The sequence below is a fragment of the Burkholderia sp. BCC1996 genome, from assembly GCF_905339955.1.
Lineage (GTDB): Bacteria > Pseudomonadota > Gammaproteobacteria > Burkholderiales > Burkholderiaceae > Burkholderia.
This window is the reverse complement of sequence record NZ_CAJPHM010000008.1, coordinates 113,445-171,115: the sequence shown is the minus strand read 5'-3', so window position 1 is coordinate 171,115 and position 57,671 is coordinate 113,445. Positions and strand designations below refer to the sequence as shown.

Sequence of the window (57,671 nt, the reverse complement as noted above, 5' to 3'; positions counted from 1 at the left end):
GCTCGGCCATCTGAAGTGCCTGCGCGAACTCGGTCCCGAGCAGGTATTCGGCGATTTGCGCGGCATGCTCGTCGGGCAGCGCTGACCCTGGCCGGCAGCGTCGCACGACGCGCCGGGCAATCCGATTCACCGGTGTACGGCGGCTCCATCCGGGCCGCCGTGCTGAATACGGCGCGCGACGCGCGCGAGAGATAACCCCGATGCCACGTTTTGCCCGCCTTTTCGAAGCCGCTGCCGATACGCTGAACGCCTACTACCAGGCCGTCGCCGATGCCAATCTCGACGCGCTGCTGGGGTTGTGGATCGACGAGGACTTCGCCAGCTGCGTCTGGGCCGACGGCGAGCATCTGCACGGCCTCGACCAGATCCGCAGCGGGCTGGCCAACCGGCTCGCGACGCGCCCCGTGACGATCGAACCGCTCGACATCCGCGTCTACGACAGCCTCGGCACCGTCGTCTACACGATCGCCGAAGCGCATCAGCAGGCCGACCTGACGGCCGAACCCGACATGGTTTTCGCCACGTACGTGATGATTCACGAACGCGGCGAGTGGCGCATCGCGCATATTCACGCGAGCCCGATTCCCGAACAAGCGGCCGGACAATTCGCCGCGAAGATCCGTCACGGGCAGGGTCCGCTGCACTGACGAAGAACGAAGCAACGCATTAGCGGGGCGATCATGAGTACGGCTTCTCCGCCCACCTCGCCGCTGACCGGGGCCCCGGCCCCCGACGACGATTCACTGCGCTATCGCGCACCGCGCTGGCTGCCGAACAGCCATGCCCAAACCATCGTGCCCGCGCTGTTCGCACGGCGTCCGGCGGTCGCGTACCGACGCGAGCGATGGGAAACCCCCGACCACGACTTCATCGATCTCGACTGGGTCGCGCATCTCGACAGTGCCGCGCCGCCGCCCGACGCGCCGCTGTTCGTGCTGTTCCACGGCCTCGAAGGCAGTTCCGGCTCGCACTACGCGCTGGCAATGATGGCCGCCGCGCGCGCGAAGGGCTGGCACGCGGTCGTCCCGCACTTTCGCAGCTGCAGCGGCGAGCTCAACCGGCAGCCGCGCTTCTACCATCTCGCCGACAGCGCCGAGGTCGACTGGATCCTGCGCCGGCTCGCCGCGCGGCATCGCGGGCCGATCGTCGCGGCCGGCGTGTCGCTCGGCGGCAACGTGCTGCTGCGCTGGCTCGGCGAGCACCGCAGCGACACGTCGATCGTGCACGCGGCCGCCGCGATCTCGACGCCGATCGACGTGCACGCGGGCGGCCGCGCGCTGTCGCAGGGCTTCGCGATGGTCTATACGCGCAGCTTCCTGAAGACGCTGAAACGCAAGGCGCTCGCGAAGCTCGACCAGTATCCGGGGCTGTTCGACCGCGACGCGATGCTGCGGGCCGTGACGATGCGCGACTTCGACGAAGTCGTGACCGCACCGCTGCACGGCTTCGCCGACGCCGACGACTACTGGACCCAGGCCACGACGCGCCCGCTGCTGCCCGCGATCGACGTGCCCACCCTGATCCTCAACGCCCGCAACGATCCGTTCCTGCCCGAATCCGCGCTGCCGAGCGCCGCCGACGTGTCGCCGGCCGTCGAGCTCGACCAGCCGGCGGACGGCGGCCATGCGGGATTCATGACCGGGCCGTTCCCCGGCCGCCTCGACTGGCTGTCGGCGCGGGTGTTCGGCTATTGCTCGAAATTCGTCGACCATGGATGACATCGTCAGGCAGGCCCTCGCCAAGTGGCCGAACGTGCCGCACTGCACCGGCTGGCTGCTGCTCGACCGGCGCGGTGAATGGCGGCTGCGCGACGACGCCGCGCAGGCCGCCGGCGAGCTCGGCTCGCCGGTCCGGCATGCGGCGCTGAACGCGTTCATCGGACGCAACTACGAATGCGATGCGCACGGCCAGTGGTTCTTCCAGAACGGGCCGCAACGCGTGTACGTCGAGCTCGCCTATACGCCGTGGGTCGTGCGCCTGGCCGAGCGCGACGGGCAGCTCACGCTGGCCGACCAGACCGGCGCGCCGTTCGAGCCGGACGCCGCATGGCTCGACGATGCGGGCGGCGTGCTGTTGCGCGCGCCCGGCACGCCGCCGCGCATCGCGGCGCTGCACGACCACGACCTCGGCCTGTTCGCCGATCACGCGGACTTCGACGCGACGCCGCCCGTGCTGCGCTGGCGCGACGGGCACACGCTGCCGCTCGGCAGTCTCGCCCGTGCCGACGTGCCGGCGACGTTCGGCTTCGTCGCGAGTCCCGCGCAGCGGGCGCACGATACGTCGGGCGCGCCGAACGGCGACAGCACCGGAAGCTGAAGCGCAACCGCCCTGCCCGCCTGACGGCCGTCATCCGCGGCCGTTCTTCTCGTCCTCGCGCTCTTCCTTGTAGCGCGCCTCGAATTCCAGCAGCCGCGCGCCGATGATCGACTGGTCGTAGAACGACACGTCCTTCGCGTCGCGCGCCTCCTTCAGCTGGCGAATCGCCGACGGCCACGCGCCGTCGAGCGCCAGCTTCTCCGCGAGCGCGCGGCGCCGCGCGAGCACGTCGCCACGGCCGTCGCTCGCCTTCGCGAGGTAATCCCACCAGTCCGGCTGCTCGGGGTCCGCCCGCGTCTGGGTGCGCGCGAGCGCCTGCGCGTCGGCGAAGCGGCGCGCGGCGATCAGCGCCTGCAGGTGCGCGACGATCGCCGCATGCGACGCCGGCCAGCGCCGCTGCGCGAGCGCCGCGAGCCGCACCGCGTCGTCGGTCCGTCCCGCGCGGCGGGCGATGTCGGCCGCAAGCACGTCAAGGCTCGGCGAACTCGTCGCCGGATCGTCCGCGCGCCGCTCGCGCGCGTCGAACGCGGCGCGCGCCGACGCGAGCGCCTTGTCGGCCGCATCGTACTGGCCGAGCAGCGTGTTCGCGAGCGCGATCCCGTACGCGTTCGCCGCGACGTTCGGTGCCGTCCGATCGTCGAGCTCGAGCTGCATCCGGCGCGCCTCGGCCGCGATGTCGTTCGGCGCGCGGTTCTGCAGAATGCGCAACCGCGCGCGCACGAAGCCATATTCGGCCGACTGGTGCGGCTGCCGATACGGCGCGCGGCGTGCGCGATCCTCCATGTCGGCGATCCGCTCGCCCGTCAGCGGGTGCGTGCGCGCATAGGCCGGCACGCCCGCGTCGCCCATCGACGTGCGCTCGAGCCGTTCGAAGAAGCCCGGCATCCCGTACGGGTCGTAGCCGGCACCGGCGAGCAGTTGGAATCCGACGCGGTCGGCTTCGCGCTCGGCCGACCGCGAGAAGCGCAGCTGGTTGTCGACCGCATAGGCCTGCCCGCCCATCGCGATCGCGCTGCCGAGATCGCCGCTGCGCGCGAGCACGCCTGCCAGCACGCCGAGCAGCATCGTCGCGAGCGCGGTGTAGCCGGTCTTCTCGTTCGCGCCGATCATCCGCGCGATGTGCCGCTGCAGCACGTGGCCCATCTCGTGGCCGACCACCGATGCGAGTTCGGATTCCGTCTGCGTCGTGACGACCAGCCCGCTGTTGATGCCGATGAAGCCGCCCGGCATCGAGAACGCATTGATCTGCGGATCGCGCACCGGGAACAGTTCGAAGTCCGGCATGTAGCCGCCGATGTAGCGCGCCGCCGCAGCCGCCGCGAGCCGCTTCGCGATCGCGTTCAGGTAATCGCGTGCGAGCCAGTCGTCGAGATAGTCCGGATCGCGCCGCACCTCGCGCATCACGCGCTCGCCGAGACGGCGTTCGGCCTGCGGCGTGAGCGAACCGCCGGAACCGTCGCCGAGGTCGGGCAGCTCCAGCGTGCGCAGCGGCGCGCGCAGGCTCGCGCCGGGCGCGGACGCGCCGTCGGCGCCGGCAAACCGGCTTTCCGCGCCGCCGTAGGTGCCGAACACGCCGGTCGCGATGCCCGACGGCACCGTGGAGATCGACGGCGAGGCGCCGGTCGCCGGCTCGAGCGGCAGCGTGGAGGTGCGCTGTGCATGGCCGCTCGGCGGCAGCACGAGCGCCGCCGACAGCAACACGGCAAGCAACTGTTTGACACGCATGGCAGGATGAAAGCGACGCCGCACCGCGCGCCGGGCGCGCATTGCGGCGTGTGGTCTGAATATTCGGGTCATTGTACCGGCGACCTCGCAACTGTCCCGTGCGGCAAGTGCGCCATCTGCGCGCCCGGTGCCGCGAAGGCCACTGCTATGATAGGCGCCCGTTGAAACGTTGGATCGGATCGGGGTGCGGATACGGGATTCGGCGCCCCGGCCGGTCACGAAGCAGGATCGAGTGACGTGCTCGCGCGCGCACGCCGTTCCACTGGAGCAAGACATGTCAGGACTGACCCATTTCGACGCTGCCGGCCACGCACACATGGTCGACGTCGGCGGCAAGCAGGAAACGCAACGCATCGCGATCGCGCGCGGCACGATCCGGATGCTGCCGGCGACCTTCGCGCTGATCCGCGACGGCAAGGCGAAGAAAGGCGACGTGCTCGCCGTTGCGCGGATCGCCGCGATCCAGGGCGCGAAGCGCACCGCCGACCTCATTCCGCTGTGTCACCCGCTCGCGCTGACGCGCGTGGCCGTCGACTTCGAACTCGACGATGCGCTGCCGGGCGTGCACTGCGTCGCGCAGGTCGAGACGTTCGGGCGGACCGGCGTCGAGATGGAAGCGCTGACGGCCGTGCAGGTCGGGTTGCTCACCGTGTACGACATGTGCAAGGCGGTGGATCGCGGGATGGTGATCACCGAGGTGAGCGTGCGGGAAAAGCGCGGCGGGAAGTCGGGGGACTGGAAGGCGGAGGATGTCGCGGGCTGAGCGGCCCGGGCCTGGTCGATCCGGCCTGAACCACCCACGCCCGATCATTGCCCGACCGGATGACGTGCGCGCCCTGCCCCGTGAGGCCGACGCGCCGACCGCATTTGAAATGTCGTTGAAAGGCAAATTCGAGATAGCTGGCGTTTATCTCATACAATTGACGGATTCCGCACGGGAGAGCGTGCGACCCAGCACAAAAAAAGCGAGCACGGGTGATGAATTCGCAAGCATTGAGAAACGCGCGGCTGGCCGGGCCGATCCAGGACGAACGACTCGTCCAGCTAGAGACGCCGCTCGGCCCTGACGTCCTGCTGCCCCATCGCGTCAAGGGACGCTCCCGGCTCGGGCGTCATTTCGAGTTCACCGTCGACGCCGTGTCGGTGTCCGACGACATCGAGCTCAAGAAGCTGATCGCGCAGCCCGTCACGCTGCGGATCCAGCAGGCCGACAAGTCGTACGCGCCACACCACGGGTACGTGCACGCTGCCCGCCGGCTCGGGTCGGACAGCGGCCTCACGCACTACCAGATCGTCTTCGCGTCGTTCCTGCACTTCCTGAAGTTCCGCCGCGACCAGCGCATCTGGCAGGACAAACCCGCCGACGAGATCATCGCCGACGTCCTGAACCAGCACCCGCAAGCCAGGGGCTGCTTCGAATTCAGGCTCTACCAGCCGCTGCCGTCCCGCTCGTTCTGCATGCAATACGAGGACGACTGGAACTTCGTGCACCGCCTGCTGGAATCGGAAGGCCTGTACGGTTTCTGGGAGCAGGCGCAAGACGGCAAGTCGCACACGCTCGTCGTCGTCGACCGGATCGACGCGCTGCCCGCGCTGTCGCCGCCGACCGTGCGCTTTCATCACGCCGGCGCACGCGACGAGGCCGACACGCTCGTCCAGTTCTCCGGCACGCGCACGCTGCGCAGCGTCGAGCGTACGACGCGCACGTTCGACTACAAGCAGCCGCCCACCGCGTCGAATCCGAAGGCGACTCATCTGCCGACGATCGCGAACCAGGGCGACCTGCCGCAGCAGCTCGAAGTCTACGAATACACCGGCGCCTACACGTACCCCGAACAGTCTCGCGGCGACCATCTGTCGAAGCTCTGGATGGAGCAGCAGGAGTCGCTTGCGAAGCGTTTTCACGGCATCGGCGGCGTCCGGCGCATGGATGCGGGACGCACGTTCGAGCTCGCCGATCACCCCGAACACGACAAGGACGACGCGGGCCAGCGCCGCTTCGCGGTGATCGAGACGGCCTGGCTGATCGCCAACAACCTGCCCGTCGCCGACCGACAGGCCGCGTTCCCGCACAGCCTGCAGGCCGACATCGGCGCGCTCGTGCGGGCCGACGTCGCGGACCTGTCGTACGTCCGGCATCCGGACGGCAGCGAGGGTATTTTCCAGGTCAACATCGAGGCGCAGCGCACGACGGTGCCGTTCCGCAGCCCGTTCGAGCACGCGAAACCACCGATGCACCTGCAATCCGCGATCGTCGTCGCACCGCAGGGCGAAGAAGTCCACACCGACGCGCTCAACCGGGTCAAGGTTCGATTCCATTGGGACCGCCTGAACGACGGCGACGAGAAGGCGTCGTGCTGGCTGCGTGCCACGGCGTCGGATTCCGGAAACGGCTATGGTGCCGTTCATCCGCATCGCAGCGGCGAGGAAGTGCTGGTCGACTTCCTCGGCGGCGACTGCGATCGTCCGATCATCGTCGGCAAGGTCTACAACGGTGCGACGAGCCCGCAATGGCACAGCAACGGCATCCTGTCCGGTTACCGGTCGAAGGAATATGCGGGTGCCGGCTACAACCAGCTGGTGCTCGACGACGCGACGTCGCAGAACCGCGTACACCTGTACAGCAGCCAGGCCAACACGCACCTGCACCTGGGCTACCTGATCGACCACACGGGCAACGATCGCGGCGGCTATCTCGGCAGCGGCTTCGACCTGCGCTCGGATGCATACGGCGCGGTGCGCGCGAGCCGCGGGCTGTACGTCACGACGCACCCGAAGCAGCCGGCAAGCCAGCCGCTCGACGTGAAGGAAACGCAACAGCAGCTCGTCCGCGCGGAAGGCCTGATGGAAACGATGTCGGAGGTCAGCGCGCAGCATCAGGGCGAGTCGCTCGACTCCGGCCACACGGCGCTGAAGCAGTTCAGCGATGCGACGCAGAACAGCGTGAGCGGCAGCACCGCGGGCGGCAGGACCGCCGGCGGCGGCACCGGCACGGCCAACGCGTTCAAGGAGCCCGTGATGCTGTTCGGCAGCCCGGCCGGCATCGCGCTGTCGACGCAGCAATCCGTGCAGTTCGCCGCGGACCGGCACGTCAACCTCATCAGCGGACAAAGCACGCACGTCGCGGCCGGCAAGTCGCTGATCGCGAGCGTCCTCGACCGGATCAGCCTGTTCGCGCAGAACGCAGGCATGAAGCTGTTCGCCGGCAAGGGCAAGGTGGAAATCCAGGCGCAGGCGGACAACATCGAACTGACCGCGCAGAAGGCGCTGAAACTGGTGGCGGCCACGCAGTCGATCGAAGGCGCGGCAGCGAAGGAAATCCTGCTGACTTCCGGCGGCGCCTACATCCGCATCGCGGACGGCAACATCGAGGTGCACGCGCCCGGCAAGATCGACATCAAGGGTGCGCAGCACCTGTTCAACGGCCCCACGCACCTGTCGCAAACCATGCCGACGCTGCCGAACTCGAGCGGCAACTACGACCAGGCGTTCATCGCGCACTGGGCCGGCACCGACATTCCGGTCGCGAATACGCGATACCAGATGTTCTCGAACGGCACGCTGATCTCGGAAGGCGTCACCAACGCGGCAGGCGAGACCGGGCTCACGCAGAGCCACGTGCCGCACGACGTCGTCGTCAAGTTCTTGGGGAAATCGAATGGCTGACGTGCAACAGAAGGACCACGTGCTGGGTACCGGCGCGGGGATGCTGACGCCGACGGGATACAAGGATCGGCCGAAGGTGGCGATCAATATCTGCGACAAGCATGTGACGCCGGCGGCGGATTCCATCGTTGGTACTTGCCCGTTCTACTACCTGCCGCTTCACGGCGAATACTGGGAAACGGTCGAGAAGGTCAGCGTGTCGAGCGCATGGGAGACCGTGAAGAAATTCGCAACGTCATGGGATCCGTGGAAAGACAAGAAAGTCGTCCATGAACTGCTGCATCGGCGAGAGGAACTGATCAAACCGAAAAGCACCGATTCGGACTGGTCCCGCCACGGCAATTTCATGATGCGTCATATCGGGTGCGGGCATAAGCCGCCCGATTACTATGTGAGTTACGGCTACTACTATTGCTCGGATTACGGCGCCAATCTGTATCCCGCCCTCACGATAAAAGGAAAGAAATGGCTGGATAACGCGCGCTGGTGGCTTCAGAAATACATCGAGATCGGGCTGTATCAGAACATGCAGGGAAACCAGATCGCATTCAATAGCGCGAAACCGGGAAACGGCAAGCTCTCGATGCAGGTGAAGCGATACGAACTGGAACTGGACAAGGGCGGAGATACGTTCAAGACCTTCGCCTTTGTCACTCACCCATTGGCGTATCTGGACGGAGGGCTGGCCGGCCTGCCGATCTCGGATCTCATCAAGATCGGCAGGCGGCCGAACATCGAGGAATGGGCCGACGGGCGCACGCGCAAACAGGCAATCGACGCGGGCATTCCCGTCGCCAAGGCAAAAGCGCGCGAATGGAGCAAGGACGCGGTCGACAAAGCCCGCGAGTGGGGCTCGGACGCCACCGACAAGGCGCGCGAGTGGGGCTCGGACGCCGCCGACAAGGCACGCGAGTGGGGTTCGGATGCGGCCGACGAAGTTAACCGCGCGCTCGAACGTTTGCTGAAAAAGTGACATGCGAAAACACAAGCGCTGGAAATGGATCGCCGGTGGCCTCGTTGCCCTGGCCATTGCAACATACGGGTACGTGAATATGACGACGGGCTGGGAGACGATTTCGACAAGCTTCATGCGGGACGACGCGCCGTATGGCGGCGGCAACTTCCGCATCAAGGGCAACGACGTGATGAGCGTCAAGCTCGCCAATCCCGAAGTGACGTTCAAGCCGCAGGCCGAATCGAACGAGCCGCAGCGGCCCGAGCCGACCGAAGCATGGATGAACGACACCGGCGAGTTGCTGAACCGCATGACGATCAGCTTCTTCCGCGGCACGATCGACGGCGGGATGAAGCGCCATTTCCAGCAGGTCGGCCAGGAGGCCGCCTGGTGGTACTCGCCGGACTGGACCGTTCAGTTCATCAGCACGTCATGGATGAACTACAAGGCTCCCGAGGCGCACGGCGGCGACGCGCCGCAAACTACCAGGCTGTGGAAATCGAGCAATGGCGGCCAGACATGGTCGCAACTTCAATGGCCCGAAAACCGGAACATCGGCCGCCTGCTCTTTCTCGATCCGCAGCGTGGCTACGCGGCCGGCTGGGGCCCCCGCATATGGCGGACCGCGGACGGCGGAAACACGTGGCAGGCGATCGACGTGCCGGCCGATGCCCACACCGGCAGCGACACGCGCCAGGATTTCAATGCAATCAGCCTCGGCCCGGACGGGGTTCTGCGGATCGCCTACTACGTCGCACAGACTGCCGAAGCGCCGGGTCACAGCGTGGTCGATCGGCTCGACTGGGGGCAGCACGCATTCGTGACGGATACCGTGCTGCCAGGCCAGGTCGTCACTGCGCTCGACACCACGCCGCCCACGCCGGGATCAGGATCACGTTATTCGCTGTACACGCTGTCGCATCTCGACAAGCCGCAAAACGGCGAGGGTCCCGACAACGGTCGCCGGACGGGCGCCATTTCCACGTGGACGAACGACCATCCCGAGGCCGTGCAGCAACTGCGCACGTTCGACGAGAAGCTCACGCTCGACAGCATGAGCATCGGTCGCAACGGCCTCCTGCTCGTCTATGCGACCGATCCGAACTCCGGAAATGGCGGCACCGGCGGCGGCGCACCGGTCGACCTGACGTTCAGCAGCACCGACGCCGGCAAGTCGTGGAATAAAACGACCGACAAGACCGCACAGGGCGGCTACTTCGACGCGCAGACCAACACGCTGTACTGGCTGCATGCCTATACGCTGAAGAAACGGGCCTTCTGAAGCGCGCACCGGAAGCCTCGGTGGCCGGCCCTCGCTGCGGCTGCGCGATCGCGAGCCGCAGCGAACTGTCTCGCGTACGACGGCCCTGGCCGCACACGCATCAGCGGCCACGGTGCCTCGCGTCACTCGCCGCGACGCGGCTCGAACACGAACGGTTGCGTGAGCAGGAACGGATTCGCGGTGGCGCCGGTCTGCGCGCAGCTCGCATGCGTCATCGCGTCGACGGCCGCGCGGTCTGCCGCGGCATTGCGGCTGCTCGTGGTCACGGTGACGTTCTGGGCTTCGCCCGAGGTCGTCATCAGCGCGCGCACGAGCACGGTGACGGGACGCGTGAGCGGCTTCGCGCCATCCGGGTAGACGGCGCGCGGAATGCGGCAGGTCAGCTTGCTTTCCTGCGACGACGACAGCATCGCGCAGCCGGAAAGCAGCACGGCGACGGCAGGCAGGATCAGGATGGTCGAGCGAAGAGCCATGGTCGAATATCGTTCTTGAGTACTGTTGCGGACGAATGCCGCGCCGGCTGACATCGTCCGGCCGCAGCGCGTGCATCGCCCCGCGCCGCGGCCATCGGACCGGCGCCCCGTTGCGGCCGCACGACCGATGGTTGCCCGGTCGCGATCCTGCTGCGCGGGTTCCCGGAGATCCGGGGGCAGCGTTCGTGCCGGCAGCCCGCTCCGGGCGGCCATGCATGCGAACGCTTTCGCGCATTGTGCACGCGCCGCCTCGCGCGTGGCGGCGATTTGACAATGGTTGACGCGAATCGCGCCATATCCGGCGGGCATCCATTCTTCGCGGGAAGCAATCGCCGCACCGTCCCGGGCCGCCATCGCTCCCCTGCTCCACCGCAATCCGACCGACGCCGGGATTCCCCGCCCGGCGCCGCGCGGCGTCACTCCGAATCGTCGTCCGAGTCGTCGTCGTCCGCGTCGGCCGGGACTTCTCCGTACTTCGCGACCACCGCCGCCTTGAACGCCTTCAGCGCCGGCTGCTGGTCGCACAGCTTGTACAGCAACGCAAGCTGCTGCGGCCAATCCTTCAACTCCTTCGCGAACACATGCAGGCGCGCAACCGTATCGAGCGCGTCGGCGTCGCGGCCGGCCAGCGCCTGCAGCGCCGCATAGCGGCGCAGCACCGTCTCGCCGGGCAGCAGCGCGATCGCGCGCTCGTGCGCGACGAGCTTGAGCGGCAGGTTGTCCGGCGAAATCGTCAGCAGCGTGGCCGCGCCGTAATCGCCCCACGCGCCGAACAGCCGCGACGGCGCGTCGCGGTACTGCGCGGCCGGTTCGCTGCCGTAGTACAGCACTTCCGCGCGCTGGTAGTCGCGCAGCACGGGCACTGCCGCCAGCACGCCGCCGACCGACAGCACCGCGAACAGCCCGAACGCCGCGCGGCCCGGCAGGATACGCAGCGGCTTCACGTCGAGCAGGCCGATCACGAACATCGCCGGCAGCAGGAAGAACATGTATTGCTGCGGATATTCGACGAGCGCATGCATCAGCAGGATGCCGATCAGCGCGAGGCCGAACACGCGCGTGCTCGACTGCGGCGCGCGCACCGCGCGCACGAACCACGTCACGAGCGCGACGACGAGCACGCCGAGGCCGACGAGGCCGGACTTCGCGAGCAGGTCGATGAAGATGTCGTGCGAGTTGTTCGCGATCTCGACACCGCCGAGCGTACGCACGAGCGCGAACTGATGCGACGGGAATTCGCCCCAGCCGACGCCGAGCAACGGATGCTCGCGGAACATCGCAAGCCCGTACTTCCACAGCGCGAGGCGCGGCGCGATCTGCCCCGCGTCGCGCATCCGGTCGGCCGCCGACTCGGCGAGCCCCAGGTGGAAGTGCACGTTGGCCCAGCGCACCGCGACGTTCACCGCGACGAAGATCACCGCGAGCGCGACCGGCATCAGCCATGCGCGGCGGTTGCCCGGCGCGCGGCGCGACTCGAGCCATGCCATCCAGAAACCCGCGACGACCAGCACCGCGACCTGCAGCCACGGGCCGCGCGACACCGTCAGCGCGAGCCCGACCGACAGCGCGATCGACAGCGCGAGCCACGCCCATGCCGCGAGCCGGCGCGTCTGCGCCAGATACAGCGCGCCCGCGAGCGCGAACGCGATGTAGGTCGCCAGGTGGTTCGCCTGCGCCATGTTGCCGTACGGACGGCGATCGACCGCGATGTTGTACACGACGACGAACGGCGACACCGCGGACTCGAGATGGAACAGCTGAACGATCTGGCTCGCGACCGCGAACACCCCGCCGACGAGCAGCGCGCCGGACATCATTCGCGCGACGGCTTCGGCGAGCCCCTCGCGCGCGAGCGTGTAGCCGGCCTGCATCGCGACCAGCGCGGCGGCCAGATAGCCGACCGCCAGCCAGTTCATCGACGGCACCTTCAGCGGCATCAGCGCAACCTGCGCGATCAGCACCGCCGCGAACCCGAGCGGCGCGACGAACGCGGCCGGCGCGGCGAACGGCTCGGCCGGGCGGCCCGTGCGCGCGAGCAGGACGACGGAGAGCCCCACCAGCAGATACAGCACCAGCGCGGCAAATTCGGAATAGAAGGTTGGAATCGGATACGTGTGATTCGTGATCGAGTACGGCACGATCAGGGCGACAGCCAGCGCAACGAGCGGCAACGAACGGGAAAAAGTAGAAGGCATGAGCGAACCGGATGTCAGCAACCGGCGCACTATACAAAACTTTCCCCGCTCTGTGCGGGCCCGTCGCACCGTCACCCGACGCGGCGCGACCGGTGCGACCGGCGGAACCCGCCGGCACGGCGGGCGCCGCGCCGTGCACGCGGCCCCGCACTCGCCGGCATGCCCCCGCCCCTACGCGCGGCATTCCGCCGGCGCATATTTCGAGGGCAACGTCGCGGCCTCCGCCGGTAGCGGGCCCGCGCCCGGCGCCGGGAGCGACGACGCAGCCTTGCCGGCGGCAAAGCACTCCCATGCGATCGCACCGGCCTGCATCGTGCCCTTTTTCAGCGGTACGCGCGCGGTCGGCGTATCGGCCTTGTCCGGCGCGGACGGCACGAGGACGAGCGTATTCGCGCCGGCCGCGGCGACGCGGGCGGTAAACGCCACCGTGATCTGGCCCGTGTCGCCGTCGATGACGACGGATTCGACGTTGCGGGTGGCGGCCGGCGGGCTGTAGCCGCCGTCGAGGCCCGCGCCGCTCGCGGCATTGTCGGCGACCGCGAGCCGCGCGGACGACGCGAGCGCGAGCCCCTCGCCGACGCGCGAGCGCGCGAGGTAATCCTGGTATGCGGGAATCGCATAGGCCGCGATCACGCCGACGATCGCGAGCACGATCATCAGCTCGATCAGCGTGAAGCCGGCCGGCCGCCAGCGCGGCGCCGGCCGGCGCGCGCGCCGCAGATCGGCGGCGATGCGACGGAACAGGGAAACGGAAAAGGCTTCGAACATGACTGGCTCCGGAAACGAAAAACGCCTGCCGAATCAGGCAGGCGTTTCGATCGTAGCCAGCGGGCCGCGGCCCCGGCAGTCGGCCGGACGGCCAACGTCAATGCGCGCGCGGGACGCCGCGGCGGCGCCGGAGCGCGTAACCCGCGGTGACGACGAACAGCGCGCCGGCGATGCTCGCGCCGTAGATCGCGGCCTGCGTATCGAGTACCGGCCAGCGGTCGCCGACCGGGTCGTGCACCATCAGCCCGCCGGCGATCCAGCCCAGCAGCCCGGCGCCCAGCGCGACGACGACCGGAAAGCGGTCGAGCAGCTTCAGCACGAGCGTGCTGCCCCACACGATGATCGGCACGCTGACGACGAGCCCGAAGATCACCAGCGCCAGCCGGTGCGACGGATCGGCCTGCTCGGCCGCGCCGGCAATCGCGATCACGTTGTCGAGGCTCATCACGGCGTCGGCGATCACGATCGTCTTCACCGCGTCCCACAGCCGGTCGGCCGGCTTCACGTTGTCGTGCGCATCGGCGTCCGGCGCCATCAGCTTGACGCCGATCCACAGCAGCAGCAGGCCGCCGCCGAACTTCAGGAACGGCACGTCGAGCAGCACGACCGCGAACGCGATCAGCGCGACCCGCAGCAGGATCGCGCCGGCCGTGCCCCACACGACGCCGCGCAGCCGCTGGTTGGCGGGCAGGTTGCGGCATGCGAGCGCGATCACGACCGCGTTGTCGCCGCCGAGGAGAATGTCGATGATGACGATCTGAAACACCGCGCCCCAGTGGAGCGACGTCAGGAATTCAAGCATGAGCAGTATCGGGTGATCGGGTGCGGGGCAACGGCTGTCGAACAGGCGGCCCGGGTCAATGCCGGGACATGCATCGCGCAGCCCCGGGGCTTACAAATTCATTGCGCGAGCATAACAAAAAACGCCGGCGAAGCCGGCGTTTTTTGCAGGACGAACCACGCGGAAATTACAGCGCCTTCTTCAGCAGGCGGCCCATTTCCGACGGGTTGCGCGTGACGGTGATGCCGCACGCTTCCATGATTTCCAGCTTCGCTTCGGCCGTATCCGCACCGCCCGAGATCAGCGCGCCGGCGTGGCCCATGCGCTTGCCCGGAGGCGCCGTGACGCCAGCGATGAAGCCGACGACCGGCTTCTTCATGTTGTCCTTGATCCACTCTGCCGCGTTGGCTTCGTCCGGACCGCCGATTTCGCCGATCATCACGACCGCATCCGTATCCGGATCGTCGTTGAACATCTTCATCACGTCGATGTGCTTCAGACCGTTGATCGGGTCGCCGCCGATACCGACTGCCGACGACTGGCCGAGGCCCAGTGCCGTCAGCTGCGCAACCGCTTCATACGTCAGCGTGCCCGAACGCGACACGACGCCGATGCGGCCCTTGCGGTGGATGTGACCCGGCATGATGCCGATCTTCAGTTCGTCCGGCGTGATCGTGCCCGGGCAGTTCGGCCCGAGCAGCAGCGTCTTGCGGCCTTCGCGACGCATGCGGTCCTTCACTTCGATCATGTCGCGAACCGGAATGCCTTCCGTGATGCAGATCGCGAGATCGAGGTCGGCTTCGACCGCTTCCCAGATCGCAGCAGCAGCACCTGCCGGCGGAACGTAGATGACCGACACGGTCGCGCCGGTTTCGGCCTTCGCTTCCTTGACGCTCGCGTAGATCGGAATGCCTTCGAAATCTTCGCCGGCCTTCTTCGGGTTCACGCCCGCGACGAATGCTTCGCGGCCGTTTGCGTATTCACGGCAGGCGCGCGTGTGGAACTGACCGGTTTTGCCGGTAATGCCCTGCGTGATGACCTTCGTGTCCTTGTTGATCAGAATCGACATGTATTTTGACCTCTGTTCGATTGGCGTCGCGTGCAAACCGCGCCGCCATACCTATTCATTGAGCGCGCTTACTTGCCTGCGGCAGCCGCGACAACCTTCTGCGCAGCCTCTTCCATGCTGTCAGCCGAGATGATCGGCAGGCCCGAATCGGCCAGCATCTTCTTGCCGAGGTCTTCGTTCGTGCCCTTCATGCGCACGACGAGCGGCACGTTCAGGTTCACGGCCTTCGAACCGGCGATCACGCCTTCCGCGATCACGTCGCAGCGCATGATGCCGCCGAAGATGTTCACGAGGATCGCCTTCAGGTCCGGGTTCTTCAGCATCAGCTTGAATGCTTCCGTGACCTTCTCGGTCGTCGCGCCACCGCCGACGTCCAGGAAGTTCGCCGGTTCGCCGCCGAACAGCTTGATCGTGTCCATCGTCGCCATCGCGAGGCCTGCGCCGTTCACGAGACAGCCGATGTTGCCGTCGAGCGAGATGTACGCGAGGTCGAACTTCGACGCTTCGATTTCAGCCGGATCTTCTTCGTCCAGGTCGCGGTACGCGACGATTTCCGGGTGACGGAACAGCGCGTTCGAGTCGAAGTTGAACTTCGCGTCGAGTGCGATGACCTTGCCGTCGCCGGAGACGTTCAGCGGGTTGATTTCAGCCAGCGATGCGTCGGTTTCCCAGAATGCCTTGTACAGGCCTTGCAGGATCGCGCGTGCTTGCGGAATCGAAGCAGCCGGCACGCCGATCTTCGCGGCGAGGTCGTCGGCTTGCGCGTCGAGCAGGCCCGTCGACGGCTCGACGATGACCTTGTGGATCAGTTCCGGGTGCTTTTCGGCAACTTCCTCGATGTCCATGCCGCCTTCGCTCGAACCCATCAGCACGATCTTCTGCGAGATGCGGTCGACGACGAGGCTGACATACAGTTCCTGCTTGATGTCGGCGCCTTCTTCGATCATCAGGCGGTTGACCTTCTGACCTTCCGGACCGGTCTGGTGCGTGACGAGCTGCATGCCGAGGATCTGGTTCGCGTATTCGCGGACCTGCTCGATCGACTTCGCCACCTTCACGCCGCCGCCCTTGCCACGGCCACCCGCGTGAATCTGAGCCTTCACGACCCAAACCGGGCCACCGAGCTCTTCCGCCACCTTGACGGCCTCGTCCACCGAGAACGCCGGCTTGCCGCGCGGTACCGCGACTCCGAATTTCCGCAGGATTTCCTTACCCTGGTACTCGTGAATCTTCATGCGTGATTCCCTTCAGTCTGAGAGTTGGATGAAATGTCGCTTAAGACGCTTCTTCGAATGATTTCCGTTCATTCCTTCGTGCTGCCCTCACCGGGCAGATCCGGCCGAAGCGGGCCGTACCACCGCGGGTAGTACTGCCGCACGACCTCGCCGTCGAACCGCAATGCCCGGCAGCGGCCGAGCTGGAAAGGCGGCTCGACGTGCTCGCCGTCATGGTCCGGCCCTTCGCCGCCCTCTTCGCGCACGTTCCACACGTCACCGGCGAACGCCTGGATCGCTGCCGTCGGCAGCACGGCGCACAGTTCGGTCAGATGGGAACAGCCCGCGACGCCGGCGAGCAGCCGGTTCGCGTTGCGGCGGAAATTGCGGAAGAGGTTGAGCCCGATGAGGGCCCGATAGGCGGGAGGGGCGGATTGACAGTGACCGGGATAGGGAACCCACTCCGAAGACGCTTCGGCGTCGACGACATTGAGGTCACGATCGATGGTCACGCGCAGCCAGAGTTCGTGGATCGGCAGGCCCTGGGGCCGGATGCCCGACGCAAGCGCGACATCGCGCGGCTTGTGGTCGGTCAGGCAGGCTTCGATGTCCCACAAGCCGTCGTCGCGCTCGTAGGCTTCCGCTCGGATTGCGCGTCGATGTCGCAACTGACGGGGCACGGGCTCGGATAGCGGCATGCTGGAGGTTGAGGCCGAAGAGGAAAACCCGTGGATTTTAGCATATTGGGTATTTGAGGCATCCGGCCGCGACGGCGGGTATTCCCGCCTGTCCGGAAACGGTTGCATTGCAGCAAAATCGCGCGCAGCGCGCGCGACCGAAGCGGTCAGTCGTCGATCGGGAAATCGTCGCCAACCTTCAGCAACTTCACGATGGTCGCGCTCGAAAAGCCGCGCGCGGCAAGGAAGCGCGCCTGCTTCGCGCGCTCGGCGGGCGTTTGCGGCAGTGCACCGAATTTCTTGCGCCAGACGGCCTGCGCGCGCGTCCACTCGGTCTCGCGCAACTGCGCATTCACTTCCTCGACGAGGTTGTCGCCGACCGCATGGCGCTTCAGTTCGCTGACGATGCGCGCGACGCCGACGCGCGATGCGCGGCGATGCACGAGGCTCTCGGCAAAGCGTGCATCGGACAGCCAGCCTTCCTGTTCCAGCGCATCGAGCACCGGCTCGACCGATTCGTCCTCGCCGACGTACGGCGCGAGCTTGCGCGCGAGTTCGGCGCGGCTGTATTCGCGCCGTGACAGATAGCCGAGTGCGCGGCCCTTCAGCGAACGCGGCGGTTTCGACGACTTGCGCCCGGTGGCGCCGGCCTCGTCGCCGGAAGCAGCGCTGCCTGAACCGCCGGCCGCACGGCGTGTGCGACGCGGATGCTGGCTGCTGCGCGTATACACATCTTCCTTGACCGACGCCGCCGCATCGGCTGCGCGCTCGCCCGGGAAGCCGACACCGGACACGCGACGGCGCGACCGGTCGTGCGCGTCGAACGATTCGTCGTCGTCGAACGGATCGACCGGTGCGGTGATCTCAAACGAAACGAGGGCATCGTCGGATGCCCTCGTCGCGGTGCGGTGCGCGGACTGACTGCCCGCGCCCCGCCGGTCGGCACCCGAGGATGCGGCTCGCCGGCCGGAGCGGCCCGCCGTGTCGGGCGCGTCGCTCGGGTCCGGTTCGCCAGCGTGACCTCGGCGCCCGACCATCACTCTTCTTCGTCCATCGCCTCGGCTTCGTCGACTACGCCATCGGGCATCGCGGCAACGCCGAGCGACTCGCGAATGCGGTTTTCGATCTCGCGGGCGATTTCCGGGTTCTCGCGCAGGAATTCACGCGCGTTGTCCTTGCCCTGGCCGATCTTCTCGCCGTTGTAGCTGTACCAGGCGCCGGCCTTGTCGACGATCTTCGCCTGCACGCCGAGATCGATGATCTCGCCCTGGCGCGAAATGCCTTCGCCGTACAGGATGTCGAAGATCGCTTCGCGGAACGGCGGCGACACCTTGTTCTTGACGACCTTCACGCGGGTTTCGTTGCCGATCACCTCGTCGTTCTTCTTGATCGAGCCGATCCGGCGGATATCCAGACGCACCGACGAGTAGAACTTCAGCGCGTTGCCGCCCGTCGTGGTTTCCGGGTTGCCGAACATCACGCCGATCTTCATCCGGATCTGGTTGATGAAGATCACGAGGCAGTTCGTGCGCTTGATCGTGCCGGTCAGCTTGCGCAGCGCCTGCGACATCAGACGAGCCTGCAGGCCCGGCAGCGAATCGCCCATCTCGCCTTCGATTTCGGCCTTCGGCACGAGCGCCGCGACCGAGTCGATGACGATCATGTCGATCGAGCCCGAGCGCACCAGCGCGTCGGTGATTTCGAGCGCCTGCTCGCCGGTGTCCGGCTGCGAGATCAGCAGCTCCGGCACGTTCACGCCGAGCTTCGCTGCATATTGGACGTCGAGCGCGTGCTCGGCGTCGATGAACGCTGCGGTGCCGCCCAGCTTCTGCAGCTCGGCGATGACCTGCAGCGTGAGCGTGGTTTTACCCGACGATTCCGGACCGTAAATCTCGACCACCCGGCCGCGCGGCAGACCGCCGACGCCGAGCGCGATATCGAGACCCAGCGAGCCCGTGGAGACGACCTGGATGTCTTCGGCCGCTTCGCCGTCGCCCATCCGCATGATCGACCCTTTGCCGAACTGCTTCTCGATCTGCGCGAGTGCGGCCGCCAGCGCCTTGCTCTTCTCGGCGGTCATCCCGGAGCCCTTCTTGCTATCTTCCATGAATCGTCCTTTGCTATGATGAGCAGCGTCTGTCAGAGGCGCGCCCGCTTTCAAGCGCTGCCCACGAATGCAGACACTGTATAAAAAAACAGTGTTTTATGCAAGCCCGCAATGCAGGCTGCGTTGTACACGGATAACTTCGGAGACAGCCGCGCCGGCGCGCACGCCCCGCCGGCCATCGGTCAGCAACATGCGAATTCTCATCGCCGAAGACGACAGCATACTCGCGGACGGCCTCACCCGGTCACTCCGCCAATCGGGCTATGCGGTCGACCACGTGAAGAACGGCATCGAGGCCGATACCGCGCTGTCGATGCAGTCCTTCGACCTGCTGATCCTCGATCTCGGGCTGCCCAAGATGTCCGGGCTCGACGTGCTGAAGCGCCTGCGCGCGCGCAATTCCAACCTCCCCGTGCTGATCCTGACCGCCGCCGACAGCGTCGACGAGCGCGTGAAGGGGCTCGACCTCGGCGCGGACGACTACATGGCCAAGCCGTTCGCGCTCAACGAGCTCGAGGCGCGCGTGCGCGCGCTGACCCGGCGCGGCGCGGGCGGCGGCCCGACCGTCGTGCGCCACGGCTCGCTCGCGTTCGACCAGGTCGGCCGCATCGCGTATGCGAACGAACGCGTGCTCGATCTGTCCGCGCGCGAGCTCGGGCTGCTCGAAGTGCTGCTGCAGCGCATCGGCCGGCTCGTGTCGAAGGAGCAGCTCGTCGACCATCTGTGCGAATGGGGCGAGGAAGTCAGCAACAACGCGATCGAAGTGTACGTGCACCGGCTGCGCAAGAAGATCGAGCCGAGCGGCGTGCGGATTTCCACCGTGCGCGGCCTCGGCTACTGCCTCGAGAAAGTCGCGCCCGCGGCGCCGGCCGACGCGGCCGCGCCCCAGCCCGCGGCGGCCGGCACGCCGCTGCGCTGAACCCGGCCGTCGCCGCGATGGCCACGCCGGCCCATTCCCGCCATCCGACCGGCGAGCCATCGTCCGCCGCCGACGCCGTGCGCGACGCGCGCTACGAGAACCCGTTCGCGCCGCCCGACGAAACCGATACGCCCGAGGCCGCGCGACCGCGCTCGCTGTTCGGCGAAATCCTCGACTGGATGCTCGCGCCGCTCCTGCTGCTGTGGCCGATGAGCATCGCCGTCACCTATCTCGTCGCGAAAACGATCGCGAACGGCCCGTTCGACCGCGCGCTCGAGACCAACGCGTACGTGCTCGCGCGGCAGATCCATCCGGTCAACGGCGTCGCCGAGCTGACGCTGCCGCAGCAGACGCGCGACTTCCTGCGCGCGGACAACGTCGACAGCGTTTACTTCCAGGTGCTCGGCACGCGCGGCGAGCTGGTCGCGGGCGAGGCCGACATGCCGCTGCCGCGCGACGAGGACCGCCCGCCGCCGGGCGTCGTCGTGTTCCGCGACGACCTGCTGCGCGGCAACGACGTGCGCGTCGCGTATACGACCGTCGCGCTGCCGGAGTCGAGCAGCACGCAGCCCGTGCTCGTGCAGGTCGGCGAGACGCTCGACAAGCGCAACGCGCTCGCGAACGACATCATCAAGGGCGTGATCCTGCCGCAGTTCGTGATCCTGCCGCTCGCGATCCTGCTCGTCTGGTTCGGGCTGTCGCGCGGGCTCGCGCCGCTCAACGCGCTGCAGGCGCACATCCGCGCGCGGCGGCCCGACGACCTGTCGCCCGTCGAGGCGCAGCGCGCGCCGCCCGAGATCGAGCCGCTCGTCACGTCGTTCAACGACCTGCTCGCGCGCCTCGAACAGAACATGGCGCTGCAGAAGCGCTTCATCGCCGACGCCGCGCACCAGATGAAGACGCCGCTCGCGGGGCTGCGCACGCAGGCCGAGTTCGCGTTGCGCCATCCCGTGCCGCCCGACGTCCAGCGTTCGCTCGAGCAGATCGCGACGAGCTCCGAGCAGGCAGCCCGGCTCGTCACGCAGCTGCTCGCGCTCGCGCGCGCCGAGAACCGCGCGAGCGGGCTGACCTTCGAGCCGGTCGAGATCGGGGCGCTCGCGCGCCGCACGGTGCGCGACTGGGTGCAGGCCGCGCTCGCGAAGCGCATGGACCTCGGCTACGAAGGCCCGGAGGACGATACGCCGCTCGACGTCGACGGCAATCCCGTGATGCTGCGCGAGATGCTCGGCAACCTGGTCGACAACGCGATCCGCTACACGCCCGAAGGCGGCCGCATCACGGTGCGCGTGCGGGCCGAGCCAGCGGCGCGGCGCGTGCATCTCGAAGTGGAGGATACGGGCCCCGGCATCCCGGCCGGCGAACGCGAGCGCGTGGTCGAGCGCTTCTACCGGATCCTCGGCCGCGAAGGCGACGGCAGCGGCCTCGGGCTCGCGATCGTGCGCGAGATCGCCGCGCAGCACGGCGGCACGCTGACGCTCGACGATCACGTCTATCAGAGCGCACCGCGCCTCGCAGGCACGCTCGTGCGCGTCAGCCTGCCGTTGTCGGATACCGCCGCGGATCGATCCTGATACGGGCGGATCCGAACCGCATACCGCCGCATACGCGACGCGATCCCATCGAAACCGGCGTTTTACCGGCCTGCCGCGACACGATCGGGGCACGAAACGGCCGATTCGGCGCGGGTTAACGTGCAGTCGTTTTGCGCCCGCGAGTCAGTGCGCCGTAAGTTTCCGTGCCAATAATCGTCGACAGGCCCGCCCACCCAAGGCGGCCACACATCTATATCAAGGGACTTGGAGACGATTCATGGCAACGTTAGGCGGGCAAATTTCGCACTCGCCGATGACGGGCGAAGAGAAGAAGGTGATCTTCGCGTCGTCGCTCGGCACCGTGTTCGAGTGGTACGACTTTTACCTGGCCGGCTCACTCGCGGCCTACATCAGCAAGAGCTTCTTCTCCGGAGTCAATCCGACCGCGGCATTCATCTTCACGCTGCTCGGCTTCGCGGCCGGGTTCGCCGTGCGTCCGTTCGGCGCGATCGTGTTCGGCCGGCTCGGCGACCTCGTCGGCCGCAAGCACACGTTCCTCGTGACGATCGTGATCATGGGCATCTCGACCTTCGTGGTCGGCTTCCTGCCAGGCTACGCGTCGATCGGCATCGCGGCGCCCGTGATCTTCATCGCGATGCGGCTGCTGCAGGGCCTCGCGCTCGGCGGCGAGTACGGCGGCGCGGCGACCTACGTCGCCGAGCATGCGCCGGCGAACCGCCGCGGCTTCTACACCGCGTGGATCCAGACGACCGCGACGCTCGGCCTGTTCCTGTCGCTGCTCGTGATCCTCGGCGTGCGCACCTTCATCGGCGAGGAAGCGTTCGGCAGCTGGGGCTGGCGCGTGCCGTTCGTCGCATCGATCGCGCTGCTCGCGGTGTCGGTGTGGATCCGGCTGCAGCTGAACGAATCGCCGGTGTTCCTGCGCATCAAGGCGGAAGGCAAGACGTCGAAGGCGCCGCTGACCGAAGCGTTCGGCCAGTGGAAGAACCTGAAGCTCGTGATCCTCGCGCTCGTCGGCCTGACCGCCGGCCAGGCCGTCGTGTGGTACACGGGCCAGTTCTACGCGCTGTTCTTCCTCACGCAGACGCTGAAGGTCGACGGCGCCAGCGCGAACATCCTGATCGCGATCGCCCTCCTGATCGGCACGCCGTTCTTCCTGTTCTTCGGCTCGCTGTCGGACAAGATCGGCCGCAAGCCGATCATCCTCGCGGGCTGCCTGATCGCGGCGCTCACCTACTTCCCGCTGTTCAAGGCGCTTACGCACTACGCGAACCCGCAACTCGAACTCGCGACGCAGAAGGCGCCGATCACGGTCCTCGCCGATCCGGCCGCCTGCTCGTTCCAGTTCAACCCGGTGGGCACGTCGAAGTTCACGAACTCGTGCGACATCGCGAAGAGCGCGCTCGCGAAGGCCGGCCTGAACTACGAGAACGTCGCGGCACCGGCTGGCACGACCGCGCAGATCAAGGTCGGCGATACGGTGATCCCCGCGTATGACGGCAAGGCGGCCGACGCGAAGGCGCAAGGCGCGGCGTTCGACAAGACGCTCGCGTCGACGCTGAAGGCGGCCGGCTACCCGGCCAAGGCCGACCCGGCGCAGCTCAACTGGCCGATGACGATCGTGATCCTGACGATCCTCGTGATCTACGTGACGATGGTCTACGGCCCGATCGCGGCGATGCTGGTCGAGATGTTCCCGACGCGGATCCGCTACACGTCGATGTCGCTGCCGTATCACATCGGCAACGGCTGGTTCGGCGGCTTCCTGCCGGCGACCGCATTCGCGATCGTCGCGGCGAAGGGCAACATCTACTCGGGACTCTGGTATCCGATCGTGATCGCGCTGGCCACGTTCGTGATCGGTGTGCTGTTCGTCAAGGAGACGAAGGACTCCAATATCTACGCGCAGGATTGAGGTCGGGTAGCGGGCGGCCACCCCGCCCGCTATCCTGCCCGAACGGGCCGCCGGCAACTTTTTTCAGGGAAGATGAAAAAAGGTGTTGACAGCCCGGCGGCACATCAGCATAATTCAAGTCTTCGGCGAATTAGCTCAGTCGGTTAGAGCGACGGAATCATAATCCGCAGGTCCGGGGTTCGAGTCCCTGATTCGCCACCAAATGCAAAAGGCCGCTGCACCGCAAGGTTCAGCGGCCTTTTTCTTTGTCTGGCGCCACCCAGACAAAGACATAAGTCATTGTTTCAAAATGACAATTTTGAATTGGCCTGCTTTTCATGCTTTGTTCGACGTATTGAACTGGTACAAAGCGCTGGTACAAACCCGGCCACGCTTTTACCTTGCAACCGCATGAAAAACGCCATGGCCAAACATCCGTACATGCAGCAGCCGAACGACCGGAGCAGCTGGGAGTTCCGCGTCGTTATCCCGGAGTACCTGCGCACGAAGGACTCCGGACGCGAGTTCAAGCGCACCCTCGGTGCCACTTACGAGGAAGCGCTCGTGCGTTACCCCGGCATCGCGCTTGAATGGGCCACGCTGCGGGCCGACCTCGAACGTCAGGCCGACGCCCCCGACCGTCCGCACCGCCCCCATCCGGTTATCACCTACAAGGCGCTGACCACGCGCGAACGCACGCTGCTGGACCACCTCGTCAGCAGCTGGGAGTACCGGTCGCTGGACGCGTACGACTGGGAGGCGGCGGCCCTGAGCGACGAGGAGCTGGATGCACACCTGGATGCCCATGAAGCGGACCTGAAGCAGCGTCAGCAGGGGTTGCAGCGCGCGCTCCGGCGCAACGCCCCGCCCGACTGGTTCGTGGAGGAAATCGAGGAACACCTCGCCGTCTCGCTCGGCATCCGGCTGCATAAGGACTGTGCAGACCGCCAGGACTTTTTCCTGCGCATGGCCGGCGCAGAACTGAAAGCGCTGCGGCTCAGCCTGGAGCGACTGAACCCTGCCGAGAACGGTGACGGGTACCGTGCCACGCCGCCGAAGCCGGCTGGGCCATTCGACGACGAGCCGGATACGTCTGCCAACGAGCGGACGCTATTTAAAGCGTTTGATATCTGGTCCAAGCAGAGGACGCGCGCTGGCGGCGACAAGACCGAAAAGGAGTACCGTGCGTTCGCGGAACGCTTCGCCCAATACGCACTCGACGCCCCACTCGAGCGTGCGTCCCTGGCCGCCCTGGCCGCCCTCGCCCGCGAGCGCCAGATAGGACGGCGCTGGCTCGAGCACGTGGCCGCCGAGCAGGGCGTGCAACGCAAGACCCTGAAAAAGTACCGCAGCGCCATGTTCACGCTGTTCGCCACCGCCATCGACAACGGCCTGACGGACGTCAACCCGTTTGCCTTCCGCCTCGCCAGTCTGCAACTGCGCGGCACGCACGCCGAGGAGCGCCGAAGCGACAAGGAGGCGCGCAGTCCGCTACCTAGCCCGCTGATGGACCGGTATTTCGCCGGGCCGCTGTTCGCTGGACCTGGCTTCGACCGGCGATTGCCCGCGCCCGTCGCCTTCTGGTACCCACTTTTGCTCCGATTCACCGGGGTGCGACCGCTTGAAGCGTCGTATCTCATGCGAGACGATATTGTCCTGCCCGAAGATTTCACAGCACAGGAGCACCAGCTGGCGGGGCACGGAAACGCAAGCTGGATTTATATTTTCTCGACACATGAGGGCGTCGACGGCGTCGAGCGGCCCACCAAGACCGGGGTAAGTCTTCGACGCATTCCGGTGCCCGAAATCCTCATGAATCTGGGATTCCCGGACTTTGTGCGCAGCGTGCCACGTGGCCAATGGTTGTTTCCGATGCAGGTGTCCCGAGAAAACTCGGTGAACCGTGCCCGGTATGCGTTGAATGCCCTGGGAGACTATTTGCGCACTACGCTGGCCGAGCCGAATCCGCTTTTTGTTACATACAGCTTCCGCCACACCGTGGTCGATGAGGCCCGCGAAGCAGGCGTGACGCAAGAGGTGCGCGATGCCCTTGTCGGACACGCGGAAGGGGACAACCGCAGCAAGAATGCGGGAGAGACGGTTTACGGCGCGCGCTGGTATCCGGCCAGTCCGCTGCTCGAGGCGGCGGCCAAACTTGGCGCCGCACATCGCCTAGCCAAGGGCTTTCCCACCTGGGCGGAATTCCAGCAGCGTACACCGGACTTTTCCCGCGTCGTACGCGCGCCGAAAGCATTGCCGCCGAAGCGCGCGCGACGTGCTGCCCCATCGACCGAGTAAGGATGTGCGTGCGTCCAGTGGCCGCACGCACCGGACTGTTTTCCGAGCCGACGTCCACGAAAGGCGGAATATGGCGAAGTCGGTGAGCGACTTCGTCAGCGGCCGGCGACTGCCGCGCGCCATCGACCGCGACATTTCCCGCCAGCAGGGCAGCGCGATTGACTACGGCGACCGCCGCATCGCAACGCATGACCATCGCAAAACATCTGGGTGATGAGTTCGCTTACGGGAAAGCCTTCGTCATTCAGCGCCGCAGCCTTGAGGAAAACTGCCGGGTTTGCAATGTTGCTATCGGCCATGAACTGCTTTCTGAGCTCATCAAGGAGAGCTGATGAGCTATGCAAAGCGCTGCGCAGTGCATCGTCCGCCTCCAACTCTCGTCCCGGCATATTATTCCCCGCGTCCGTTCTTTGCCATGGTCAACCTTCCCGTCTTCCTGACGCTATTTATATTCCTTTGATTCACTCCTGCGGCCTCTACGTAACTTCTGATGCTTGCTACATTCGCTCTTCTCCATAGCATCTTGGCCAGTCTTCGGGGATGAGCTTCTCGCCATCCCGCCATCGATGGCGAACATGCTTCTGAAACGCCGGGTCATCAAAATCGGCGTGGTCGGTGACTATCACCTGATACTCGCGCCCCTGAACACTACTTGACTGTGCCATCAGCTCATACATTCGTCGAACCGTGTCTCTATCGATGTCTTTCTTCTTTGTTCCGTTGCCTGAGTCGGCTGGGAAGTGAGCTTGAGACGGTTGGTCAATTATCAGGAAATTTGGGACCGGGCGATTCTTTTGCGCGAACCACTCGTGTAGCGCGAGGTGAACCACAAGGTGATAGCCGACCCAGTTCTCCCCGCTTCCCATGCGCTTCAATGGAACAGGGCCATCCAGGGTATCCGCAACAACGGTCAAATTCCGCACGTCGAATCGCACTGGCGAATCTGAGAACTCAAGTTTCAGGGTTTCCGCATGCTCGGATATCGCTGGATTGATTCGCCCGAGAATCGACTCCAGTCGCTCTGCCATCAACTGGTGACTCAATGCCGCCTCAAGCTCCTTGCAGATGCCCGCAAGACGGTCTCGCTCAAGGTGCATTCCGCTTGTATCTGTCTCCTCTGGCAGACTCTCCAGATAGAGCGAAATCCGTCCAACGACCAGCGCGCTTCGCGCCGCATCGTCATGATACTTTTGGAGACGCTGGTCATTCGCTCGGATAGCGTTAAGCTGCATCCTCACGACTGACAGGCGTTCTAGAAGAGCCGACACGTCACTCTCATACGCCTCTATCGCGGCCTGGATATGTGGCGTGGAAGTGCGCACTGCGGTCGAGTGCTCGAGCAGGTCGTTATGGAACAACTGCAAATTTGCAACGGAATCAATCTCCTGTTCCTGCAGAGACTGGCTGCATAGTGGGCATGCATGCGCGGTGCGCTCCGAGGAAAATAGCTCGACCAGACCAAGGCGGCGAGCCTGCTCTTGCACCTCTTGCTCAAACTCCAGTCCGTGATTCTCGAAGGCGCGCGCTGTGTCTATCGCATGCCGCTTACTGCGAATCTGGTCCTGCAGGCGAGCTCGCTCCGATGACAATCGCGCGAATTCGTCTTCGTCGGCTTGTGGAGGCGGATTGCGTCCTATTGGGGACTCCGCTATCCGCTTGAGCTCGGCAACAGCGGCTTGCCATGACTCTGGCTGCACCAAGTCCGTAAGGCCAACCAAACGCGCTTCAGTCAGCAGTGAAGAAGCTCTCTCGTTCCCTTTCCCCCGAATATCTTCCAACTCTCTTAGAGTTCGGTCGATGCTCCGAAGTTTGTCGCGACATACCTTGAGTTCAAATCGCTTTGCCATCTGGTCTTCGCCGGCAGCTCCGAGAAGATATGGCAAAGAGTCTTTCAGTGCTTGCGAAACAAAATTGTCCGCCGCCCCGTGGAACAGATAACCCTTTTGGTCAATTTCATTCTGCGTCTGGAGACAGAATGCAAGCGCGTGCCTAATGTTGGTCGAGAGCGCGCGCCGTGTCTGCCCAGGCGGCGGCACATGCAGAGTCTCCTTGATGCCAACCCAAGACGTGAGTTGAGCTATGAGGCCCTCAAGATTCGTCGTCTTACGCAACTGCTTTGCAGAGGGAAGCTTTAGCTCTTCTGCTCCCATCTGCAAGAAAATATCTTCCGTGGACTTCGCAGGCGGGCTCGGTGCCCGCCGGGCAATGAAGGCTCGTCCGGCGTCGCCCAAGTGGAGAAGAACTCCATACCATGCGACCTTCGACCGAACCACACCGTCTGGCACCGAGCATTCGTCCGCGCCAAAACAATAATCCAGAATCTCAATGAGAGTCGACTTACCGGTCTTGGAGTCACCAGATACCACGTTCAAACCGCGCCGAAACGGCACAGCACGGCGTCGACCGTCGCAGCTGTAGACCGAAATAGCAATTACCTGCATCATGCCCGCATCCCGATAAGCGCTAAGGTTGTTGTTGTGTTTCCAGCCAGTGCGAGCCATCTCCCCATGAAGCGAGCGCCTCGAAGGCACTGCCCCATCTCCGAATTAGCCTCATCAAGCTCCGGTACCTGAATTTTCATGGAACCAGCGGCATGCACTTTGCCTGCCGCAAGGGTCAATGCGCCATGAGTAGCCCCAAAGAGCAGTCCTTTTCTCGTGATGTCTTTTGTGACCCTCGCCAAGGACGCAAACTGAGAGCGTAGCAGAGGGTTCTCTGCCAGCCACGTCGCAAAGGATGTTGCGATAGTCTTTGGCAATTCGCGACGAATCGGTTCGTGCAAGACCGCCGGTAGGACAAGGAAGGACGCCGCGAAGCTCAATGGCTCTATGTCCCGGGATTTGGACTCCCGCTCCGCTCCCAGGCACGCCTCGCGCAGTAGAACAGCACAAAAAGCCGGATTGAAGAGCGCCCGATACTCGGCTGAGGCTCTCGTATCACTCATCCTCCATCTCCTCGCCATCTGAGTGCGCGCCGGGCTCCAGCATTCTTACGTAGTCGGGATGCCAACCTACACGCCGCTGGTCCGAGAGTTCGTGCAGAGTGCCCCTCGCCATCCACGGCGCGTTCATTCCTGCCTTGAGGCTCAAATCAGCGTCGCTTTCAGCCCAGGCCAGAAGCTCTGCGCCGGCGGCAACACAGTTGCTCTCACTCGAGTCGGCGTCAAGAGCTTCCTGCGCGCGAGCAAACCGTATCTCCCAAGCCTCGAACAGGTCTTGTTGAAAGCGTTCGTCGTCGGCCAAGAGCAGAAGGTCGCTCCTCAGCCACTTGGACCGTTGCGTGTAGGCACGGAAGTAGTCGTTGATGGCTCGATTCAGCCGCGTTTTATTTTTCGTTACAAGTGTCACTTGCTTTGCAAAAGTGTAGCGCGCATACGCGGCAAGAGCAGCCTGGTCGAGTTTTTGCTGCAAAATCTCGTTATCAATCAGTAAAGCGTCCGCACGACATTGGTCTCGTATATCGTCCAGCTTCAGTTCGATGGATTGCGATGACAAGGTTGAGAGTCCCCCCGGCGAAGACAGTTGCCTGACCATCTGCCCAAACCACCATCCTTCTAGCGCATCTAGCGCGCCAGAAATTCGATTCTTGGGAACCGCAAATCGGAGTTCCGAATGAAGCTCCCGCTCAACATCGGTCGCAACGGGAGCTCCGTCCATGATGACCACGCTTTCCAGGAAGGCGGACTTCTCTCGCTCCGACAGTGCAAGGAAGAGCTCATAGCCCTCCTTGTTCTCCTGCGATGACGATGAACGCGCGGTAGCATTCAATAAAGCCAGAGCTTCCACCTCATTCCGCTGCTCGCCTTCGCCAAGCAAGTACGCTGCGCTTCCTTTATCGCAAGTGCCAGTAGATACCAGGATAAGCCGAGTCGTTGCGTTAATTTGCCCGGCGGCTGAAGCCGTCAACCATATGCGAAATGTCTTCCAGATATCTGGACTCGCATCAGTGAGCGTGGCGACCCGCTTTACTCTATGTTTCGCTTGCAGAAGGTCGGTCGGGCGCCCCTCTGATTCGAAAACTACGTCATCCAGCGTCTCAAGCCCGACCTTGAATTCGTGGGTGGAGCGGAGCTTCCTAAGAGCCCAGAGAAGTGCCAGCCGGACTTGGTAAAGATATCCTAGCGCGGACTCTCGAGCACTGAATCGTTCTGCACCTTTCTTCTCTGACATGTCCGAATTCTCGCAGTCCAGTTCCATCTCTCTACCCCACTTCGGGGGTGTATATCCGAACTTTAGAGTGCCGCTCATCGCGTTATAGGTTCACTGCCCGGAATACCCCATCTCGAAGAAGGGCCGCGAGATTCGCGGCTACCTGTCTCGGCGCGTCACCCCCGCGCATCAGTGTTCCTAATTCGATGTTGAGGTTCATCGCGTAGTCAGTCAGATTCGCACTCGACACAAAAAGCACCTCTTCGTCCGCGACCACGAATTTTGCATGAAGAGAGCCATGAAGGCCTTGGATGCTTTTCGGGCGCTTCGCTAGCGGCCAAACGTACGTCGTAATCCCACCGACCCGTGACAAAGCCAGTCCGTCTGCCGCGTCAAAGTCAACTTTGCCATCGCTTTCTTCCCGGCTCTCTAAAAGAAAGGAAACTTTGACGCCTCGGGTCACGGCCGCTTGTATCGCTTGCACAAGAGCGTCAACCTTGTAAGCCGCAAACGTTACGATGAACAACGATTTCCGTGCGCCACTTATCAGCTCGAGCAGGACCTGCTCAGTGCTCCGAAAACCAAGGCGGGGAGTAACTGGGCCTGACCATACAAGTTCGACGCTGCTTTCACCTCGAAGCCTCGTCGCTTGGTGAAGAGCTCCTTCAACTGAAGCCGCGAGTTCGCCCGGCGGAACTCGACCAGCACAGTTGCGCCATTCCTCGAGAATTCGCTGAAACCTAGTGCGAGCCGTCGAATGGAGGCGCTGCTGAATCTGCAGCAACGCCTGCTCGAGATTAGTGCTTGACTGCCTTAGCTGCACTACCACCGCCATAACGGCATCCGAGGAGACGTCAGCGGCAAATTCCGCGATAGCATCGAGGAGAGGTGTTGGCAGGTTCATCATCATTCAAAGAAAGGAACGTTGCCGCCACCAATCGTCTGGACGAGGAGCCCTCGGTCAAGATATTTGTTTCCGCGCTCGCACGATGTTTCTGGGGAAAACATGCACGCATGGCATGCAGCGCCGTGCAACGAAGAAGTTCCGTCGTGCGCCGGCCGATGTTCACCGCACAACGGGTCTGAGGCACAAAGTCGAATCTCTTCCAACGCCAACCTTATCAAGCGCCCGAGCCTGTCGGGCTCCCCCAGCGAGACCAACCCGCCAAGGGTTCCTTCGCTATCTGGAGCCGCCGTATAGAGAAGCAAGCCCGCCATCGCAGGTGCGTCATCCCCTCCGTCGTGAGCGTATATCCGCTCACGGATGCTGGCTGACGAGTACCCAGCTTCCATGGACAACTGCCGCATTAGGGCATGGGAGAAAGAGTGAATCAGCGCATATCGAATACCCGGATAACCGCTCTCAGGCTCGGGGATGCGCCGTGCTCTCCGCCACGCGGAGTGGGCGCGGAACATCTCCTCATCCTGCCGAGTGACGCGCTTCACCCACGCGCGTATTGCCTCTTCTGAAAACTGGAGAAAGATTCCTTCCCCTCTCACTTCCGAAACAGGCACCCAAACAGGTTTGCTGCGGCCCAATGGCGCTCGCAGCGCATCTGGAATTTCACTCGGGTCCGAATAGTCACCAGGTGATTCGATTCGCGTGAATCCGGTTAACGCCCGCACCTCTCGCAGACGCTCTGCGCGGACAACCTTTTCAAAGTATCGTTCGTATCCGTGCGGCGCGACGACAGCGGTTAGCTGGAAATCTCGCGTATTCGTGGCCGGGTCAGCACTAACAAAGACATTCCACTCTGGTAGTTTCAGGTTGCCGTTTTCTTCATCAGCCTGAACGCCGTTTTTCTTGCTTTCGATGGCATCCCATACAGCAGCGTCGCTGTAGTCCTCGAGACCCTTCAAGTTTCCTACCGCTCTGAACGCACCTACGGTCTCCTTTGATGGAATATGCTGCAAGACCGCCCAGCGCTCCTCCACTAACTGCGGCAACTTGTCGACATACATTGGAATTGACAGCGCCGACAGGGATATTCCAAACCAACTGTTCGAGGCCCCCAAGAGCATAGTTTCAGCATGCTCGTCGCAACCGTTTGGATTGAAATCTCGCAAATGAGGTCGTCGCCCCCGACACTCGAACACATCGTCACTCTCGGCAACCTCCCCGAATGCATCGGACATGCGCCGGTCGCGCCCGCAGGTATCACATTTGACGAGCAAATCCACGGCTTCGTCCGAGGCACCAATCTTCTTTAGCCGGAGCGGTCCGTTGCATGTCGCCGCGCCACGATGCACGAAGCGCAGCCAGGGAAAATCATCGAGGTGACCGTGACTGCACGCAATCTGAAACCGTGCGGGCAGCGCCACGGGAGGCTGTCCGGCCTTACTGCAGTTCGCATGGACAAACCGCGCGCGGTCCGGTCTGAAGGGGTCCGTTTTCAGCTCGAACAGGCCTGAACTAATAGGCGCCAGCAATTCACACCATGGGCATCGAAACCACTGGGGAAATGCTGCCACCGGGACTCCGATTTTGGCTCCTCCAAGGGGGTCAGCGGATGCAGTGTCGGGCTCGACCGGTGGTAGCAGCAACTTTTCTACCTGGGCACCAAGCTGAACACGCACGGCACGAAGCAGACGCTCTTCGCCGACCAGCACCGAATGGGTTGTGTCCCAATCGTCGAGACCCATGACCATCCCGGCGATGTTCGGCAGGTCAATCATTGCCCCAACACCATAGACGTTCAGCAGTTGCGTGGGTCGGATATCACCAACTTTGTGTTTTGTCATTGTTGGCCTCCGGTCGTCGAAGGCGGCGTGCCAGTATTGCTCACAGCCGCCGGAGCAGGCGCCGAGTAGCCTTGTCCGTACCCATCATCCAGTGGTTTGTCATCCATAATTAGGCCGACGCTTGGCTCGACATCACGGAGCGAACCGAGACAGGTAAAGTCCTCCCAGTCTCCCGCTCCCGTTTTCTCAAGCAACGGAATGGTCGTTCCATCTCTCTGTCCTTGATACCCTAACCGAGCCCCACCCGGTTTCGGCGCGGCCCTTTTGAGCCAATAGTCGATTCGGGCTTTCAACAGCTTTTCCACCCGTTGCCCTTGCGCCGTCGACTGCGTCACGGAGGCGGCACGCTCACTGATTGCCTTGATTGCATCCTTCACAATCGCGTGCGAACCGTCCAGCCGTCCCGCAGCCAAGTTCTCGTTGAATTCCGATGCGGGCAAGCGCACCAGTGCAGCCAGAACGGCGGATATACCTCTGTCGACCGCTCGCGCTGCGAACGGCGTCACTGAGAGCGCTTCGACGTGCTGATAGAACGTCGCGTGATAATGCTCAAAACGCTCGTAATGGGAAAGGTCGCGCGGTCGCCCCCAGTTGTAGACGGTGCAGACCAACCCCGGCGCTTGCGCGTTTCGCCCAACGCGGCTGGTCGCCTGAATATACTCCGCAGTTCCCTTCGGTTGACCACCGACCACCATCAAGCCCAAACGCTTGACGTCGACACCCACAGATATCATGTTTGTCGCCAGAACAACGTCAAGAGGATTCGCGCGGACCGGTTTCCCGGTTGATTTGGCGTGGGGCGGCAAAAGCGGGTCGTGTGCGTACTCAAGCCGGTCCAGCAAACCGGGAATATCGCGGGAATTCTTCCGGGAGGTCAGTTCTTCAAGGGCTGGCGTATGACGCTTCGCCAACCCACGGCTATCCATATCACGCAGACGCGAACGAATGTCGTCGTCCACGAGCCGTCTCATACCACCGAGTTCACGCATGGAATTGAAGTAGCCCAACAACGTCATCCAGGGGTCAGCTGCTTTCCCGTATCTCAAGAACAACGCTTGAGACGCCGCGAGATAAGCCGAGTAGACACGAATAAGCGCCACCTTCAGGCGCCGTCCAAATGCGCTTACGCCGACGTACCTTCGTCCGGGGTATTGCTCGCTTGGCTCCCGCTGCAAACTGAAGAAATTGTCGCGCACGTCCAGACCTTGCGGCGGGAACACGCGAACGTCACGCAGAAACAGCGACCGCACTTGCTCTGTTGCTTGACGGATAGTTGCCGTGGACGCGATAAGCTTCGGTCGGACGACCTTTCCGTCGATGCTCCAGGTGCAGAGCTTGTCGACTGCTGTCTCGTACAGGCCGACTAGACTGCCCAACGGGCCCGATATGAGATGCAGCTCGTCCTGAATAATCAGGTCGGGTGGACGGAGCGGCCCATGCGCAACCGCCCTTACTGAAGGCAGGCCGTTTTTTGTGGGATGCGAAGAAGCGTCCTCCAGACAGGGCGAAGTAAACCCATGACGCGGACAATACCCGTCGACCTGGCCAAACAGCATCTGGGTCGTGCCGTTCCATGGCATCTGGGCGAATTTATCGACGGTTGCTATCAGGAGCGCCGGCAACCGTCGATAGATTTCTTCGTCCACCGTCAGGACCGGAATTCCTTCATCGGGCGCTTTCGCGCGACTGAAGTCACATTGGCCAAGTCGGTCACTGCAGTAGGTAAAAACGCGTGCTCGACCTTGGGCATACGTCTCGACCTTCACATCACGTCCTAGGTCCAAACCCTCTCCACACCAAGGACAGTTGGTCAGTTGTAGCGGAGAGCCCGTGCCACTGCCCATGCCGACGCCGCGCCCGCCCAGCGTCGACTGATGTGCATCGGCAACGCTGTTGGGAGACGTCTTCATGCCAACCCAGAGTCCAACGCGGAACGGCTCCGTGCCCCAAACCTCAGGAGCGGCTCTTCGTATGACCTCGCACGCGCAAATCAGCGCGGCGGCACGCTGGAACTGTTGCAACGTAAGCAAGCGAAGCGTGTAGCGCATGATGACCGCAACACCGGCGTGCCCCAATCGTCCACCCACGCTGCCCTGAAGTCGTCTGAGGCCGAGCGTATATGCAGTCAGGCCCAGATACGCTTCAGTCTTACCACCGCCGGTTGGGAACCAGAGCAAATCCGCAATAGCTGAGGGCGCACTGCTGCGCTCGGGGTGGTCAAGCTGCGTCACACCAGGTAGGTTGAGGAGCACAAATGCCAACTGGAATGGTCGCCATGAAGGGCTCTCGGACTTTTCCAGTTCGTCGACATTCACTTTGCGACCAGCGCGCTTCATCTCCGATAGCAGTGTATGGATGCGCTGTTGCCACATCGCACGGTTGGCAAACCGGAACGCTTCCAGCGACTTGGAGTCTTGTTCGAGAAGGTCAATGCCGGCAGAGATGCGGCCGCAAGCGACATCGCAGTTGGCAATTGCATTTTCAGCGACCTTTCGATAGGCCTCCAGCTCCTCCTGTGGGTCGTCGATTCGGGCAGCCTCTTTCTCAATCCACGCTTTATACGCAGCTGGCAATGCGCGGAGCGACCGGAATAGGTCAGCAGCCGCCATTTCTGACAAGGCTTTCATGTCCAGAACCACGTCGGCCAGGGCGGGGATATCCTCCGTAGTAGGCGGTGTTGTTTGAGGCACCTCGTATGTCGGCATCGCTCGCGTCCGCAAACGGACGCAACTCGTCGGGTCTTCAGGGATAACTTCCGCATGAACGGCGACCCCGTGTCCTACGGCGAACTCAACCTGTGCTCGATAGAGCATCTCGAGCGCCATTTGCTCTGCATGTTGTACAGGGTCCGCCTTTGCCTCATCACGGAACAACTGCCTACGTCGAAAGACCGGCGTACCATCAGTAGCGGCAACTTCTAGCTCCGGCTGAAAGACCCACATTTCGTCTTTCAGGGATTCGCTTTCCCTCTGCCCATTTACCATGAACAGGGACACAACCCAATCACCGTTGAGCTTGCGAGCCCTTCCCTGGAGGTAGACCTCCGGCTGCGACGAATCAAGCGGCACCGGAGCAATATCGCCTTCGACGAGAGCGATTGGGAGACCAACATTACCCATCGGATACCGCTTCCACACCGTTAGCGGATTCCCCTTGTCATTGACTTGAGATTTGCTCTTTTCGCGTTTGTACCGTCCCCACCGCCCTGTCACGAGAATGGATTGAACATCACCAGCTATTGTGCAGGTCAGCCCTATTGAAGAAGGCGACAACGAATCCGTCGGAAGCGGCGTATCGTCTGTAGCCCCGTCCTCGCCGGAAGCGGACTCGTCGTCCGCCAATACGTCCATCTCATTCGCTCGCAGACGTCTATTCCGGGGCGAAAGCATACCAACCAGATAGCGGTCCTGCACACGTGATTCCGCCACCTCCTCATCAGGACCGCCACGAGGCCCCAACAGCTCATTTGAAACGAGCTCTTCGAGTTCCGACCTAAGCCGTACCGCCGTTGGAACTTGGCCGGTAAGTATCGATTGGGCGTTAGGGGTACCGGACATTCTCTTTCCCTATTTAGATTGGTTCACGTCAGAACAAGCTATCCTGGAGTCCAACATTTTCCGGATGCTTTCGGCGAGCGCGCCCGCGAAGCTGCTGACTCGCACGTGCCACTGCACGACCGTCGTCTTCCTGCTCGGCCTCATATCTTTCACGATTTAAGCGAGAAAGACGACGGAGAATCTCCAAGCGAGCATCCTCGCACACAGTAAAACGAAGGCGGTCCTTGCCCTCGAGATAAGGCACCACGTAGAAGTCGTGTTGAAGTTCGATGTCCCAGCCGAATGCGGCTAACACTTCTTTGTCTATTGCCATACGGAGTTCGCGAAGTTGAACAATACCAGCGTCATCGCATTCTCGATTGTGGAATAAATTATAGACTTGAGTTAAGCCAATAGCCCCCTTCTTCATAATCGCATCGCGACACGTATGATAACGCTCCCCCAATTCGTCTAGACTTCCGATTTCCCCAGGAAAAGGGAACGTTTCAAACGCATTTCCTGGAGAGTACTTAAGGCGCGTCTCAAGACGTGCCGACTGCTTTCGGGCCCATATTTCGTGAATCGTGGACTGAAGGACCGCAAATGCCTGACCGCCTTGCAAAGCGAACCCGTCTAAGTTGCCGGAAGGTACAAGAATGTTTGGAACATACGCAAAACAGAGAAATTTTGTCACTTCGGAGCAAAGAAGTACGCGTTCGAACGGCTTCTTGGAATTGTCCCAGCCTTCCGGATGACGCGCAAAAGCATGCCCACGGCCAATTGCGTGGTACATGTTTTTTGCATTTCTGCCAAAGAGCCACCAATATTTTCGATATCCATCGGCACTTGGCGTACGAGTCAACTGGTCCCTTTCCGGCTTTACCTTTTCTTTAACAATGGCCAGCACATCTGGGAAATCCTCTGCAACTCTCCCCGGGTAGTCTGGCGGCACAGACCCCTCGCGGAGCCACAGAACCTGTTTATCATTTGGCGCCCCGGCCCACACGCCGTCCGCATCGCGCGCAAGGGGCCAATCCCAAAAATTAATTACCCAGCGCGAGGGTTTTTGCTCAGGGTGTGAGTTGAGGTCATCGCCGTTCAGGAACGGGAAAAGTACCTCCGCATTCTTAGCATCAAGCGCCACCAGCGCTGCTGCGTCCCCCTCACTCATGGTAAAGCCCATACCCAGAACGATTGAACCTTGGAATGCCTTATCAGCATTCGAACGAAGCGGCTTCGGGCTCCATTCATCTTCGGCAGAGAGAAATGCCGAAATGGTGGGTACATCAGCCCCATTGAGCCGATAACGTCCTTTCCAGGTTCCCCGATGGGCATACACTGCGCTTACCATAACCGCTGCTGCCCCTGGCCACGCAATATTTGCGTCGGCGGCATAGATGCTGTCGCCACGAGCGAGCATCGCCTCTAGTCCAACCTGACGCGTGTCTCCCTCTGAAATTGTATTTACTGCAAGCAAACCGAAGTTGCCCATCCCTCTCAACAATGAGGCTGCCCGCAGGAAAAAATATGCACAAAGGTCCGCGTTCCCGCGTCGCCCATCCGCTTGATACAAAACCTGATAGTCCCTGTAGTCTGTACCGAGGATTCCTGTTATTTTCTTTCCGCCCAAAAATGGCGGGTTACCTATAACAGCGTCGAACCCGGGATTATCTGTGTGCATAAAGACTTCGGGAAATTCTATGAACCAATGAAAGGTCCGACGCGTGGCAGTTGCCGAGCTGTGATTGAGCAACCGTACGGCCTTCCCGTGCAGTTCGTTCAGCGACTCTCGTGAGGTCGTCGACGCTGGAGTACCGTCGAAAGCGGCGCCAACATCGAGCAACCTTTCGTCTAGCATCGTGTCAAGCAATTGATGGCTTCGCGATTGATTGCCACTTGCAGTGACCAAACCGGCGCCGACAACTAGGTCGGCTAAGATTCGTACGCCCGAAAGCGCAGCTTCTGCATCGCGATGAAGCCGACCTTTGATGTCAGCGTCCTGCACATCCAAGACGGTGAATCGCTCCAACTGCTCCCGCTTGAATCGGGCGACGTCCAGCAGTTCGACACACTGTTTCTTAATAAAATCATATAGTCCCGAAGTTGCGCGCGTCGGCACTAGATGAAACTTCTCCACTTGGTCCACAGTATGCAATCCCAGTAGGCTATCGCCACACTTGATTGCGTGGTCCAGAAAGGTGAACGGCCGATGCTTATGTAGCGTGACGAGCCATAGCGAAAGCTTAGCCATGTCGACCGCCATTGGGTTTACGTCGACACCATACAAGCAACGCTCGACTACTAAGCGTCGCGCAAGAGCGAGTCGTTCTTCTATGTCGGCAGGTAAAATCTGCTCGCCGTGATTTGCTCCCAAAGGTAGAGCCTCGGGAATGCTCACTGGCACATTTGGCTGCTTACCTTCGGCGAGACTCCAAGCTTCAACAAGCCTCTCCGATAAATAACGACACGCTTGGACCAGAAACGCACCAGAGCCGCACGCGAAGTCGCAAACCTTAATCGAAAGAATTTCCGCCGGCTTCTTCAGTCTCTCGGGGACTACCTCTTCTCCCTTGTCTGCTCCTTCGTAGAGAAGCGGCTCCAACGTTGTCCTTACAACCGTCTCGGTAAGGCTCCGGGGCGTATAGTGAGTTCCTGTGCTACGTCGGTCAATGCCTCTCGTGACATACACGCTGGCTGTCTTAACAACAACGGGGTAGCCACTGCTATCCAGCCGAAGAAGCAGCGCAAACGGCTTGACCCTGTGGTAGAGGTCGTCTGTCGTGCCGCATGCTGTTTGCAACTTTACTAAGTCTGCGTTGTGTGCTCCCGCGAGCGCTTTGCGTATTCCTCCCGGCGTGCGCCCGGTTCTTTCCTTCAAGAATGCTACAAGCTCGTCCTCTCCAGCACTCGCGTACTTTTCGAGTTCGTCCAACAATACCTCAACATCCTCCCCATTGCTCGTTCGGAATCCTAAGACGGGTGACGATGCACGTTTGGCAGTATGGTCAAGTAGCCCTTCATATACATGACCAATCTGTTCGATATCGAGCGCCCGAAAGGAAAGGCGACGCGGCTCAATCCCACCGCCCGGAACACGCACTTGTAGGACCTGCAAAGACTCCAAGAGATGCAAGACGGTACGGTTGCTAACTGGAAGAGGTACGGCGGGCGTATCGACCCATGAACTACCTACAATTCGCCCCTCCAGAAACGGGTAACGGTCCGGGTCAAATAGGCTCCCACCGTATGCCGGCAGGCGCATTGCATCGTGCTCCACTCCACCGTGGATGACGCGGCAGGTCGCCAGAAACCGACCCCACGCATCGTGTCGATACTCGAGAAGCTGCTCGTCAGGTATCTCACGCAACTGCTCGCGTAGCGTTGAAATTGCGTAGTGTCGGTCGTATAAGGCATCACCGAGCAAAAGAAGCCCACGCTCCTCGGCAGAGAGAAGAAAGACTAAACGCATCATCACAGCGAGAGCCGCTTGATAAAGCTCCTTCTCGCCAATGTTTTTCAAGATACGCCCGTGCGCCTCGGCATCAATGCGGTCAAGTGCCTGAATCAGGACCTCGACAGCCTTCAACACCTGTTGACCGAGCTGGTCAGTGACTTCCTGCTGATTTATCGCGCTTTCCGCCAGCATGAGCGGAAGTGTCTCATTCTCAGCCACGCCGAAGAAACGACCAACTCCCAGAAAGGAGACAAATGCTCGCAGAGTAAGTGGCTCTTCGGACCACAGGCTCGCGTCCCAAGTGATGTAACTAGTGGTGGTGCCCGGCTTCGCAGCAACCAGAAGCCACTCCTCTCCATTGGTCACAAGACCGAGCGGAACCCCCGTCGCATGCAGCAATGTCATCATTCGCGTGTCTGGCGACCCGGTTTTCCACGCGGTCCCTAGCACGGGCTTAGTAAGCTCCTGCTTCGGCGGATAGACATTTACCAGCATTCGGGGAAGCGTTTCATTCAGACCCTTAAGCGCGTATGTCGGCCGCAACGTTTCGCCATGCTCCGGAACACGCGCTTCCAATCCATGCGGCAATGCCTGGCCGGTAAGCAAATAGTCGTCTGGATACCCTAGGACTTGCTTGAGCACGAACTCGAGCCATGCTGTGTGAATCGCGACATCTTGTCGATGCTCTTCCCATTCGCCGAATGCGAGACGAACGTTCTTGGACATCTCAGTATTGTGTGCATCTAACCCTTGGGGAAACACCTTCAACAGCACGGGCAGGGACAGGAACGGCCCCGAAACCTCAACGAGCGACAGCCATTCGTTATGTTGGCGAGCGATAGACATGACTTATGCCGCTCCCTGACGTGCAAGGACTTCGGGAATCAAGTAGGTCACGGATACAGGGAAAAGGCGTGGGTTCGGTTCCGCATATCGAGCCAAGATAATTTTTTCTTCTAGTTCCATTTCTTCCGGCAGCTCATCGAGACGCCGCTCCAATGCGTTACGGTCCCGCTCAAACTGTTCTTTCTCCGGCGTTGAGAAGAGCTCGAGTTGTGGGGTAACTTCATGCAACTGTGAACGGATGCTCGTTTGCAACTCGCCCAGCACAGCGCGCATTACGCCAATTTCACGGGTGGCTCGCTCATCGAGTCGATTCTGTAGTGTCTCAGTCCTATCCTTCATGCGGGACTCGAGCGAACGAAGCACCCCGTCCTCATGGGTCGGCCAAAGCGTTATCAGGCGCTGCTGCATCGACTCCGTCGGAGATTGAGAAGTAGCTTCGTTCAGCAACTGCTCCAAACGGCCAACTTGAGGAATACGCGCAAAGCGTCCCTCGCGCAGTTCGCCACCAGCGAAGATAATCTCCTCGTGAATGCGCTTGTTGTCGCCGCCGAGTACAACGAGTCGGCCGTGAGCAACTACAACTGGAACATCAGACATTCGATTTGGAATCACTCTCGCCGTGACGCGATGCAGTCGATGATGACCGGTGACGGACCAAATCTCTGCCCGCAGCCGCTGCAAACAGTTCTGAACGAGCCGGTGGTTCAAGTGCGCAAGGACGACGTCGTCTCGACCAGACGCGAGAGTGTGGTCGAACACGATTGGGCGAATCTCTTGCGTGTGCGGATGTCGTAGTCCCTCAGTAGCCAGTCCCCAAGACCCCGTCAGATGCGGCAGTCGAAAGACGGGGCACTTCACTCGCTTGTCGGTGGGGTCTGGCCAGACGCCATCCAGCGTTGCCTCCTGCAGCGGAGGCTGTCCGGCAAGTGATAGTCCTACTGTAACTACCGCGTGGATGTTATCCGGGTCCAGATGCAGTTCGCGCTTTGTCTCCGAGAGTTGCTCGTGAAGTTGCTGAAGCTGAGCCCGAAGGTCATGTCTGACGCGAAGTAGCTTGCGCGAAGCCTCGCTATCGCGCTCGGCCTGCTCAGTATTGAGGTGTTTGCGACGTCCAAGCATCGCCTCAGTAACCTGCGCGGAAATCACCGGGCCAACCTTGCCCAAGTCCTCTCGAATGTTTTCAACTTTCTGAGCAGCACGCATCAGAAACTCGAGGTCTCCCTCAAGGTCCCCCGGCGCGGACGCTGCTGCGCTTTTGGCGTTCTGGCGATAGCCTTTGCCCACGAAGTGGTAAATCATCACTTTTGGTTGACGCTGACCATGTCGGTCGATTCGGCCGTTGCGCTGCTCCATCCGATTCGGATTCCATGGAATCTCGTAGTGGATGAGTCGCGAACAGTAGTTCTGTAGGTCGATACCCTCGGATGCTGAGTCTGTGGCCAGCAAAATACGAACGGGCGATTTTTCCGGTGATGTTTGGAATGCGGCTTTCACACGTTCGCGCTCATCGCTATGCATTCCGCCGTACATCGTCATGACTCGGTCTTCACCAGTGAAGCCATTGAAGGCAAGCAGGCCCTGCAGCCACTTCTGTGTTGCGCGATATTCGGTGAAGATGATGACGCGTTCGCCATTCCAACTTCCATTGGACAACAGTGTCGACTTCAACCAGGAAATCAATTCGGTCGCTTTCGCATCGGGCCGCATTGCAGCGTCGCTCGCCCAAGAACGTAGTTCGACGAGCAGTTGGTCTTCTTCCGCAGTTATGGGACTGAAGAGTGCAACAGCCGAGTCAACGGCCTCATCCGTTGCGAAATCTAGCTGCCCATCATCGGCCGGGTCTTCATCCAGTGCCTCGACTTGGCGACGCAGAATACCAACGACGGGCAGTTGCTTACGACCTGCCGGCCGACGGGCGTTGCGGAGCGACTCGAGATGCTTCTCGAGCGTGAGACGAAATGCTTCCGGTGACGAGAACAGCCTCTTCTTGAGGAGCTTCATAACGAACTCGCTCGCGAAGCGCTCCGCCTCGTCTTGGGCGGTACGAGTACGCAGTTCCGCGTATCGGGAAAGCGCCTGGTGCGCTGCCCGCTCGGCGTCGGTGTACGGCACTTCCAACGGTTCGATGAGGCGTTCCGGATACCGAGGCGTACCATCCCACCGTGGTGGCAGTTCGCGCTTCAGCCGTCGAACCATGACTGCCGCCAGTTGCTCCGGATTCGGTCGGACGCTACGCGCGAATCGCTGATTGTCCAGCAATTCGAGAAGAGACGAAAAACTCTCCGAGTAGCCGTTATGGGGTGTTGCCGACAAGAAGAGCTTGTGCTCGAAATGTGGCGTCAACAGACGAATTGCAGCTGTTCGTTGTGAGTCGGTCGCGTATCGCCCTGTGCCCGCTGGCGCTACGTTATGTGCTTCGTCAACGACCAGCAGGTCAAACCGGCGCGGGTAAATCGGCTGCCCGGGAACGGGCAGCGCTTCCCGCATCAGTCGTAGCGGCCGTTCACGCTTGAGAAAGTCGATGGACGTGATGAGGCGCGGGAAATGCGTCCATGGATTCACGTTCAAACCACGGGTACGTCGGAGCTCCTTCATCAGCTCGCTGTCCACGATGCGGAAATCGAGTCCAAACTTGTCCCGCATCTGGTCGCGCCACTGAATCTGGATGGCGGACGGACACACGATTAGCACCGTCCGCGCTCGGTGTCGTAGCATCATCTCCTGAATGACAAGACCACTTTCGATGGTCTTTCCGAGACCTACGTCATCTGCAATCAGCAGATTGACCCGAGGCATCTGTATGGCGCGCGCCAACGGGTCGAGCTGATAGTCCTCGATTTCGACACCGCTGCGGAAAGGAGCCTGAAGCGCTCGAGTATCGCCTTGGGCGACAGCGCCCCATCGAACCGCATTAAGGAACGCGTCAAGGCGCTCCGGCTCATCGAACCCGGATACATTTGGCATCGAAGCGCGCTCGAGAATCGAGGCGCCAGGTTCCAACTCCCAAATCACCCGTAGTTCCTCACCGGCGGCGTCGTCTTCGACACATGAAAGCGATACGAGATTTTCGCGATTGGCGCCGTCGGTCATGCCGCTGGCAGCGACAGAAGTGACAACATACCGTCTGTTGCGGACCGATACCAACTGGCCGTTGACTGGTACCCCAATGGACTGAACGATGGTCATATTTCTTTTCTTGCAAACAGGCTAGGCGACGTATTTTAGGGCCAAATCATCCGCTTTGGACACCGGGTGACAGTCATACGCCGTAAGACCGAGCTCTCCGTAAGCCCTTGATTCTAAATAACCTCCAAAAAATCAAGGCTCTTTACTTGGTGGCCGCATCCACAGCGGTTTACGGCTTGTATTTGTCTTTACAATAGGCTCAAAATCCTAACACCACTGAAGCCGGGGGCAACGGGGGATGAAGGCCGAATTTGACGCGGTTTTGCGAAGTGAAGCCCTCACAAGGCTTCCCGTCGACGCATTTGTGCGCGCAATTACTGTCAATAGGGGGCGCCGAATTGCTCTCCTGCTCGGCGCAGGTGCCTCGCTCTCATCCGGAATGCCAAGCGCAGAAATATGCATCTGGGAATGGAAGCGTGACATCTTCCTAACAAACAACCCAACCTTACGCAACGCCGTCGGCGAGCTTTCGCTTGCCGGAACAAAAGCTCGGATACAGCAGTGGCTTGACCTTAGAGGAAACTATCCGGTTGCGGGAGCGGAGGCCGAGTACTCCTTTTACGCCGCCGAATTCTAACCTTCATGGCACCCTTCACCCTGCAGCGCAAGCTGACCCACCCTTACAAACATTCGGATAGTGCCGCACACAACGACCTGCAGACGATGGGACTGCAGCAGCCACCTTTCTCCGCAGCTTGCATCCCGTTCAAATGGCTGCGTCGCGAATTTGCCGACGACATCGCCAAGGGCTGGCGCTTGGACTATGACCTCGCGCGCGAGCCCACCGAACCAAGTTGGTTGACCGAACGGGGACTTAGCCTGGAAATTTAATGTACTTCGCCGGCACCTCGGGCACCAACCAAACGCCGTTGTCGGACACGCGGAACTGGTAGCCGTCACGCAGCAGCGGATACGTTTCAATGACCAAGATGACTGGCTTGCCGCGACGCGTAGCTACGCGAGTCGCCGTCTCGCGGTCTGGCGACAGGTGTACGTCATGTCGATTCATCGGCGTCAATCCCTGCTTGCGAATGTCAGCCATGGACTTGCCAACCGTGCCGTGATACAGCACCGGCGGCGGCGCCTTGACCGGTAGCTGCAGGTCAACGTCAACAGAATGACCTTGCGCGGCGCGAATGCGCGTAGCGTCATCGTTCAGCACAAAACGCTTTTTATCGTTCTCTGCAACTACTTGCTTCAACTCGTCCAGTGTGAGCGCCATGCCAGCAGCAGCTGCCTTGGTCAACAGTTCGGAAACGTCGGCCCAGCCCTGGGCGTCCAGAGTGACGCCGATGGAGTCCGGCCGGTGTCTGAGCACATAGCTTAAAAATTTGCTTGCACGAGTTGCAATAAAGTAGCTGCTACTCATTACTGGACCCCAACTGAAAACCTGCGATTTTTAAAGCGATTCCACACGATAATCCGGGTAGCCGGTATTTTCCTAAGGGAACTCATTGAGTTGCCATCTTTTTAATTATAGGACGGGCGCTGATTCTAGTTCAGACGTTGTAGGTTGCTCTGGCAGATTCGCGGACTGCGCCACCGGTCGCAACACTTGGCAAGGCAAGACATGGGTAGGCGGACAACGTCGCAACGTGCGGCATTAGCTTGGCTTGACGAATCGGAGATTCGTCGGTCCGTCGGACAGGACCACAACGCGTACCGTTTCGTAAGTTACGTCGCGATACCCAACTTCGCGAGACTCTGGGCTTCCCGGGTACCAAACGCTGTACTGGCCGCCCATATACCAGCCATGTTCGTGCGTCCAACTTGTCTCTGGCGCGAACACCTCGCGAACCTCGTCGGACTCATCTGCATCGGCGTAGTGCGTCATAAAAAGAACGCGGCTTTCGGGGTCCACGTCGGCGAGAATCCGCAGTAGCTTTGAAGCTGTTAGAGCGCTCGGCAAGGCGGCTAGTCCCGCGACAACAGGTGCCATCGTGCGTTCGCTCTCCCACCGCTGCGATAAAGCGTCTTGGGCTTGGCACGGCCAGTCTAGCCACGAGGACTTGCGCGCAATTAGCGCAACCATTCCGTCGTCGGGGTAATGACGCAATACGGATACCGCTTTTTCTCTGAGCGTTGCGACATCCGCCGTTGATGTCATCTGTGAAACGTCAGACAGCAGCCGGCGCGCATTTAGCAGCGCACGCGTTCGTTCGTCAGGCAGCGTCATAGATTCGCACTCCCTTCAGCCATCCGCCGTCTTTCACCATGATGTCTGTCGTACAACGCATCTCGCAGCGCTGACTTGAACATAAGTCCAAGCTCGAATGGCGGCATTGTCCTCAACTCAACGTACTCACGCGGCGTCACTGCATCGAGATACTCTCGAAGACTTTGGTCGAGAGCGTCATCGAAAACCCTCTTCAGGCCGCTCTTCGATTCGACTCGTGATTTCGCATGACGAATTTTCTTTCGCATCACCAAACCTCAAGTTCTGGTGTTATCAACAGCGCTTCCCAATGTCTACAATGACTCTTGCCGCTTACGAAAACGCCTGCCGCAACCTGCTTGTCAAAAGTTCGACCACAGCGGGGTCCCCTAATCCGGAATCGGTCTGGGTATGCACAAGTCGCTCCCAATGCGCATCGAAGCCATCCTTTCTGTCATCAATCGCCATCCATGTGAGAAGCGCATGACGGCGAACATAATCGAGCACTTGCTGGCCGCGCGACAACATGGGCCACAATTGCTCGTCGAACTCACAGCCTTGGTACGTTGCGCCGATGACCCTTGCGCGGAGCGATGGCGACGGCAACTGCGAGCAGGTGTAGTCGACGCCAAACCGGAACGCCCAATCGGAGGAAAGGACAACCGACACGTCTGGATACGAACTCAGTGCGTCGTCCAGTACGGGCAGGTACTCAAACAACTCGATGTGTCCGGGCGCACTGCTGACGATGCGACTTCCTGCAGCATACGAGTTGCCTCGATGCAGCACGCCATCGATATCGAGAAAAAGTATTTGACGGTCGTTCATGGTCTGCCGAGGAACGCCTCTGGTCTCCTGTACCAATCAATCGGAGGTCTGGTCTGGGCTGGCCAGCTAACGATGCGACAATTCAGGAAACAAGACTCGCAGTAGTCGCAGGACAATGCCCCGGATTCCATCAGCGCTCCTGCAATCGACCCGACTTATCTCAGCTATCGGGCGGATGCCATCCCAGTCGGTCGCCGATGCCCGGCTGTTTTCATAGACAACGCTCAGCCAAGCTGCAATTCGCCAGCACCGGTTGGGCGGTTGGTAATCTGCTTACACATCGATGACCTTCCTGGCGTCGAATTGGGCGTTTTCATATGCCAATGCCGGATTCGAACGGTTGCGGCGGCCAGGGCAACCGCGCGGATTGCATATCACGCGACAATTGCCAAGCCGGTAGTCGCTCGATAGATGAATATGTCCGTGAATCCACAGGTCGGCTTCCGAGACGAGAAACTCAAGATTGCTCGCAAACGCCGGAACGAGCGGATTGTTCTGCTCGTGCTGATGGATGGAACGAGCGCTCGGAGCGTGATGCGTGATGACGACTGTTTTCCCTGGGAATGGCTCTCGAATTTTCCGCACGAGAAATTCGAGTGCGGCTCGCTGCTCCTCGGCCGCATCCTCAGGTTCGAACCGACCATTGTTCGACTCGCGAATCCTTTGATGGTCGAGCATATGATTTCGCGCGTACTCCATCGCAGTGTTGAGGCACAGCGGGAACGCATGATAGTCAGTCCACATGGTGCATCCAAGGAACCTCACGTTGTTAAGAATGAGCTCGTCCTTCTCAAGCAACTTGACCGACGTCCCGACGGCTCTGCGCCGCAACTCAGGAAGGAGTTGCAGCATTTCGGTACCGTAAAATTCATGGTTACCACACACGTACACGACTGGCACGGGGTAGTCCGCGTAGAGGTCTATTGCGCCGGTCTGATTGTGAATGTCGCCGGCGAGGACGAGTACATCGACTGCGTCATCTGCGTGTTCGAGCCGGGCCGCCATCGCGGAGTTGGAGACTGCGAGTTCATGGTGCAGGTCGCTCGCAACTTGAATTCTCATTGCGAGCGACCTCAATCCACTGCTCGGGCATTAGGGGCAACCAATTCAGTGACCTTCAACTGGCTTGTGCACAAGGGCAGGTCGATTTCGAGGTATGCGAAATCGCCTTCGCCATCCCTGCTCAAATCCAGCATGACCGCCCGTCCATCCTCAAGCTCGAGTACCTGAAGGGAGGTGTCCGGTGCGTCCCGTACGGCAACCACGCGCCTGAGAGAGATATCTCCGACGCGTTTTGCCAGGCACAGGTACAAAACCGGCTGACGGCCTCGCGTGCTCGCAATCAGCTTTCTGGCACCTGAGTAGGTGTGGACAACGTAGGCTGTTCCTGGCGTCTCGCTGCCGTCCTCGTCGTCGTAACGCACATAAAACCAAGCGACGTCGGAAACGCGGACAGGCAACGGGAGCTGTGAAACAGAATGACTTGCATCCCCCGCCGATACGCCATTGCATTCCATTTTCTCGAACTCCCTGCAATAGCCCGGTCGGTGTTGCGGAATTCCGCCGTTCCACCCCGCCCTGCGGAACAGCCGGACGAGATGGAAACCAGCAACACCGGTCGAGCCGGTTACTTATAGTCAATGAGTTATCAATCAGGTAACAGCTAACGTCCGAGAGTGGGCGAGAACTTTTCAATCCTCTCAACAACGGCGCCGCCGCCGTTCATCGCTCGTGTCGCCCGGAGCGCCTTTTTCGATAAAGCGTGACCTGTGCAGCCTGCGATAACGCGCTGTCTCGCCGTCGCCGCAACAACAGCATCGGCCGCAGGCTTCAATGAGAGGATTGTAGATGCAAACTCTGTAGATGTAAACTCTGTCGACGTTTCGGCTGTAGATACAAACACTGCGTTCCGCCATGCTCTGGCTCCATGAACGAAAAGTTAAAGCCTGGGCAAGCAGCGCTCCGGAATCGTCTTTCCAGAAATTTGAAAAGAATCCGCGCGGCGCAAAACATTTCGCAAGAGGAACTTGGCGACCGCGCCGGGTTGCACCGCACCTATATAAGCCAAGTAGAACGCACGGTGACGAACGTCTCGCTCGACAACATCTACCTACTAGCGGAGGCCCTCGGTGTGGACCCTGCGGAGTTACTGGCAATAGAAAGGGAAGAGACGGGGATGCCGGCAGACGAGAAGAGTGGCAGGAAAAGTAGCCGGCATTCGCCTCCTAAAATCTAGGCTGCGGGGCCTTCATAAATGCCCACCTAGTCGGGCACTGGCTGTGAAGTAAATCGCCGCATAGAAACTTGCACGCTACGGCCACAGCCATAAGGAGTGCTGGCTCGATAGGTAAACCGAGCGACTCCGAGGTAACCAGAACATTTAAAGTGGCGGCGGCTGAAGTAGCTGTGATGAAAGTAATCATCGACGATGAATCATTCATCAAGGAACCGGCCGGTGTGCGCGTCGGCACATATGCAGAGCCCCTCTCACGAGAATCTCAACGCTGGCAGGCTCTCGAGTGCTGTCCTGTCCATCAAAGACTCTCAGTCTTCTGTCTGGCAATCATGGTCTTTCAAAATAGCGTGTGAGCTACGCGTGGCGCACTCCGGCGCCGAAGGCGCCCATCTGCCATAAACGGTTTCTGCCCCAAAACGTCAAACCCGAGAAGTTAAACTTCTTTCAAATAAATCCCGTTCTCAAAAGAGAGGGTTTTCTAGAAGATAGCGAACAGGTTTTATTCCGGCCTGAGTGCCGAGTTAGCACTCGCCTCAGAAGCAACGAGAGCGAGGAATTCGAGCGCAACGCAATCCGTCGAACTACCCCAGTCTCGCTCAGTGCATCCGACCGCCGGCCTGCTTTCCACAGCTAAAAGCGGTGGCTACATAGTGGACCGCAACGCCCTGCGTTTGCCACTCCGACGGTATAACGAATTCTCCACCATACGACTCATAATCGTATGGTGTGGCGAAGATGAAAATCTCGATACATTTCAATGACTTAAGAAATGTTCGTTACACCGTGACGTTCGCGGATAACGTAAGCACATGGCAATCGTCGCGGGGCTCAACCGATGTATCCATGCTGATTACGTACAACGATTTGATAACCCACCACAAGAAGCTTTTCACTGGCGAGGGGGGCGACACAGCGTCTCACGAGCAAATATTTCGAAATCACCTCACAACGCTGGCCTCCTATCTAGCGTTTGTCGGAAAGACAGTCGACTCAAACGTGGGCGTTGAAATGCTCGCCGAATTTGACGAACGTTCACGGAAATATCTTGAACAACTACGACTTGCACGGCGGACCATTTTGGACAGGCGCAGCCACCTTCGTGCATGGCGAGAGTCCGTCAAAGTTCTCCGGCATGCTGGCGAAGACGCGAGGCTGGCGAATCGTGAGAATGCGAAGGAAGGCGCGTTTCATCAAGCGCTGCGCGCCGCGTTTGCATCACAGGATGAGGCCCCAAAATCAATCGCACGCAAAGCCGGCGCCTCTCCCTCTGCCGTGGCACGGTGGATGAAGGGGGCACTACCCAATCAGCGCGCCCTTCCCTCACTAACCCGTATCGAACGTGCCCTCGGTCTCGCCAAAAACACACTTCGGGACCTACTACCGCAATCTCGTTTACGCGAGCGCTCTGCGACGCAAAAATCCAACGCGATTCCTTATCGCGCTCGTCACAAAGCGCGCACTCAAGACTCGTATGCGCTTCGTGAAGCTGACCTGTCCCCTCAGTTATTTCACGAATGGCGGGAGTTCTTTAGATACAAAACGGCTACTTATACGCGCCTTCAACGGACTAGGCGCAGCGTTTGGCGTCTGCTGCCAAAAGCGCAAATCGCCAAAAAGCTTTGCGCCGCCGCGCAGCAAGGCGATTCCGGTTGCGTGACAGCTGACATGACATTCGAGCGCGTCCGGCAATTTCTTGGCTTTCTTTGCAGGCCAATCGCGGAAGATGGCATGGGGCTAGCGAAATCCGACGTGATGACGCTCGCATGGCTCGCTGTGCCAGAAGCAGTTAATTCCTATTTGGAATTCTTGACTAGGCGCTCAGCAGGAATCGTGCACAGGGGACAAAAGAATTTTGCCAGCTTGGTCTGTAGTCTGACAGCAAAAGACACTGGATATCTGACCCAGCAACAAAGTCTAGCGCGACGTCTCCCAACCCAATTCGTGAGCGACTCGTTTGAGACGATGTGTGCGGAGACTCATCGACTTGCGCGAGAATGGAAGGACCACGCTAAAGGAATGTCTCGAAATCCCAAGGACCCGATACGTGCTTTGTTGGCACTCTCCGAACCGTTGGCACCTATCTTCCGCGCTATCCGCTCGTTGGACGAACTGGCAGCGTCTGCCGCGCCCGGAAGTCTCGACGAAGCGGTCCACAAGCGGGACGCGCTTCTGCTTTCGATGATGGTGGCGAATCCGCTGAGGCGGCGCAACTTTGTTCTCATGACATTCGAGGAGGACGGTTCAGGCAATTTGTATCGGAGACACGACGGCTGGCGTCTTCGTTTTGAAGCAAGCGACTTCAAGAACGAGCGTGGCGCAGCACAGTTCGCCTACGATGCACCGCTCCCACGTTACCTGTCCGCGCGCATCGAGGAATACCTGGAGGAATTTAGGCCACGCCTACTCAAGTACAACCCATCTGCGCTCCGGGTCTTTCCCAGCCGCAAAGGAACACTCTGGGAAAACCTCAGCAAGCATTTCGAAAACCTGACCAAAAGACTAATTCCCGAGACGCCGGGATTCGCACCGCATGGAATGAGGCATCTGGTGCCCACCGACTATCTTCGCAAACATCCGAATGATTTTCCGACTGTCGCGCAACTGCTTCACGACCGACTTGAGACCGTTATTGCGAATTATGCGCACCTTAGACAGGACGACTCATTCTGGCGGTTGGAGGAACATCTCGAAAATATACCAAAAAAATAATATTTCCAAACGCACCTCTTGCGCCGACAGCCGCAAGAGGCTCACCGCCACATGGCTAATGCGGCCTACTCGAATGCTGTTCTCATTTCCGTTGCTGCTGTTATGTCCCGGCTCCACGCTGATGGCTCCACTGCCAGGTGTGAGTCTGCTTGAGGAGGGAGCGGGTTTGGCACGGTCGAAAGCATCGCGGCGCCCGCCCCGGGCGCCAGCGAAGAAGATAGCCTCGGCACTCGACTCGCTGGGCAGCGCCCGACACTCAACGTAACCGCTTCAATACACGCGAAGATAGACTGCAATGCGCTTGCCGTCGGTAGTCCGTTCGGCATTTGCGTGTGGGACGTTACCGTCAACGATGAATATTGTTCCGGCTGCGCCAAGTAGTGGCTGACATGCAGCATTTCCTTCCCTACATGCCTGTGCAACTTTCTCTGCTTCATCGAAGCGCCGGGCATCTCGTAAGTTGGCGATGGCTACCCGCTCACCAGGCCATACCATCAGCGCCCCATCGCCTTTATCGAGAACGTCGGTCAAGTAAACGCCAACGATAGCACGAGGGGTATTCGGTTCAGACTCATTCTTACTGTATCCATCGATATGTGGGGTTGGCGACGGAACACCAGGCTCGCGCACAGCAATCTGTGCGGGGCCACACCTCAACTCGTCTCGTGATTTAAGCAAGTCGCTCGCAGCCTCGAACATCTGACTTACCAAGCGATTCAGCGGCAAATGATTACGATTACCAGACATCCACTGTTGGTACGCTTCGGAGACCATCGATGGACATGCCGTAACGTAAATCACACCGTCGCGCTCATTCTCTGTCTTACCAGGGCAGTAGGCTCTGGTGACCTCTGCAAGCAAGCTTTCTCTCAGCTCAACAGGAACAAGGTTCGGTACGATGGAATGTCCATTCGCCCTAAAGGCGCTACCCGCCACGTCATATTCTTTTGCCATATGTGTAGATGGTCATACTTGAAATCGGTCTCGGCAACCTGCTATTCGCTGCCAGTTCAAAACCGTCAGCCTGCCTTTACTGACGGTTGCCATGCTGGGCAATTTCCTTATCGCTCAGACAACACCCATCGCGAGTTGAGTCTTTTGCCCCGTGGACAAGCCCCTGTATCCCCAATAGTACGGACGGACCGGAAGGCCGACGCTCCGACCCGAAACACACAATGTCAGACCAATACACGCTTTCTGTCGAGACCAAAAAAGTCGCACAGGACGCCCAATACGCTTTGCGCCCCCGCTGACAGGCGGGAAGGTGAATAAAATTCGAGGGCAAACGCACCAGCCTCGAATTCGCGAGCTGCGTCGAAAAGGGCGGTCTGGGCAACGTTTCGCGAAAAGAAATCCGCCAGAACGTCAGCGCGCAAGTCTCCGGCCTGAGTGGCAAGCTCTCGTTCCAGTGTTTCTCTGAGTCCGGGCTGTGAAGCAACGCTCGCGACCAATCCGGCTGCGACCTTGCCAATCTTTTCTACAAAGGTGCGTCCGGCCTTGCCGTAGCGAAAGCCATTCTCCAATACCGCTCTGCGCTCGTCCTGCTCGAGGGTAACGTGGTCACGCAACAGGAAGTCGAGCGAAATCAGGAACAGGGAACATGAAATATATGCGAGTCGCCATGCGGACGGGTCCTTGAGCCCCATCGAACTGGCTTCCTTCAGGAAGTACTCGATATCCATGAGCCAAGCGTTACACCCGTCGAAATCGAGCGAATCCAGCACCCTGGACTTGCTTTGCTCGTATCGCCCGCGCCAGTCACCGCCCAGCTTCCCGAGCGATGAATCGTCGATGAACCGCACAAACTCCTCTTCCGTCAGCCGCTGCAACTGGCTTTTCTCGCTGCGCTTCAGACGCGAGACGAAGTGGCCATCCAGCACTCGAACATCATGCTTGAGCCCGAACTCCCGGACGTCCGGGCGCGCATCCGTCGTCGCCACCACACAGGCGTCAAGTCCCAGCACATCCTGCAAACCCTTGGCCCAGAAGATGCGCTCGAGCGCCTGCGGCGTCTTCTTGTCCTTGATGTCGACGTTCACACGTTCCCGGCTGAGCGGTGAGTTCAGTCCATACAACCACAAGTCGATGTCCGTGACATCGAAATCGTTGTATTTGAACTTAGCCCCCCTCAGCACGAAATAGCCTACGCCGAGGAAATAATTGCGTAGCCGTTCTTCCGTTGCCGGTCCCTTGGGTAGTTGGTCCCGGTCAATCATTTGCCGAACCCTCCTGTCCTTAGTTCATTCAGGATGCTCGCCGTGTTCATTTTTACCGCCTCGGTCACGTTCTTGCGCTGCACTTCCCGGGTCTGCTCCGGCGTTCCATATTCTGTGACACGTGCTCCGGGCATTTGTGCCACGCTTTCCGCCGTGATATCGCCGTCTTCGATGACAGCGAGCGCAAGCCGTCCGACTTCCGGTTTAAGCAGTTTCATCGTAAACATGCCCTTATCAGCAGGCGTCACCTGCACGACGCCACGATATTCGAGCGCCTGATAGTCGCTTCCGATGGCGGTAGCCGGGCCCACCTCACCGCCTCTGATAAGCTTATTCATCAGCAGTGAAATCGCCTGGATGCGCCCTCGGTAGTAGCTACTTTGCGTCATGCCATAGGTCAGCGAAGCTACAAACGCTTTGGCAAGGTCCAGCGCGTCGTCGGCGATGGAATTGCTGAACTTGGAAAACGCTGCTGGCCGAGTGACGAAGTAGCTCTTCCCGCTATCATTGCCAACAGCGTTGACATCGAACATGCCAATCGAATGGAGACTCTTGAAGAGTTCTTCACCCAAGACCTTCGTGGCCGATGTCAATGGCAGGCACCCTGCGGACTGTAGTTGTGCATTCAGTTCCTGCACTAGTCCCGCCTCATTTGGCTTTAGCGTCGAAAGGACTCCATTGATGCGTCTTGCATCATCGCGACGAAATAGATTACCGTTAAACAGCAGTTTTTCCGAAGCCGAAATAGGTTCGGCATCGAAGAAACCGATTCCAGTGCCAAGCCGAAGGGTGTCGCTCACCTGTTGGCTGGACAGCTTGTGTGTGTCGGCCAGGAGTTCTGACGCATGCCGGTCCGTGAGCGGCGATTCGGATGCGAGTTCCGATAGGTCAAGCACCGCATCCTCGAAAGCCTCCCTATCTGATTCCTCGAAGATAGTCGACGTGTGCTCGAGAATCCGGTGTCCGCTCAAACCCAGAACCTCGACGTGTGTTGCATTGGTATTTATCAGCCGCTGTCGCTCCAGTTCCAGGAGGATGGCGGGAACCTCGGTCTTTGGACTCAAGTGGTTTGCCTGCGCGAGACGGTCGACTCGCCGACGCGTCAGCTGAGACTGCCCGTCTTCGCCAGCAAGCGCTGACAGCAGGATGCCGCACTTGCCCGAAAATCCGATTGCATCAAAATCTTGGTTGGTCGTCGCCTGCACCTTGCGCGAATGGTGGACCAGCCACGCGCCCCGCGTTTTCTTATCCATGAGTCCTCGCTTCTCTCAGATGCGCATCGGAGCGGCTGATTCCCTTCGGAACCCGCAGCGGGCCGCGCTTTTTGCTTCCTCGCGTAAAGTAACGCCCGTCCGTGCGCGTTTGTAAAGTTATATTCAGTTCGGCGAGGGACTTCCGCTCACGCCGGTCACAGCCTGCAGACCTGTAGCATATCCAGGTGTGCGGGAACGGAACAGTGCCAGCAGCAACCTTGCCGCCGCGCGTGTCCGCGAAGTTTAAAGAACGCGCTGCTGGGCATTCGCCGGTTGTATGCAGTAACGACAAGTACGTTTAAGCGAAGCCCTTGTGAGGCTCACCGGCCGTCGGCCGGAGTTCTCTTCACGACGGAAAGAAGCCCCGTCGGCCCGCGCCGCCCGATTCACCGATAAACTCAGTGTGGGGGATTTGTTCGAGTAACGCCGTCGAAGGTTCCTCGTTTTCGAGCACGATAACCTGCCCCGACTCCTGACGAGCGGCTAGCCACTCGTAAAAGCGGTCGGCCACCGTCGTGTCCAGCAACTCCTCGCCCTTCCCCCCGTGTTTAGGGTCCTTATAAGTGACGACAGGAGAGTCGACTGCTACAAATCCGAGATGTGGATTACCACTCTGCAACGCGTGCTCCATCAGCGCCACCACATACGCCGTCAAAAAAATCCCGCGCTTTCCTTTCCCGAAGGAAATTCGATTCCGCTGATTTATCTGTATATCCACATTCTTCTCGTCGAAGTGCACCGCCTCGACTCCCGGAACTCCCCACTCTGACAGCAAGGCTTTGATGCGATTGCAAACACTCACCGCATCTTCGGCCACGTTTCGGTCTACGGTTTGAGTTTTTCGTTTGGTAAGTTGTGAGTACTCTTCACGGCGCTTGACCAGCACGTCGACACGGTCCAAGTCGCGCAATACGAGCGCCCATTCCGTTCTCTGCGTGGCCAGCGCGCTAAGGCCGACGCCATCCGCGCCAGGCGATTTCGCGAACAGCGCGTCCTGCTCGGCCAAGTTGTCCTCTTCCCGTTTGCGCACTTCACGAAGGTCTACCGTCAGGCTCTCAATGTCGTCATCGAGTTCGCGAATCGCTGACGCAAGACCGTGCTGAAGATGCGAAATTTTTTGAGACTCTGCGCGCGCTGCCTCGGCCATCAGCGCAAAAGAGTCGTTCTCCGCGTGCACATGTCGCGACTGCACCACCAACGGCGTATCGCACAGCGGACAGGGCTGGGGAGCAAAAACGTCCATCACCGACGCGGCCGTTTCGACGGCCTCCAGCCGCTGAAGGTCACTCGAATACTTCTCTCTGAGAAGTTCGAACCTCGTGCGGGCTTCCGTCAGTGCAATGCGCTCATTGGCGATGCGCCGGACCTCTCTTTGCAAGTGCAATCGGTCACGCTTAAGCTCATTTAGCGCGTTTTCATTGCTCCGCAAGAACGTCTGCAACTCCTGAATACGAGTGTCCAGCTTTGCCATCGCTTCAAGTACGTTCGATGAACTAACGTCCTTGGGAAGTCGCGCGTTTAGTATCGCCAGCTCCTCGTCGACTGCTTCGACGTAGCCACCGGCACTCGCCCGTTTGGCGGCTGACGCGACCAGCGTCAGTCCTTCGTCGTCGTGTCCCGTCAGAATGACCGCACCACTGGCGCGTCTTCGTGTCAGCAGGTTTGTGTCCGTTCCAACCAACGGTTTCAAGTCAAGAGTTTCAATCTCGTCAAACAGACTGAAGTGGCGCAGGTCGCCCGCCGCAAGCCCCTCGCGCTTCCCAGCTTTGACCAAAATTCGCTTTTCCGAGGCACCGCACAGCTGCGCCAAAACGACGGCTATCTTTCGCGGCTTGCCTCCGGGAACTGCGCCCTGAGGTGGGGTTTGATGGTAGCCATCGCATACCGCCTCGCTTCCGTCTACGAGGTCCCGAAAGAACGTCAACTCTTCGCCAGCGGCCGACTTTAACTGGAGCGCAAGTCGGGTATATCCTGCTGAGAACTGATTTTCGCGAGGCTTTCCTGAGGAGCCAAGTCCATAGCGCAAGCTCTCAAGAACATACGACTTACCTGTATCGGTCGGCCCGAACACGAGATATGACCGTCCGGCGAACAGCAGTTCTGCTGGCTCCCGGCCTGGTCCGGTGACGCACAACCTGTGAAGCTGAATACTCATCAACCCTCCAAGATGTCGGAGCTGCCATCGACGAAATGGGCTCCCCATCGCAATCCGCGCTCGACAAACATAGCCTCTATCTCGCTTGCCGAGCAGCTCCCGAAAGTGTCCGCCACCCAGCGACTTCGCTCCGCCAATACCGCTCCGTATTCCCCGGCAATCAGTCCGACAAGTGCTGTCGCACTCTCCCCCGCCGAATACCAGATTCCGCCAGCGTCAACTTCTATCGACACGTGGCCCCTGGTGGACATCAGGTAAAGCCCTTGCTCGATGACATCTCGCCTGGAAAGGTACTCACCATTCCGGAGCGGCACT

The 57,671-nt window shown here is 61.0% G+C and carries 46 protein-coding genes and 1 tRNA gene (2 of these 47 cut by a window edge); 19 read left to right on the top strand and 28 right to left on the bottom strand.

From position 1 onward, the window contains the following. The 4 genes from waaF to U4Z64_RS14240 all read left to right on the top strand — a co-directional run. Positions 1 to 85, top strand: the 3' portion of a protein-coding gene (gene waaF, locus U4Z64_RS14255; protein ID WP_044844509.1) for a lipopolysaccharide heptosyltransferase II. 953 nt of this gene lie to the left of the window's left edge; the window shows 85 of its 1,038 coding nt (coding positions 954-1,038); its start codon lies off the left edge, out of view; the stop codon is at positions 83 to 85. A 115-nt stretch (positions 86 to 200) separates the two neighbouring features. Beyond that, complete coding sequence (locus tag U4Z64_RS14250) at positions 201 to 647, top strand: nuclear transport factor 2 family protein (protein ID WP_006749968.1); 447 nt, start codon at positions 201 to 203, stop codon at positions 645 to 647. 33 nt (positions 648 to 680) lie between these two features. Next, entirely contained in the window at positions 681 to 1,718 is a 1,038-nt protein-coding gene (locus tag U4Z64_RS14245) for a hydrolase (RefSeq protein WP_044844510.1), read from the top strand. After that, entirely contained in the window at positions 1,711 to 2,316 is a 606-nt protein-coding gene (locus U4Z64_RS14240) for a DUF2946 family protein (RefSeq protein WP_321820291.1), read from the top strand. Before U4Z64_RS14245 ends, U4Z64_RS14240 begins: the two co-directional genes overlap by 8 nt. Positions 2,317 to 2,346: 30 nt before the next feature. Here the strand turns inward: U4Z64_RS14240 and U4Z64_RS14235 are convergent, their stop codons facing one another. Beyond that, positions 2,347 to 4,041: a M48 family metalloprotease gene (locus U4Z64_RS14235; RefSeq protein ID WP_321820290.1), complete on the bottom strand. Its 1,695-nt coding sequence runs from the start codon at positions 4,039 to 4,041 to the stop codon at positions 2,347 to 2,349. Between the two features lie 274 nt (positions 4,042 to 4,315). Here U4Z64_RS14235 and moaC point away from each other — a divergent pair, with 274 nt between their 5' ends. The 4 genes from moaC to U4Z64_RS14215 all read left to right on the top strand — a co-directional run bounded on the left by moaC (position 4,316) and on the right by U4Z64_RS14215 (position 9,944). Further along, entirely contained in the window at positions 4,316 to 4,804 is a 489-nt protein-coding gene (gene moaC, locus U4Z64_RS14230; protein ID WP_321820289.1) for a cyclic pyranopterin monophosphate synthase MoaC, read from the top strand. Between the two features lie 215 nt (positions 4,805 to 5,019). Continuing rightward, positions 5,020 to 7,707 carry a type VI secretion system Vgr family protein gene (locus U4Z64_RS14225; protein WP_321820288.1) on the top strand — a complete coding sequence of 896 codons (2,688 nt, stop codon included), beginning with the start codon at positions 5,020 to 5,022 and terminating at the stop codon, positions 7,705 to 7,707. Continuing rightward, positions 7,700 to 8,680, top strand: coding sequence for a hypothetical protein (locus U4Z64_RS14220; RefSeq protein ID WP_321820287.1), 981 nt, complete (start codon positions 7,700 to 7,702; stop codon positions 8,678 to 8,680). The genes U4Z64_RS14225 and U4Z64_RS14220 overlap by 8 nt, the downstream gene beginning before the upstream one ends. 79 nt (positions 8,681 to 8,759) lie before the next feature. Continuing rightward, the gene (locus U4Z64_RS14215) at positions 8,760 to 9,944 is read left to right on the top strand and encodes a glycosyl hydrolase (protein ID WP_321820341.1); all 1,185 of its coding nucleotides are present in this window, start codon (positions 8,760 to 8,762) and stop codon (positions 9,942 to 9,944) included. 122 nt (positions 9,945 to 10,066) lie between these two features. Here the strand turns inward: U4Z64_RS14215 and U4Z64_RS14210 are convergent, their stop codons facing one another. From U4Z64_RS14210 to recA, 9 genes are all read right to left on the bottom strand, one after another. Then, positions 10,067 to 10,771, bottom strand: a complete 705-nt coding sequence (locus U4Z64_RS14210; protein ID WP_321820286.1) for a TonB family protein — start codon at positions 10,769 to 10,771, stop codon at positions 10,067 to 10,069. Positions 10,772 to 10,833: 62 nt separating this feature from the next. Beyond that, a complete protein-coding gene (locus U4Z64_RS14205; protein WP_321820285.1) occupies positions 10,834 to 12,612 on the bottom strand; it encodes a PglL family O-oligosaccharyltransferase in 1,779 nt (592 codons plus the stop codon). 171 nt (positions 12,613 to 12,783) lie between these two features. After that, complete coding sequence (locus tag U4Z64_RS14200; protein WP_321820284.1) at positions 12,784 to 13,380, bottom strand: pilin; 597 nt, start codon at positions 13,378 to 13,380, stop codon at positions 12,784 to 12,786. A gap of 97 nt (positions 13,381 to 13,477) precedes the next feature. Continuing rightward, positions 13,478 to 14,182, bottom strand: coding sequence for a TerC family protein (locus U4Z64_RS14195; RefSeq protein WP_044844520.1), 705 nt, complete (start codon positions 14,180 to 14,182; stop codon positions 13,478 to 13,480). Positions 14,183 to 14,348: 166 nt separating this feature from the next. Beyond that, on the bottom strand, positions 14,349 to 15,230 hold the full coding sequence (gene sucD / locus U4Z64_RS14190; RefSeq protein ID WP_006477916.1) for a succinate--CoA ligase subunit alpha: 882 nt from the start codon (positions 15,228 to 15,230) through the stop codon (positions 14,349 to 14,351). Positions 15,231 to 15,298: 68 nt separating this feature from the next. Beyond that, complete coding sequence (gene sucC / locus U4Z64_RS14185; RefSeq protein WP_006755512.1) at positions 15,299 to 16,465, bottom strand: ADP-forming succinate--CoA ligase subunit beta; 1,167 nt, start codon at positions 16,463 to 16,465, stop codon at positions 15,299 to 15,301. 68 nt (positions 16,466 to 16,533) lie between these two features. After that, on the bottom strand, positions 16,534 to 17,142 hold the full coding sequence (locus U4Z64_RS14180; protein WP_044844521.1) for a DUF2889 domain-containing protein: 609 nt from the start codon (positions 17,140 to 17,142) through the stop codon (positions 16,534 to 16,536). A 146-nt stretch (positions 17,143 to 17,288) separates the two neighbouring features. After that, the gene (gene recX, locus U4Z64_RS14175; RefSeq protein ID WP_124486917.1) at positions 17,289 to 18,158 is read right to left on the bottom strand and encodes a recombination regulator RecX; all 870 of its coding nucleotides are present in this window, start codon (positions 18,156 to 18,158) and stop codon (positions 17,289 to 17,291) included. Then, positions 18,158 to 19,228: a recombinase RecA gene (gene recA, locus U4Z64_RS14170; protein WP_044844523.1), complete on the bottom strand. Its 1,071-nt coding sequence runs from the start codon at positions 19,226 to 19,228 to the stop codon at positions 18,158 to 18,160. The genes recX and recA overlap by 1 nt, the downstream gene beginning before the upstream one ends. 190 nt (positions 19,229 to 19,418) lie before the next feature. Here recA and U4Z64_RS14165 point away from each other — a divergent pair, with 190 nt between their 5' ends. The 7 genes from U4Z64_RS14165 to U4Z64_RS14135 all read left to right on the top strand — a co-directional run bounded on the left by U4Z64_RS14165 (position 19,419) and on the right by U4Z64_RS14135 (position 26,224). Then, positions 19,419 to 20,147 carry a response regulator transcription factor gene (locus U4Z64_RS14165; RefSeq protein WP_044844524.1) on the top strand — a complete coding sequence of 243 codons (729 nt, stop codon included), beginning with the start codon at positions 19,419 to 19,421 and terminating at the stop codon, positions 20,145 to 20,147. A gap of 17 nt (positions 20,148 to 20,164) precedes the next feature. Further along, positions 20,165 to 21,718, top strand: coding sequence for a sensor histidine kinase (locus U4Z64_RS14160; RefSeq protein WP_124486915.1), 1,554 nt, complete (start codon positions 20,165 to 20,167; stop codon positions 21,716 to 21,718). A gap of 238 nt (positions 21,719 to 21,956) precedes the next feature. Then, positions 21,957 to 23,615 carry an MFS transporter gene (locus tag U4Z64_RS14155; RefSeq protein WP_124486914.1) on the top strand — a complete coding sequence of 553 codons (1,659 nt, stop codon included), beginning with the start codon at positions 21,957 to 21,959 and terminating at the stop codon, positions 23,613 to 23,615. Positions 23,616 to 23,739: 124 nt separating this feature from the next. Continuing rightward, positions 23,740 to 23,816 (top strand) — tRNA-Met (locus U4Z64_RS14150). A gap of 201 nt (positions 23,817 to 24,017) precedes the next feature. Beyond that, a complete protein-coding gene (locus tag U4Z64_RS14145; RefSeq protein ID WP_321820283.1) occupies positions 24,018 to 25,892 on the top strand; it encodes a hypothetical protein in 1,875 nt (624 codons plus the stop codon). Between the two features lie 82 nt (positions 25,893 to 25,974). Continuing rightward, entirely contained in the window at positions 25,975 to 26,106 is a 132-nt protein-coding gene (locus tag U4Z64_RS14140; protein ID WP_321820282.1) for a hypothetical protein, read from the top strand. Then, the gene (locus tag U4Z64_RS14135) at positions 26,081 to 26,224 is read left to right on the top strand and encodes a hypothetical protein (RefSeq protein ID WP_158335986.1); all 144 of its coding nucleotides are present in this window, start codon (positions 26,081 to 26,083) and stop codon (positions 26,222 to 26,224) included. Before U4Z64_RS14140 ends, U4Z64_RS14135 begins: the two co-directional genes overlap by 26 nt. 165 nt (positions 26,225 to 26,389) lie before the next feature. On the opposite strand, the gene U4Z64_RS14130 is transcribed toward U4Z64_RS14135, so the two are convergent. From U4Z64_RS14130 to drmD, 8 genes are read right to left on the bottom strand one after another with little or no spacing between them, the layout of a single operon-like run. Continuing rightward, complete coding sequence (locus U4Z64_RS14130) at positions 26,390 to 28,336, bottom strand: DUF3732 domain-containing protein (protein ID WP_321820281.1); 1,947 nt, start codon at positions 28,334 to 28,336, stop codon at positions 26,390 to 26,392. Continuing rightward, positions 28,333 to 28,836 carry a three component ABC system middle component gene (locus U4Z64_RS14125; protein ID WP_011204896.1) on the bottom strand — a complete coding sequence of 168 codons (504 nt, stop codon included), beginning with the start codon at positions 28,834 to 28,836 and terminating at the stop codon, positions 28,333 to 28,335. The genes U4Z64_RS14130 and U4Z64_RS14125 overlap by 4 nt, the downstream gene beginning before the upstream one ends. Further along, entirely contained in the window at positions 28,829 to 30,088 is a 1,260-nt protein-coding gene (locus U4Z64_RS14120; RefSeq protein WP_321820280.1) for an ABC-three component system protein, read from the bottom strand. The genes U4Z64_RS14125 and U4Z64_RS14120 overlap by 8 nt, the downstream gene beginning before the upstream one ends. Positions 30,089 to 30,143: 55 nt before the next feature. Then, on the bottom strand, positions 30,144 to 30,950 hold the full coding sequence (gene drmC / locus U4Z64_RS14115) for a DISARM system phospholipase D-like protein DrmC (RefSeq protein ID WP_175891347.1): 807 nt from the start codon (positions 30,948 to 30,950) through the stop codon (positions 30,144 to 30,146). Next, the gene (locus U4Z64_RS14110) at positions 30,947 to 32,782 is read right to left on the bottom strand and encodes a DUF1998 domain-containing protein (protein WP_321820279.1); all 1,836 of its coding nucleotides are present in this window, start codon (positions 32,780 to 32,782) and stop codon (positions 30,947 to 30,949) included. Before U4Z64_RS14110 ends, drmC begins: the two co-directional genes overlap by 4 nt. Then, positions 32,779 to 36,339, bottom strand: coding sequence for a DISARM system helicase DrmA (gene drmA / locus U4Z64_RS14105; RefSeq protein ID WP_321820278.1), 3,561 nt, complete (start codon positions 36,337 to 36,339; stop codon positions 32,779 to 32,781). Before drmA ends, U4Z64_RS14110 begins: the two co-directional genes overlap by 4 nt. A gap of 28 nt (positions 36,340 to 36,367) precedes the next feature. Further along, on the bottom strand, positions 36,368 to 40,618 hold the full coding sequence (locus tag U4Z64_RS14100; RefSeq protein WP_321820277.1) for an Eco57I restriction-modification methylase domain-containing protein: 4,251 nt from the start codon (positions 40,616 to 40,618) through the stop codon (positions 36,368 to 36,370). A gap of 3 nt (positions 40,619 to 40,621) precedes the next feature. Beyond that, positions 40,622 to 43,804 carry a DISARM system SNF2-like helicase DrmD gene (gene drmD, locus U4Z64_RS14095; protein ID WP_321820276.1) on the bottom strand — a complete coding sequence of 1,061 codons (3,183 nt, stop codon included), beginning with the start codon at positions 43,802 to 43,804 and terminating at the stop codon, positions 40,622 to 40,624. Positions 43,805 to 44,042: 238 nt separating this feature from the next. On the opposite strand from drmD, the gene U4Z64_RS14090 reads away from it, so the two are divergent. Next, on the top strand, positions 44,043 to 44,381 hold the full coding sequence (locus U4Z64_RS14090; protein WP_175891342.1) for a hypothetical protein: 339 nt from the start codon (positions 44,043 to 44,045) through the stop codon (positions 44,379 to 44,381). A 5-nt stretch (positions 44,382 to 44,386) separates the two neighbouring features. After that, on the top strand, positions 44,387 to 44,635 hold the full coding sequence (locus tag U4Z64_RS14085; RefSeq protein ID WP_144411719.1) for a hypothetical protein: 249 nt from the start codon (positions 44,387 to 44,389) through the stop codon (positions 44,633 to 44,635). On the opposite strand, the gene U4Z64_RS14080 is transcribed toward U4Z64_RS14085, so the two are convergent. The 5 genes from U4Z64_RS14080 to U4Z64_RS14060 all read right to left on the bottom strand — a co-directional run bounded on the left by U4Z64_RS14080 (position 44,619) and on the right by U4Z64_RS14060 (position 48,304). Then, positions 44,619 to 45,173: an RNA 2'-phosphotransferase gene (locus U4Z64_RS14080; protein ID WP_011204889.1), complete on the bottom strand. Its 555-nt coding sequence runs from the start codon at positions 45,171 to 45,173 to the stop codon at positions 44,619 to 44,621. The genes U4Z64_RS14085 and U4Z64_RS14080 overlap by 17 nt on opposite strands. Before the next feature lie 234 nt (positions 45,174 to 45,407). Next, positions 45,408 to 45,980: a BPSL0761 family protein gene (locus U4Z64_RS14075; RefSeq protein WP_321820275.1), complete on the bottom strand. Its 573-nt coding sequence runs from the start codon at positions 45,978 to 45,980 to the stop codon at positions 45,408 to 45,410. Positions 45,981 to 46,292: 312 nt separating this feature from the next. Next, positions 46,293 to 46,787, bottom strand: coding sequence for an HAD domain-containing protein (locus U4Z64_RS14070; protein WP_321820274.1), 495 nt, complete (start codon positions 46,785 to 46,787; stop codon positions 46,293 to 46,295). Between the two features lie 273 nt (positions 46,788 to 47,060). Beyond that, positions 47,061 to 47,849 carry a metallophosphoesterase gene (locus U4Z64_RS14065; RefSeq protein ID WP_321820273.1) on the bottom strand — a complete coding sequence of 263 codons (789 nt, stop codon included), beginning with the start codon at positions 47,847 to 47,849 and terminating at the stop codon, positions 47,061 to 47,063. An 11-nt stretch (positions 47,850 to 47,860) separates the two neighbouring features. After that, positions 47,861 to 48,304, bottom strand: a complete 444-nt coding sequence (locus U4Z64_RS14060) for a hypothetical protein (RefSeq protein WP_321820272.1) — start codon at positions 48,302 to 48,304, stop codon at positions 47,861 to 47,863. 410 nt (positions 48,305 to 48,714) lie between these two features. Between U4Z64_RS14060 and U4Z64_RS14055 the strand changes: the two genes are divergently transcribed. Next, positions 48,715 to 49,023, top strand: coding sequence for a helix-turn-helix domain-containing protein (locus U4Z64_RS14055; protein WP_011204883.1), 309 nt, complete (start codon positions 48,715 to 48,717; stop codon positions 49,021 to 49,023). Between the two features lie 735 nt (positions 49,024 to 49,758). Beyond that, entirely contained in the window at positions 49,759 to 51,732 is a 1,974-nt protein-coding gene (locus tag U4Z64_RS14050; RefSeq protein WP_321820271.1) for a hypothetical protein, read from the top strand. 270 nt (positions 51,733 to 52,002) lie between these two features. Here U4Z64_RS14050 and U4Z64_RS14045 read toward each other — a convergent pair whose 3' ends face one another. From U4Z64_RS14045 to U4Z64_RS14025, 5 genes are all read right to left on the bottom strand, one after another. Further along, a complete protein-coding gene (locus tag U4Z64_RS14045; protein ID WP_321820270.1) occupies positions 52,003 to 52,686 on the bottom strand; it encodes a phytanoyl-CoA dioxygenase family protein in 684 nt (227 codons plus the stop codon). A 224-nt stretch (positions 52,687 to 52,910) separates the two neighbouring features. Beyond that, positions 52,911 to 53,948, bottom strand: a complete 1,038-nt coding sequence (locus tag U4Z64_RS14040) for a hypothetical protein (protein ID WP_011204881.1) — start codon at positions 53,946 to 53,948, stop codon at positions 52,911 to 52,913. Beyond that, positions 53,945 to 55,201: a hypothetical protein gene (locus U4Z64_RS14035; RefSeq protein WP_011204880.1), complete on the bottom strand. Its 1,257-nt coding sequence runs from the start codon at positions 55,199 to 55,201 to the stop codon at positions 53,945 to 53,947. Before U4Z64_RS14035 ends, U4Z64_RS14040 begins: the two co-directional genes overlap by 4 nt. A gap of 346 nt (positions 55,202 to 55,547) precedes the next feature. Next, positions 55,548 to 57,356 carry a hypothetical protein gene (locus tag U4Z64_RS14030; protein ID WP_011204879.1) on the bottom strand — a complete coding sequence of 603 codons (1,809 nt, stop codon included), beginning with the start codon at positions 57,354 to 57,356 and terminating at the stop codon, positions 55,548 to 55,550. Continuing rightward, positions 57,356 to 57,671, bottom strand: the 3' portion of a protein-coding gene (locus U4Z64_RS14025; RefSeq protein WP_124453741.1) for an ABC-three component system middle component 2. The gene runs 170 nt beyond the window's last position; 316 of the gene's 486 nt are visible here — the last part of the coding sequence; its start codon lies off the right edge, out of view — the gene reads right to left on this strand; it ends in the stop codon at positions 57,356 to 57,358. Before U4Z64_RS14025 ends, U4Z64_RS14030 begins: the two co-directional genes overlap by 1 nt.

What these genes read in the sequence shown, in the direction of transcription:
- U4Z64_RS14250 (WP_006749968.1), top strand. Translation starts at nt 201, where the DNA reads ATGCCACGTTTTGCCCGCCTTTTCGAAGCCGCTGCCGATACGCTGAAC.
- U4Z64_RS14245 (WP_044844510.1), top strand. Translation starts at nt 681, where the DNA reads ATGAGTACGGCTTCTCCGCCCACCTCGCCGCTGACCGGGGCCCCGGCC.
- U4Z64_RS14240 (WP_321820291.1), top strand. Translation starts at nt 1,711, where the DNA reads ATGGATGACATCGTCAGGCAGGCCCTCGCCAAGTGGCCGAACGTGCCG.
- U4Z64_RS14235 (WP_321820290.1), bottom strand. Translation starts at nt 4,041, where the DNA reads ATGCGTGTCAAACAGTTGCTTGCCGTGTTGCTGTCGGCGGCGCTCGTG.
- moaC (WP_321820289.1), top strand. Translation starts at nt 4,316, where the DNA reads ATGTCAGGACTGACCCATTTCGACGCTGCCGGCCACGCACACATGGTC.
- U4Z64_RS14225 (WP_321820288.1), top strand. Translation starts at nt 5,020, where the DNA reads ATGAATTCGCAAGCATTGAGAAACGCGCGGCTGGCCGGGCCGATCCAG.
- U4Z64_RS14220 (WP_321820287.1), top strand. Translation starts at nt 7,700, where the DNA reads ATGGCTGACGTGCAACAGAAGGACCACGTGCTGGGTACCGGCGCGGGG.
- U4Z64_RS14215 (WP_321820341.1), top strand. Translation starts at nt 8,760, where the DNA reads ATGACGACGGGCTGGGAGACGATTTCGACAAGCTTCATGCGGGACGAC.
- U4Z64_RS14210 (WP_321820286.1), bottom strand. Translation starts at nt 10,771, where the DNA reads ATGGCGGCCCGGGACGGTGCGGCGATTGCTTCCCGCGAAGAATGGATG.
- U4Z64_RS14205 (WP_321820285.1), bottom strand. Translation starts at nt 12,612, where the DNA reads ATGCCTTCTACTTTTTCCCGTTCGTTGCCGCTCGTTGCGCTGGCTGTC.
- U4Z64_RS14200 (WP_321820284.1), bottom strand. Translation starts at nt 13,380, where the DNA reads ATGTTCGAAGCCTTTTCCGTTTCCCTGTTCCGTCGCATCGCCGCCGAT.
- U4Z64_RS14195 (WP_044844520.1), bottom strand. Translation starts at nt 14,182, where the DNA reads ATGCTTGAATTCCTGACGTCGCTCCACTGGGGCGCGGTGTTTCAGATC.
- sucD (WP_006477916.1), bottom strand. Translation starts at nt 15,230, where the DNA reads ATGTCGATTCTGATCAACAAGGACACGAAGGTCATCACGCAGGGCATT.
- sucC (WP_006755512.1), bottom strand. Translation starts at nt 16,465, where the DNA reads ATGAAGATTCACGAGTACCAGGGTAAGGAAATCCTGCGGAAATTCGGA.
- U4Z64_RS14180 (WP_044844521.1), bottom strand. Translation starts at nt 17,142, where the DNA reads ATGCCGCTATCCGAGCCCGTGCCCCGTCAGTTGCGACATCGACGCGCA.
- recX (WP_124486917.1), bottom strand. Translation starts at nt 18,158, where the DNA reads ATGGTCGGGCGCCGAGGTCACGCTGGCGAACCGGACCCGAGCGACGCG.
- recA (WP_044844523.1), bottom strand. Translation starts at nt 19,228, where the DNA reads ATGGAAGATAGCAAGAAGGGCTCCGGGATGACCGCCGAGAAGAGCAAG.
- U4Z64_RS14165 (WP_044844524.1), top strand. Translation starts at nt 19,419, where the DNA reads ATGCGAATTCTCATCGCCGAAGACGACAGCATACTCGCGGACGGCCTC.
- U4Z64_RS14160 (WP_124486915.1), top strand. Translation starts at nt 20,165, where the DNA reads ATGGCCACGCCGGCCCATTCCCGCCATCCGACCGGCGAGCCATCGTCC.
- U4Z64_RS14155 (WP_124486914.1), top strand. Translation starts at nt 21,957, where the DNA reads ATGGCAACGTTAGGCGGGCAAATTTCGCACTCGCCGATGACGGGCGAA.
- U4Z64_RS14145 (WP_321820283.1), top strand. Translation starts at nt 24,018, where the DNA reads ATGGCCAAACATCCGTACATGCAGCAGCCGAACGACCGGAGCAGCTGG.
- U4Z64_RS14135 (WP_158335986.1), top strand. Translation starts at nt 26,081, where the DNA reads ATGACCATCGCAAAACATCTGGGTGATGAGTTCGCTTACGGGAAAGCC.
- U4Z64_RS14130 (WP_321820281.1), bottom strand. Translation starts at nt 28,336, where the DNA reads ATGATGCAGGTAATTGCTATTTCGGTCTACAGCTGCGACGGTCGACGC.
- U4Z64_RS14125 (WP_011204896.1), bottom strand. Translation starts at nt 28,836, where the DNA reads ATGAGTGATACGAGAGCCTCAGCCGAGTATCGGGCGCTCTTCAATCCG.
- U4Z64_RS14120 (WP_321820280.1), bottom strand. Translation starts at nt 30,088, where the DNA reads ATGGAACTGGACTGCGAGAATTCGGACATGTCAGAGAAGAAAGGTGCA.
- drmC (WP_175891347.1), bottom strand. Translation starts at nt 30,950, where the DNA reads ATGATGATGAACCTGCCAACACCTCTCCTCGATGCTATCGCGGAATTT.
- U4Z64_RS14110 (WP_321820279.1), bottom strand. Translation starts at nt 32,782, where the DNA reads ATGACAAAACACAAAGTTGGTGATATCCGACCCACGCAACTGCTGAAC.
- drmA (WP_321820278.1), bottom strand. Translation starts at nt 36,339, where the DNA reads ATGTCCGGTACCCCTAACGCCCAATCGATACTTACCGGCCAAGTTCCA.
- U4Z64_RS14100 (WP_321820277.1), bottom strand. Translation starts at nt 40,618, where the DNA reads ATGTCTATCGCTCGCCAACATAACGAATGGCTGTCGCTCGTTGAGGTT.
- drmD (WP_321820276.1), bottom strand. Translation starts at nt 43,804, where the DNA reads ATGACCATCGTTCAGTCCATTGGGGTACCAGTCAACGGCCAGTTGGTA.
- U4Z64_RS14090 (WP_175891342.1), top strand. Translation starts at nt 44,043, where the DNA reads ATGAAGGCCGAATTTGACGCGGTTTTGCGAAGTGAAGCCCTCACAAGG.
- U4Z64_RS14085 (WP_144411719.1), top strand. Translation starts at nt 44,387, where the DNA reads ATGGCACCCTTCACCCTGCAGCGCAAGCTGACCCACCCTTACAAACAT.
- U4Z64_RS14080 (WP_011204889.1), bottom strand. Translation starts at nt 45,173, where the DNA reads ATGAGTAGCAGCTACTTTATTGCAACTCGTGCAAGCAAATTTTTAAGC.
- U4Z64_RS14075 (WP_321820275.1), bottom strand. Translation starts at nt 45,980, where the DNA reads ATGACGCTGCCTGACGAACGAACGCGTGCGCTGCTAAATGCGCGCCGG.
- U4Z64_RS14070 (WP_321820274.1), bottom strand. Translation starts at nt 46,787, where the DNA reads ATGAACGACCGTCAAATACTTTTTCTCGATATCGATGGCGTGCTGCAT.
- U4Z64_RS14065 (WP_321820273.1), bottom strand. Translation starts at nt 47,849, where the DNA reads ATGAGAATTCAAGTTGCGAGCGACCTGCACCATGAACTCGCAGTCTCC.
- U4Z64_RS14060 (WP_321820272.1), bottom strand. Translation starts at nt 48,304, where the DNA reads ATGGAATGCAATGGCGTATCGGCGGGGGATGCAAGTCATTCTGTTTCA.
- U4Z64_RS14055 (WP_011204883.1), top strand. Translation starts at nt 48,715, where the DNA reads ATGAACGAAAAGTTAAAGCCTGGGCAAGCAGCGCTCCGGAATCGTCTT.
- U4Z64_RS14050 (WP_321820271.1), top strand. Translation starts at nt 49,759, where the DNA reads ATGAAAATCTCGATACATTTCAATGACTTAAGAAATGTTCGTTACACC.
- U4Z64_RS14045 (WP_321820270.1), bottom strand. Translation starts at nt 52,686, where the DNA reads ATGGCAAAAGAATATGACGTGGCGGGTAGCGCCTTTAGGGCGAATGGA.
- U4Z64_RS14040 (WP_011204881.1), bottom strand. Translation starts at nt 53,948, where the DNA reads ATGATTGACCGGGACCAACTACCCAAGGGACCGGCAACGGAAGAACGG.
- U4Z64_RS14035 (WP_011204880.1), bottom strand. Translation starts at nt 55,201, where the DNA reads ATGGATAAGAAAACGCGGGGCGCGTGGCTGGTCCACCATTCGCGCAAG.
- U4Z64_RS14030 (WP_011204879.1), bottom strand. Translation starts at nt 57,356, where the DNA reads ATGAGTATTCAGCTTCACAGGTTGTGCGTCACCGGACCAGGCCGGGAG.